Below are 57,671 nucleotides of genomic sequence, written 5' to 3'. Positions count from 1 at the left end.
AACGATTTCTGTACGTAAAGGTTCAAGTTCAATATCACACTGTAATTGTAAGGTTGCTTTAGGCCCAAAAGTTGAGAAATATAATTGTAAAAAGGGTAAGCGTAGCTGAATAAAGCGAGCTGCAAGAGCAATTGCTTCTGTAATATCTTTGGCTGTCATAATTGCATAGCCAATGAAGCCATGAATTGAAATACGCATTTGAGTACCAAGATGGTAACCCAACGTAGTTTCGCCAGTTAAATTAAGCGCGTGTTTTACTAGTTCATTTGCTACTGGTGTAGAAATGCGATAGTCAGGGTCAGCCAGTTGCTCGCTGGTAAGATGAAATGGAGCAAATAATGTTTCGTCGTTGTATCCCCAACGTGAAACAACATCTAATAGCAATAAGCCATAGACACCCGGAATACCCTGATCTTGACGAGCTGAGGTAATTTTCATATGCGTTCCATTGCTCTCATCAATTTTTCACATGCATTTCTTACACATCTTGTCATGAAATATAATCTGAGTTTATAAAAACTGTTAGACAATCATATCAACCATTTTTAAACATTTTTTTTAAAGACAACAATTTTTGTTGTTGAAATAAGTAAAACATCCCCATGTTGATTTAAGGCTTGAGTAACGTAACTAACAATACCACGATCTAATTTTGTTTTGGATGGTGTGATAGCTGAAATTTCAGCTTCAACATGAATTCTGTCACCAGGTCGGGTGGGACGTGGCCATCGTAGACTAGATTCGGAACCTATGAGGCCGCCATGAATAGGCATACACTCTGTCCATAAACGCATAGTGATGGCTGACGTATGCCAACCACTTGCAGCAATCCCCTGAAAAATAGGGTCATGCTTAGCTTGCTCTTCATCTGTGTGAAATGTTTGAGGGTCATAGGAGTTTGCAAATTTTTTGATTTCATCTAAGGTGATTTCATATTCACGGCTAATGAAACGATCACCAATTTTCAAATCTTCTAAATAAAGCATTAATCTTGACCCTGTAAAACTTTTTGTTCAAACAGGAAGCCACCTGTTTGGCGTTTCCATAATTGTGCATATATTCCATTTTGAGCAATTAGCTCTTCATGTGTTCCTTGCTCAGCAATTCGACCTTCATCAAGAACAATTAAACGGTCCATTTGTGCAATAGTAGATAATCGGTGTGCAATTGCAATAACCGTTTTATCAACCATAAGGTCATTTAAACTGGATTGAATTGCTGCTTCAACTTCTGAATCTAGTGCACTGGTCGCTTCATCTAAAATGAGAATAGGTGCATCTTTTAAGAATACACGTGCGATAGCAATACGTTGTCTTTGACCGCCAGAAAGTTTTACACCACGTTCACCGACTTGGGCGTGATATCCATTACGACCTTTTAAATCAACCAATTGAGGTATAAATTCGGCTGCTTTTGCTTTATTTACAGCATTCTCCATCTCGGCATCAGATGCATCTGGACGGCCATATTTAATATTTTCAGCCACTGAGCGATGTAATAAAGACGTATCTTGGGTTACTAAGGCAATATTTGCTCTAAGACTATCTTGAGTCACATTTTCAATATTTTGCCCATCAATTAAAATTTCACCGTCTTTAAGATGATAAAAATGTAAAAGTAGTTGGATTAGAGTTGATTTACCTGCACCTGAACGCCCAACAATACCAATCTTTTCGCCTGCTTTAATATGTAAATTGAAGTGATCAATTACATTTTTATTGTTATAAGCAAAACTCACATCTTTGAATACAATCTCACCTTTGGCAACTTCAAGAGTTTTTGCATCTGGTTTGTCTTGAATATTGATTTTTTTACCTAATGTTTGCATACCATCTTGAATGGTTCCGACATTTTCAAATAACGCTGACATATGCCACATCATAAATTCAGCCATACTATTAAGCTTTAAAATCATGGCAGTAGTCGCCGCAATTACACCTAATGCTGCTAAACCTTGAGTCCATAGCCAAACTGAAGTGCCAATAACGCCAATAAATAAAACAGCTGATAGCATGTTGATACTTATTTCAAAAAGAGTGCCTAAACGCATCTGAGCATAGACAGTTGTCATAAACTCTTTCATTGATGCTTTGGCATACTGGCTCTCACGTCCTGCATGAGCAAACAACTTAACAGTTTGAATATTGGTGTAAGCATCGGTAATACGGCCAGTCATCACTGCTCTGGCATCAGCTTGTTGTTGCGAAACTTTACTTAAACGAGGAATAAAGAACCATGCACTTAAGAGAAATAAAGTTAACCAAACTAAAAGTGGTATTAACAAAATAGGTGAAATAGCCCCAAGGACAATGCTAACCGTAATAAAGTAAATAGCGACATAAGCCAACATGTCGCCCAAAATAATCCAGAATTCACGGATTGCCAGAGCAGTTTGCATCACTTTTGCAGAAAGTCTTCCAGCAAAGTCGTTATGGAAAAAATCTAAGCTTTGTTTCAATAAAAGATTATGGAACCGCCAACGCAAACGCATTGGAAAAGTACTATATAAAATCTGATGTTTAATAATAGATTGAATATTTACAAAAAAGATATTGGCAAATAAAACACCAATTAAAAGCAATAGATCAGTTGCATGTTGACTTAAAAAACTTTCAGGATGACTTTTACTTAACCAATCTACGAGTTGTCCAATCTTTGAAAAAAGTAAGGCTTCAAAGCTTGCAGCACCTGCTGTAAAAAGAATAAGTAATAATAAGTAAGGGCGTAAGCCTTCCGTCGCTTGCCAAATAAATGGAAAAAAACGAGTTGGTAAAGGTTCATCCAGACCTTTTGTTGGGTAGGGATCTACAAGTTTTTCAAACCACTTCAGCATGAATTACTACCTTTAAGACAAAAGCCACTTAATTAAGTCTTTGCAATTAAATTTACAAGAAAGTCAGTCAGATCAATATCACTTAGTTTTCGATCTTTTGAGTATGTGTAAATACACAGAACTGATTACGTTGTACGTCATTCATTAGTACATGACGTAAAATTTGGATACCTGAAGAAATCTTCAAGAATGTCGCGAGGACTTAAAAAATTATGATTTATTATATCGGGATTAATAGATAAAGTGGTGAAGGAATTTATTCTTTAAGTATTTTTTCTTAATATTTTGAACATTTGTTAAATTAATATTTTTAACCCAAATCAAAAAAGGCCCTTAGATTTGCATCATAAAGGCCCTTGTATGTATTACCACATTAAATCATCAGGAATAACATACGCTGCATAAGGATCTTCTTCATCAGTGGCTTGTTCATTTTTCTCAGCATTATTCATTAAAATGAAACCTTGCATTTTTTGGTCGATTTTTTCAGCTAAAGCTTTTGGCAAATAAGCGTATTGATCTTGATCTTTAGCAATGACTAAGCTACCGCTAACAAGTGCATTATATACTTGCTGAGAAATGTATACCTTCTTGATCTTACCCTCATCAATAAATTGATAAACACTATCACCCTCAGTATTTGAAATTTTATGATGTTTAATCATTTGAATGATTGATGCTTTGAGGACTTTTTCCTCAAGTTGTTGTTGTTTTTCTAAGTTTAAAGCCTGATCTTTAGCTAACTTTTCTTGTTGAGCTTTTTCAATATTCGCTTTGATTGCTGGTTCATCACTTTGACCGATACGTTGCTCATGATGAGCTTGTTTTGTTAGTTTTTTTGCTTTTTTATTATCCACTAACCCAGCTTTTAGTAGCTGTGCTTGTAAGGCATTTTTAACCATGACTTAATCCTTATGAGATGTTGAAGGGCTATAGAGATAAACTACCCAGTAAGAAATACTTAAGACTAAGCTTAAAGTTGCTGGCAATAAAAATGCTTGTAACTTTAAATACGGATGTACGAGCGCTGCGAGAATCCCACCAAGCAGAAAACCTGTAAAAATAAGTAAGTGTAAAACAATACGTCGGTTTTCTACTGGTAAGCCTCTGGCTTTATATCCAAGTGCTAAACCAATATCTGTTAAAACACCCGATAGATGGGTAGTTCGAATAATGGTTCCTTTATAATGGCTTACCATTGCATTTTGTAAGCCCATCGCTGTACAAGCCCATAATAATCCATAGCGTGGAAAATAAGGAAGTAATAGCCAACAAAGAAAAATGAATAAGGCAACAAGACTCAAAGGTAGGCCATACCGACGACCTAATCGAAAATGGCTGCTGCCTAAAATAAAACCACTATAAAATGAACCGCAAACATAACAAATAATTACCAGAATCAAGAAAATGATATGTTCTGGCTGCCATTCTACCAAACTCATAGCTAGCATACTAACGTTGCCAGTCATATGTGAAATAGATTGATGCAAAAGGGTAATTAACCCTAATACATTAATCATTCCGGCATTGAATGCCAGTAAAAAGGCTCCGAGTTGGAACCAGTTTGGTAGACGTTGAAATGGCATGTGCTTAAGAAGCTTGTTTAGAACGAATATCTACAGCTGCGGTAAATAAAACATCCGTAGAAGAGTTAAGTGCTGTTTCTGTAGAGTCTTGCAATACACTAATAATCATACCAATAGCCACGACTTGCATAGCAATTTCAGTTGAAATACCAAATAGACTACACGCTACTGGAATCAGAAGTAAAGAACCACCAGCTACACCAGAAGCACCACATGCTGAAACTGTAGCAACAACTGATAAAATAAGCATTGTTGCAAAATCAACATGAATTCCAAGCGTATGTACAGTTGCTAGCGTAAGTACAGTAATTGTTACTGCTGCACCCGCCATATTAATTGTCGCACCTAATGGGATGGACACACTTGCTGTAGATGGATTAACACCTAAGCGTTCTGCTAAATCTAAGTTAACTGGAATGTTGGCTGCTGAACTTCGTGTGAAAAAAGCAGTAATCCCACTTTCTTTAAGACACTTAAATACAAGAGGGTACGGATTCCCGCGTATGGTAAGTGCAACAAGAATTGGATTAATAACTAAGGCAACAAAGAACATCGTACCCAATAGTACTATTAATAATTGCGCATAACTTTCAAGAGTTGCGAGGCCGGCGTCAGCAAAAGTTACTGCAACCAAACCAAAAATACCAACAGGTGCAAAAGCAATTACTTTATGAATAATAGCACTGACAGCATGAGCAACATCTTGCATTACTTCTTTGGTGGTTTCTGAGCTATGGCGCATAGCCAAACCTAAGCCAATTGCCCAAGCTAAAATACCGATAAAGTTTGCTTCACTAATTGCTTGAACAGGGTTCGCAATAAAGCTCAAAAGCAGATTTTTTAAAATATCGGCTAGACTTCCTGGGGCTTGCAAATCATTGTGCGAAACAGTGTTAAGGAACAAAGTACTAGGAAAAGAAAGACTAACAATCACAGCTGTGAAAGCAGCAAGCAACATACCTACTACATATAAAATCAAGATTGGACGTAAATTTGCACTATGACCGACTTGGAAGTTGGCGATAGAGGAAAGTACTAATACAAAAACTAAAATAGGCGCAACAGATTTTAATGCTTTAATAAAAAGCTCACCAAACAAACTTAAATATGGCGTAACGTCTGGAAATAATAATGCAACGCCAATACCTAAAATAATGGCGAAAATAATCTTGGCTACCAAGCTTAATCGAGAAAAGAATTCAAGCATATAAAGACCTTATTAACCTATTCATGGCTAAAGGTTGAACAAGCGGAGTATTTTATACTTAAGTTAAGTGAATCTTAAGCTTTTTTATGCTAACTAGATTTTTTTATAGTGATTGGTAATATTAAACTATTGTTTTAATTTTATTTATTATTGAAATTTAACTTTTCTCTTTAATTGTTTTGCTTGTTAATTGTTCGTCAGAAAAAGAGTTATATCAAATAACTATCAAATCGCAGAGAAATGAATAGATGAAATAATAAAGGGGACCAGTGAGACTTTGGAAAAGCTACGCGAATTTTCAAAACTCTGTGCTTGGACTAAACTCTAAGCTTTCAAGCTGAAAAATCGCATATTTCAGGAAATTACTAATATTATTATAAATTTATAGTTTAAAGATATTATTTACTTGCGCAGTACAGTTGGTGAAGCGTATTTAAAATTGAATGCATATTGTCGTCCTTAATAGAATAAAAAATTTGCTTACCATCACGACGAGTTGATACAACGTCACTTTTACGTAGCATCATAAGTTGTTGTGAAAGAGTGGGCTGTGTAATTTGAGTCTTCTCTTCAATTTGTGAGACATTTAGCTCTTCATAAGCTAAATGACATAAAATTAATAAACGATCTGTATTCGCCAAAGATTTGAGAATTCCAACGACTGAATCAGCCGCATTTTTCATTTCTTCAATTTGGAGTCCATCTTTCATACTTTATACCTATATCAATATAGCGGGCATAGTATAGATTGATCTTGCACAAATGAATGTAGCAAAACTAATCAATCCAATTGTTTTTGTTGAAAAGCAATATAAGGGGAACTGATAAATAAGTAGTATTTTTAATTAAAAACAGTTGTTTGTAGTTCTTTTGTGTCTAAAGTGTTGCATTGTGTTATAAGTTTAATTGTTAAGTATAAGTGAATTGAAGCTAATATGAAATAACTGCTATTCCACTCTGATAAATAGTTAAATCTAATTTATCTTTAAATGAATCATAAAAAATGATTGAGTTTTTATTTTTTAAATATATAATCTTTTTTGTACAGACAGGTCTGTATATTTTGGTTCGGTAGGGTCGAAAAAAACGTCTAATTTTGAACCAAAATGACTTTCAGACGCAGCGTGATAGATAAGAAGAACATTAATATAAGAAGAAGAACATCACGCTTTATTTTTAAGCGGCTCTTTCAAAGTCGATTAACTTTTCAACTCGATTCCAATAATCATAAATTTTTATTGAACCATGTTCGACCTGAGCTTGAATGGTCATACCTTCCAATATATTAACGAGTAGTAAAGATAAAGGACCAGGTTCTTTTACATCATATTGATTAAGAAGATTTTGCATAAGTTGAGTCAACCAAGCTTTATACAACGTAGCAGGTTGGTGTGTTGACGGATACTGTTTTAAAACTTCTTCCAAAGCTTTTTGAAACATACAGCCATTAAAATCTTCACTATTAAACCAGTCGGAATACCATAAGAATACTGCTTTAATTCTCGCGAGAGGGTCTAACTCATCATGTTGTGATAAGGCCGAAGTCAGAGAGTTTTGTAAAAGCGTATTCCGTAGAAGTAGGCATTCTTCAATTAATTTTTCTTTTGATGGAAAATGCTTATAGAAAGTCATTTTTGCAACGCCAGATTCATTAATGATGCGATCTACCCCTATAGAATTATAGCTATACGAGTTAAAAAGTCTTAATGCGGTGTTAATAATGTCATCTTTTTTCGACATATTTTTTAGCCTCTCACAAATGAATTGCTATTCGCTTGAACTGTGATCTGTATTAATGAGAATCTGGATGTTTAATTTTACAAGGTATTGTTTGTTATTGATAGAAAAAAGATATTATTTTTTTAAACGGTATCGTTTAAATTTTAAGGGAAAAGTAAGTAAGAGGTATGTTATTTCTTTAATAATAAGGTTTTCTATTTTTAATTTTGATTTCAAAATTTCTTACGCTTAATAACTTTGATTACGCGCTATTTAAGGATTTACAGGTAAATTTAATGAGCAATAATCGAGTTTATTTTGAGTTAGATTGTTAATTTAAAAAGTAGACTTTTCCACGTTCATGAAAAAGTCCACCTTTATGAAGACGTTTACTCGGCAGGAGGTAAAAGCATCAGAATAGATTCATTTAACAAGTGAGCAACATTTTCTAGCGTTTCATCATTATTAAATTGGCTATCGAAAGCTAGACTTTCTCCATTAGCAATTGCTTTTAACTTTTGCTCAAAGGACTCAGCTATAAATAGCGCTTCACCATTGCCCCAAAAGTTTAGGGTTCCGTTTTTTTCTGTATAGAGTAGGCGAGAGGCAGGCTCTAAAAGAACTTCGTAACCTTCGTATAAAATTTCCTTCAAGTCATCGGCTTCGATTTCATCAGCCTCTGGAATATTATCCGGATATTTAGGTTCACTCATATAAGACATGATAGCAGCATCAAGTGCTGCCGAATCTTGTAATTGAGCTAATACTAAGTCTTTTAGGTGGCTAAGTTCAAAGGTATTAATTTCACCAATTTGACTTATCTGTTGGCGCGCGATGTCGGCAACAGGATTTTGCAATAAACTATTAGCTGAAAATTGATCACTAATACGTTCCATCATCCCTGCAACGTTTGGCATGCGAAAGCCAAATGAGAACGTTAGGCAATCATCTTCAGCAACGCCATAATGTGCCATTCCAGGTGGAACATATAGCAAATCACCAGGTGCCAAAATTTCATCAAATTGCACATCTATTTCTGGCAATAGTTTTAATGGTTGATTTGGTACAAAGGCAGTATTTGCATCGCACATTTGTCCTAACTGCCAGCGACGATGTCCATGACCTTGAACTAGAAACACATCATAAAAATCAAAATGCTTTCCTACCGAACCACCTTTAGGAGCGTAAGAGACCATAATGTCATCACGGCGCCATTGAGGAATAAATGGAAATTTTTTCCAAAGTTCAGACAGATCAAATGAATAGTGATCTACCGCCTGTACTAAAATTGACCATAGTTTTGGTAGCTTTTGAAAATCACCCTTGGTTAAAGGTGAAGACTTGACGTGCCATTCATTTGGATTTTTATCTTTTTGGCGAATGAGTCGGGCACTCGCATGTTCTTCCAAAGCAAGTTCTTGCACATCTTGAGGTTCTAAAAGACCGACAATTTCTGGCAACCCGTTACGTACCAGTAAAGGTTTTTTTTGCCAATATTCTGCTAAAAATTGTTCGGCAGTAATACCGCCTAAAACTGCTAAAGGTTCTGTCATGGAAATAACCTATTTATAAAAACATCTAAAATTAAGGAATTTGTAGACCAAGCTGCCTTAAGATATGGCAAAGTTGAATCATGGGTAAACCCATAAGTGTCGTCTGATCTAGGCCTGTCATTTTTTCGAACAAACTAATTCCTAAACTTTCACACTTAAAGCTACCAGCACAATGGAGTGGTTGATCTAATGCAATATATCGTTCAATTTCAGCTTGAGTTAGGGTTCGGAATTTAACTTGATAATGTTCAACAAGCGTTTGCTCAAAACTCCCATCAAGCCATTGCACACTGAGTGCCGTACTAAAGAAGACAGTTCGACCTGAGTTTTCTGCTAACTGTATTTTGGCATTTTTAGTGGTCATTGGTTTACCAATAAAGTCGTTAGGAGCGTGTTCTCGCCATGCGACTTGATCGGAACCAATAATAATTGCATGTGGGTTTTGTGCAGCAATCACTTGAGCTTTTGTGAAAGCCAGCCTTTTCGCAAGTTCATCGGCATGGGTTTCATTGCGAGGACTCTCATCAATATCAGGACTCACACAGATATAGTTAATCCCTAGGCGATCCATTAAAGCTTTACGCGTTTGACTGCTTGATGCCAAAATAATTTGTGGCTGAACCATTACACTGCAAATTCCATTAAAACATCTAAAGGCACATAGCTTAAAACAGCTTGGTGACATGCATGTATTTTGATAGGAGGTGCTTGACCTGCTTGATATGCTTCAACCCAACGGGTTACACAGATACACCAGAAATCACCGGGTTTTAGGCCAGGGAAATCTACTTCGGGTAACGGGGTAATAAGGTCATTACCTATTTTTTGTGAAAAATTTAAGAAATCAGAGGTCATTTGCGCACATACCGTATGCTGACCAAGGTCTGTTACTGCTGTGTGGCAGAAGCCATTTCTAAAATAGCCAGTAATAGGGTCGAAACAACAACTTGCTAAAGGTTCCCCTAAAACATTTAAACGATTGATTTGTGGATCTGGATGAATAGACATAATGGATGAGATATCAAATGACTATGTCTATCATAATCAAAACTCAGGCTTTCTACAGCTTTTATGCAAAAAAACTAACCTTTTTTGATGTAATCATTTAAAATTGGCGCGTTTTTAAAATCATAAAGAGAGCTTTACATGAATTTTCAGCGTATGACTGACCTTAACTTAACAGGTAAACGCGTCCTTATTCGTGAAGATTTAAACGTTCCTGTCAAAAATGGTGTGATTACTAGTGATGCTCGCTTACGTGCAGCATTACCAACTATCAAGGGTGCTTTAGAAAAAGGCGCAGCAGTGATGGTATTTTCACATCTAGGTCGTCCTGTTGAAGGTGAACCAAAGCCGGAACAATCACTTGCACCAGTCGCTGCTTATTTAACAGAAGTATTGGGTCAAGAAGTTAAATTGTTAACTGATTACCTAGATGGCGTAGAAGTTGAAGCTGGTCAAGTTGTATTGCTTGAGAATGTACGCTTTAACCACGGCGAAAAGAAAAATAATCCAGAGCTTGCACAAAAATATGCTGCATTATGCGATGTATTTGTAATGGATGCATTTGGTACTGCTCACCGTGCAGAAGCGTCTACTGAAGGTGTAGCTCGTTTTGCTCCAGTTGCAGCAGCTGGCCCTTTATTGGCAGCTGAGTTAGATGCACTAGGCCGTGCAATGCAAACACCTGAAAAACCAATGGTTGCAATTGTTGCAGGTTCTAAAGTTTCAACTAAACTTGATGTTCTAAACTCACTTTCTAGTATTTGTGATCAACTTATCGTTGGTGGTGGTATTGCAAATACATTCTTGGCAGCTGCTGGTTTCAATGTTGGTAAGTCACTATACGAAGCTGATTTGGTTGAAACTGCAAAACAAATTGCAGCTAAAGTAAGTGTTCCCCTTCCTACAGATGTGGTAGTTGCGGATGCTTCGCAAATTAATTTTGAAGATTTCTTGGGTTCTTTAGCAGCAGCGCAAGCAGTTGTGAAGAAAGTAGAAGATGTAACATCAAACGACATGATTTTAGATGTTGGCCCGGAAACAGCTAAAGCATTTGCAAATATTTTAACAACGTCAAAAACGATTCTTTGGAATGGTCCTGTAGGCGTATTTGAAGTTGATCAGTTTGGTGAAGGTACGAAAGCACTTTCGCTTGCTGTTGCTGAATCTGCTGGTTTCTCTATTGCTGGTGGTGGAGATACTTTAGCTGCGATTGATAAATATAACGTTGCTGATCAAATCGGTTATATTTCTACAGGTGGTGGTGCCTTCCTTGAGTTTGTTGAAGGAAAGACTTTACCAGCAGTTTCGGTTTTACTTGAGCGCGCTTAATACTGTTATCTAAAAAGAAGAAGGGATTGGGTTGCCAGTCCCTTTTTTCATGGATAGGTCATTAAACTGTCATATATCTGCAATAAAATAGCGAGCATTAAATCACCAACTGTGGACAATAGTGATGAATTTAAAGCTTACATTTGCTGCTGTGTTAATTGTACCGATGATGTTGACTGCTTGTGCTAAGAAAGATGAAGCATCTCAGGCTGGACAAGAATCAGCAGCTTCTACTGCTGTTTCTGAAAAAGTAACGCCTGAGCAACAAGCAGCAATTGATGCGATTGATAAGCCAGTTTTAGATGAAAAGAATACTGATGTGGTTGAAGGTAGTGCATCAAGTGAGGCTGCTGCTTCAGAAACACATTAATTTGTTGTTTTTTGTTAAAAAATCCCTGCATATGCGGGGATTTTTTTTGAAATACTGTGATTTGTTGCTGAATTGAAATAAATGAAAGGGTAGAATAACCCGCACTACCTGGGAGGATATTATGGCACTCATTTCAATGCGCCAGCTCTTGGATCACGCTGCTGAACATAACTACGGCGTACCAGCATTTAACGTAAATAACTTAGAACAAATGCGCGCAATCATGCTTGCCGCGGATGCAACCAATTCACCTGTAATTGTTCAAGCATCAGCTGGAGCTCGCAAATATGCAGGCGCTCCATTCTTACGCCATCTTATTTTGGCTGCAATTGAAGAATGGCCACATATTCCAGTGGTAATGCACCAAGATCATGGTACAAGCCCTGATATCTGTCAGCGTTCAATTCAGCTTGGCTTTAGCTCGGTAATGATGGACGGTTCATTAGGTGTAGACGGTAAAACACCTACATCTTACGAATACAACGTTGATGTAACTCGTAATGTTGTTGCTTTAGCACACGCATGTGGTGTTTCTGTCGAAGGTGAGATTGGCTGTTTAGGTAGCCTTGAAACTGGTATGGCTGGTGAAGAAGATGGTGTTGGCGCAGAAGGTGTGCTAGACCACTCACAACTTTTAACCTCTGTTGAAGAAGCGACTCAGTTCGTTGCTGATACAAATGTTGATGCACTAGCAATTGCAGTTGGTACTTCACACGGTGCGTATAAATTTACACGTCCACCTACAGGCGATATCTTGGCAATTGACCGTATTAAAGAAATTCATGCGGCATTACCAAATACTCACCTTGTAATGCATGGTTCGAGTTCTGTTCCGCAAGAATGGTTAAAGGTAATCAATGAGTTTGGCGGTAATATTGGCGAAACTTATGGCGTACCTGTTGAGCAGCTTGTAGAAGCAATCAAACACGGTGTACGTAAAATCAACATTGATACTGATTTACGTTTAGCTTCAACAGGTGCGATTCGTCAATTTTTGGCAGAGAATCCATCTGAGTTTGATCCACGCAAATACTTTGCTAAAACCGTTGATACAATGAAGCAAATTTGTATCGATCGTTATGAGGCATTTGGTACAGCTGGAAATGCTGACAAGATTCGTCCAATTTCTTTAGAGAAAATGGTTGATCGTTATAAATAATTCCCGTTAGGGTTTAATTTAAAAAAACCGGTTATTTATATAGCCGGTTTTTTATTAAGTAAATTTTATTCATAAAAAAACCTGCGATGAACGCAGGTTTTAATGAAGACAAAAGACTTACTTTTGTAAGTTCTTTTTGTCTAGACTTGGATCTTTAATTTCTACATAAGCATTCGCACGCACTTCACGCAACCAGCTGTCGATTTCGGTATTAAATTGACGTTCACCTAAAATTTGACGTGCCATACGCTCTTGATATTCATGAGTCATATCTTTTTCACGTTTTTCAGTTACTTGTAAAATGTGCCAGCCAAATTGAGTTTGGAATGGTTCGCTGATTTCACCTACAAGAATTTCCTGCATTTTTTTGTCAAATTCAGGCACCATCATACCTGGAGTTACCCAACCTAAGCTACCACCATCACGCGCTGAACCTGTATCATTTGAATAGGTCGCTGCAAGAGTTGCAAAATCATCGCCAGCTTTTAAGCGCTTATAGATGTTGTCAATAATTTGCTTGGCATTATCAAGGCTAACCACTTCAGACGGTTGAATAAGAATATGGCGAGTTTGATATTGAGGTACTAAAGCTTTTTGCTCATTTTGTTTACGTTCAATAAGCTTTAAAACATGTACACCATCACGTACTGAAATTAAGTCGGTTGTTTGACCTTCTTGTAATGGGGTAATACGGGCTGCAAGTTCGGCAGGAATGTCTGAAAGTGGGCGGAATCCCATGTCAGCCCCATCAACTTTTGCATTTGCAGTAGAAAGCTTTTTCAATGCGTTTATATCATTACTTTGTGCAAGCTTCGAGCGTACTTCTTGAGCTACAGATTGAACTTCCTGCGGATTATCACCAGTAATACGCATATGAATTACATGCGCTTGGTTGCCTAAAGCAGCTTGTCCCTGAGGTGATTTCAAGAAGTTTTCTACGTCTTGGTCACTAATTTTAATACGGGACATGACTTGTTGTTGGCGCAAACGGCTAATCGCTAAATCTTCTGCAATTCGGCCACGTAAACTTTCATAAGTTCCTGGTGCCATAGCATCCAACTTTTGCTGGAAAGCTTCTAAACTTTTACTTCCAGATTGACTTGCTACTTTTAAGACTGCTTCATTTAAGCTTTTTTCATCAGGTTTGATGCCATATTTTTTAACTTGTTCAAGTTGTGCCTCACGCAAGATGAGTTGATCTAACACCTGAAATTGTAAATATTGCTGAGGTGGAACCTCTTTTTTTTGTGCTTGTAGTTCGTGAGCGGCTTCAGCCATCCCTTGTTGAAGATCACTTTTTAAAATTACGCTATTGTCCACAATTGCCACAACTTCATCAGCGGGTTGGGCAAAACTATGCATTGATGAAGAGATTAGGGCAGCAAGGGTAGTTGCTTTAAAAAACTGTTTAAGATGCTTTGTCTTCATTAACGTTGTGTCCAAGATTGATTAATTTTGTTAAAACCTAAAACGCGATTTTCAAGTAAAGACGCGAGTTTATTGTTTAAACCACCTAAACCTTTTAGTGTAATTTCGGCCATAATGGCACGTTTTTCACTAACATCTGAAGTTTTTGGATCGTCTAGATCGTTGTAGTATGAGCGACCATAGACAGAAATACCCCAGCAACATGACTCATAGTTAACCCCTAGTAATATCTCGCGGGCAACATCACTGTCCATGTCATATTGTACGTGACCCATAATACGCCAATTGTCTTTAACTGGTTGTATAAACGATGCAACAACCTGATCGTAAGTGTCCTGACGTCCTGCAATATCTTTACGGTAGAAATAGCCTAAGTTATAAAGATTTCCTTTATCTCCAGTATAATAAACTTGGAAATCACGCTGAGCATTATCACCATTAGACATCCATGCTGAGTTAGCAGCAATGGTGAAGTTTTCGTTTAACTGGCTTGATAAGCTAACGACAGGACCAGTGTTACTTTCAGTATCAATTTCATCTTGTTTTTGCGTCAAAGTGACACGACGGTCTTCAAAATAATAACTTTGTCCCACACTTGCACGTAAACGTTCTAAGCCTACTGTATCAAAAAGACTATAACTTACGCCAAGTGATAGAAAGTTGTTGTCTTCAAGACGGTCATGTCCGTAGAAGCGATAAGGGTTAAATAATTGATCGTAATTTACCGACGCTGAAGTCGAGTCGAAGTTTGGATAGTCTTCCTGATTTTTATAAGGAGCATAAGCGTAAAATGCCCGAGGGGTAAGAGTCTGTAGATATTTACCTTCGCGTTCAAAAGTTAATCCACTATCTAAAGTAAATTGAGGTACAACTGCTGATTTGTTTTCAGAACCACCAGGATTATTTAACTGAGTGTCTTTATCATAGAAAGTTTGAACAGAACGCACAGAGACTTCAGGAATAACAAAAGCAGCAGGTGTGCGATAGTTATAACGCGTTGCGAACTGGTTATAAATACGAGTACCACTACTTTCCTGGGCAGAACCATCAGTAATTGACTTTTTGAAGTATGCTGTGTCGTTATTAAATTCGTATTGTAAACCTAATGGATTGCCTGTGACATAATTTAATAAGAACTGTGGTAAGCGGGCATAAGGTTTGTTTGCATCCTTAACTAGAGGGTCAAGTGTTTGGAAATCTTCAACTTTAAGCTGAGCTTTTAAACCTGGAATGCCATGTTGGTAGTTAAGTTCCCATGCTCTACGTAAGTTTAGATCTGTTTTAGAGTTAGGGCTGCTATCCAAATCTGAGAAATAGTCTTTATCTGAAGCGTAGTTGTACTCTAGATTGGTCGACCATTGATCGTTGATATCCCAGTTATGTAAGAAATGGAAATCTTTACGATCTTTATCATCATATTCTTTGTCAGATGGCAACATGCCACCCCATATCTCGCCCGCACCAAAGCCATCCGTTAAATATCTAAAGTCACCTTTTAACATTGCACCGCGGTCTGCTAAATAGCGCGGAGTAAGTGTTAGATCATAGTTCGGTGCAAGGTTTAAATAAACCGGAACAGAAAGCTCAACACCACCATCATTTGAGAAACCAAACTGTGGATTGAGAATACCTGTAGTTCGGCGATCATCAATTGGGAAGTTAAAGTAGGGAATTGTTAGAACTGGAACATCTTTAACATATAGTTTTGTTCCGTGGGTTGTACCACGTCCAGTTTCCTGATTTAACTCAATTTTATTTGCCTGAATTTTCCAACCCGGTTTTTGACCCGGTGGGCAAGTCGTATAGGTGGCATCGTTAAGAACCATCACATTTGGTGATGTTCTTTCAATTTTTCCTGCATGACCATGTGCATGTTGTTGTTCTGAAATATAAAAACTATTTTCTAAATTACCAGTCTGGTTTTTTAGGTTGTAATTAATTTCGTCACTCTGTGAAAGTAACCCACCTTGAGCGAGTTGTACTCGGCCTTGTGCGTGTGCAAAGGTTTGGGTCTTATCAATTGTAACCTTGTCAGCACGAACCGTGCGTCCTTCCTGATCAATAACGACATTGCCTTCTAAAACCGAGTCGCCAGCAGGATTATAATGTCCATAATTAGCCGTAACGACAGAAGTCGTCTTGTCGGCATCTAGAGGTTTGGTCTCTGGGTTAATCGGAGTAACCCATGTACCCTGGCAAAATGCCGAGCTTAAATATTTATTGTCACGAAGCTGTGCCTCAGGTGCAGATTTATCAACATAGTACTGTTGAAAGAATTCTTGACCCGGGTAGGCTTCTTTGATGCTCGCTTTAAGTTGATTATTGTCTATATTGGAGACAACATCAGCTGACTCAGCATAACTTGATTGTATGGAGCCACATAAGAGCGTAAAAATAGCTGTCGCTAAAGGATTAAATTTAAACTGATGCTTCATTGTCTCATTAACCAAGTATGCTAATTCACAATTAATTATTGTCGCATCATAGAGAAAAAGTTTATAAGTGGCTACACTTAACCCTTCAAAAATCTCAGCTTGTTTTAGATTTTATTGCAAATGAATACACAACGTGAACAATTGATATATACATGGCTTACATCTGTTCTTAAAAATGATCAATTTAAGATCGCTTTTTTAGCAGGTGATGCAAGCTTCCGACGTTATGCGCGTATCCAGTTACAAAATAAAACGTATATGCTCATGGATGCCCCTCCAGAAAAAGAAGACTGTGTTCCGTTTGTGACCATTGACGAATTTTTTGCAGGCCATGGTGTACGCGTACCTCAGATCGTCGCCAAAGATTTGACTAAAGGTTTTCTGTTATTGGAAGATTTTGGTGATGTGCTGTTGTCTACATTATTAAATGATGAAACAGTCGATAAATATTATGAACAAAGTTTTAAACAACTTATTCAAATGCAATCTATTGATGGGACTAACCAGTTTCCAGCTTATTCCTACGAAAAATTAATGTCGGAAATGCAGTTGCTTACAGACTGGATGTTGCCATCGCTTGCTATCCAGCCGACCGCTGAGCAGAAAAAAACGATTGATGATGCATTTGATTTCTTGGTTCGTGCCGCAGTAGCCCAACCACAAGTTATTGTACATCGAGATTTTCACAGTCGTAATCTGATGAAAATTGAAAATGAACTAGAGCTTGGGGTAATTGATTTTCAGGATGCTGTTATTGGCGCTGATACATATGACTTAATTTCCATTACTCGTGATGCATATGTTCAATGGAATGCTGAGCATGTTTATCAATGGTTTAGAACCTTTTATGACTTATTGCCTGAGTCTGCCAAGCAGAACCGCAGTTTTGAGCAGTTCAAGCGTGATGCAGATTTAATGGCTATTCAGCGCCATATTAAGATTCTTGGCATTTTTGTTCGTTTGTTTGAGCGTGATGGTAAGTCTGGATACTTAAAAGACTTGCCGCGAGTCATGTGGTATTTACTCGAAGAAAGTCGTGGTTACGCTGAACTTGAAGAATTTATGGTATTTATCAATAACGTAGTGATGCCTAAATTTATCGAGAAATATGGTAGCTATGAGGTGGCAGCATAATGAAAGCAATGATTCTTGCTGCTGGCTTGGGTAATCGTATGCGTCCACTTACGCTATATACACCAAAGCCTCTGCTTGAGGTTGGTGGTAAGCCGCTAATTGTGTGGCATATTGAAAAGCTTAAGAAAATTGGTGTGACCGAAATTGTCATCAATTCTGCATGGTTGGCAGATAAACTCATCAGTAGCTTAGGCGATGGCTCTCAATTTGGTGTAGATATCCGTTGGACACGAGAGGATGAGGGGCTAGAAACAGCTGGTGGAATTATTAATGCTTTGCCACTGCTTGGAGCAGATCCGTTTATTCTGGTGAATGGAGATGTATGGACCACAATGGATTTTGAAGCTCTAGCCCATATTAAATTAAATGATGATTTAGCTCATCTTGTATTGGTTGATAACCCTAAGCAGCATCCTGAAGGCGATTTTACATTATTCGATGGACGCGCTTTTACATTCGATCAAGATGTGACAGGTGAGAACCTCACTTTTAGTGGTGTGTCTGTTATCCATCCTAAGCTTTTTGATGGATTAGAACCTGGTAAACGTCCTTTAGCTCCATTGTTGAAGCAAGCAATGCACAATCAAAAAATATCTGGTGAAAAGCTTAAAGGTGCATGGGTAGATGTGGGAACGCCTGAGCGTTTATTGGAGCTAGATTTGCAAATTCGTGAAGGCTTCTACGATTAAGTGTGTAATCCCTAATCGTTAACTAGTGTTCCACGATGCATAAATGGGTATACTTTGTTTTAAATTTTACTTAGATGTTATCTGTTTATGCATCCGTTTTTTCAAGAGTTACAACAGGGTAGTCAAAAATTAGGTTTATCGCTTAGCGATGAAGCTTTGGCATTATTGTTAAAGTATCAAGATGCTTTGGTACTTTGGAATAAAGCATATAATCTGACAGCAATTCGTGATCCGAAAGAAATGTTAGTGAAGCATTTGTTGGATAGTCTAAGTATTTTAAATGACTTACCTGAAGGTAGACTGCTTGATGTGGGTACAGGTGGTGGCATGCCTGGCATGATTATTGCTCTTTGTCAGCCACAACGCCAATGTGTTCTTTTAGATTCTAATGGTAAAAAAATTCGTTTTTTGAAGCAATTTATTGCTGATCTTAAATTGAGTAATGTTGTGGCAGTACAAACACGTGTTGAGAATCAAGATACAATTGATGAGCTTGGCCAGTTTGACGTCATAACAAGTCGAGCTTTTGCTTCTTTAACGGACTTTGTAGATGCAGCTCAGCCATATCTTCATCAGAGCAGTATAATCGCAGCGATGAAAGGTGTAGTGCCAGTTGAGGAAATTGAGCAGCTCAAGCAGGACTTTTCATGTAAAGTGATTGAACTGCGCGTACCAAGACTTGATGAACAACGTCATTTACTTTTACTTCAACGTATCTAAATAAAAAGTATTAAGGTTACCATGGCTCAAATTATTGCGATTGCAAACCAAAAGGGTGGTGTTGGTAAAACAACGACTGCAGTAAATCTTGCAGCGTCTCTAGCTGTATTAAAAAAACGTGTATTACTTGTAGATATGGACTCACAAGGTAATGCTACGATGGGGTCTGGTATTCAAAAGAACGATCTTTTGTATTCAATTACAGATGTTCTTCTTGGCGAAGTTCCAATTGAAACAGCCATTCAAAAAGCAGAAGTTGGATATAAAGTTCTAGGCTCTAATCGAGAGCTTTCAGGTGTAGAGCTCGCTATCGCAGAGCAGGAAGGTCGTGAATTCATTCTAAAAAATGCTTTGAATGAAATCAGAAACTCATTTGACTATATCATTGTGGATTGTGCTCCAAGCTTGAGTTTGATTACTGTCAATGCTTTGGCGGCTGTAGATAGTGTAATTATTCCAATGCAATGTGAATATTATGCGCTAGAGGGTTTGGCTGATTTAACTCAGACTATTGATCGTATTCAAAAAGCACTCAATCCTGATTTAGAAATTATTGGTGTATTACGTACGATGTACGATGCACGAAATGCTTTAACACGTGATGTGTCTGCAGAGCTAGAGCAATATTTCGGCAAAAAACTTTATGATACTGTTGTTCCACGAAATGTTCGCTTAGCAGAAGCACCAGCACACGGTTTACCTGTTATCTATTTCGAAAAAAGTTCTAAAGGTGCAGTTGCATACTTAAATCTTGCAGCTGAGATGTTAAAGAGAAGTAAAGTGAAGAAAGGAAGTAAAGTATGAGCATCAAAAAACGCGGATTGGCTAAAGGACGTGGTTTAGATGCATTACTTGGTTCAATTCAAAAAGAAAAACTACAACTGGAAGCACAGGCGTTAGACCACGGACAGTTAAAGCAAATTGATGTGAATTTACTGAAACGTGGTGAATATCAACCACGTCGTTTTATTCATGAGCATGATTTACAAGAGTTAGCATCTTCTATTGAAAAACATGGCGTGATGCAGCCTATTGTAATCCGTCCAGTTGATGATGAAACACATCCATATGAAATCATTGCAGGTGAGCGTCGTTGGCGTGCAGCTCAACTTGCCGGCTTAACTGAAATTCCTGCAATTGTTCGTGATTTAAATGATCAGGTTGCAATTGCATTAGCGTTAATTGAAAACATTCAGCGTCAAGATTTAAATCCAATTGATCAAGCAATAGCTCTACAACGCTTTCATGATGAATTTGGTTTAAGTCATCAAGAAATTGCTGACACAGTTGGTAAAGCACGTACTACTGTCAGTAATCTACTGCGCTTATTGAGTTTAGCTGATGATATTAAAGATTTCATGCAGCAAGGGCAGCTTGATATGGGGCATGCTCGAGCAATTTTGACATTGAAAGGTAAAGATCAATTAGAAGTTGCTAGAATTGTAATCGAGAAAGGATTGTCCGTTCGTCAAACAGAGCAATTGGTGCGTGATAGAAGTGAGCCTAAGCAGGAAAAGGAAAAAGCACCTGTAGCACCAGATATTGAGCAATTGACACAAAAATTATCAGAGCGTTTTGGCGCTAATGTAAAAATTGATCATAACCAAAAAGGTAAAGGTAAACTTGTTATTCATTACCATACCTTGGATGAGTTAGATGGCATTTTAAATATTTGCTTGCCAGAATAATTTGCAGTTGGGTCATGTATTTCTAATTTTATATTCTTGGGGAAGAACATATGTGGGAACTTGTGAGAGCGGGTGGCTGGTTGATGCTGCCTTTAATTCTATGCTCAATTTTAACTGTTGCGATCAGTATTGAACGTTTTGTTCGGTTAAGACGTTCACAAGTTCTACCCGAAGCATTAAGCGGTAAGAGCTCTTTAAGAGCTGAAGATATAGTGGAAAGTTTAGAACAAAATGTAGAAGTGCAAAATAGTGCATTGGGACACATTTTAAAAGCAGGCTTTGAGCATCGCGAACATGGTGAGCAATTTGCTCGCGCGCAAATGGAAGTTGCAGCTTCTCAAGAAATTTCCTATTTAGAAAAAAATATTAATTTCTTGGGCACTTTAAGTGCTGTAGCGCCGTTACTCGGATTGCTTGGCACTGTGGTGGGAATTATTGAGTCATTTCTTGTGATTGATTTTGGATCGGCTGGTAGCCCAAGTTTAATGATCCCTGGTATCTCTAAAGCATTAATTACCACGGCTGTTGGAATGTTAATTGCAATTCCTGCTCTAATTGCTTATCGCTATTTCCAAAGAGTAGTACAAGATTATATTGCTGAATTAGAACAGCAATCGACCTTGTTTCATGCTTCATTGTTCTATAAGCGTTCTTCGTCTGTAGCTGAACACCGCCGTGTTGGTTAAGAGGTAGATGCCAAATGAAGTTTAAACGTTCTCAAGTTGAAGATATTCATATCAATTTAACGCCTATGATTGACTGTTTGTTGTTCATTTTGGTTTTTTTATTGCTGTCGACCACTTTTAATCAGCCAAGTCGCATCAATTTAACATTACCAGATGCACAAGGTGTTCCACCAAAACAGTACGATCATAAAATTGAAGTCGTGGTAGACTCTGCTGGTCATTATGCTGTGAATGGTCAAGCACTTTCATCTAAAGAGGTTGCTGATCTGAGTACTGCAATTAAGCAGGTTGCTCAAGAGCACCGTGATTTTATGTTCATCATTGCTGCGGACGCCAAAGCGTCTCATCAGGATGTAATTCGCGTTATGGATGTGGCAGGACAACTCGGTTTTGTTAACATCAATATTAGTACCAAAGTTCCTTCTAGAGGTTTTTCTGAGTGAATCAAGATTTTAAGGTTTACATGCGTCTCATAGCCTATTTGAAGCCTTATTGGGGCGTGGCCTTATTAGTACTTATCGGGTTCGGTGTTAACTCAGCAACAGAAGTTTCCGTTGCTAAATTGATTAAATTTATTATTGATGCAATCCAAAACGGCAGTAGAGCAGATTTGGATTGGTTCCCGTTATTAATTATTTTATTAGTATTCTTCCGTGGCTTGGGCCTATTTATGGGCGGCTACTATACTGCGGTGATTTCACGTAGTTTAGTTTTTAGTATTCGTCAAGAAGTTTATGCGAAACTTTTAAGACTTCCAGCACAATATTACTTAGATAATTCATCTGGTCATATTACCGCCAAAATTATGTATAACGTTGAACAGCTAACAGCTGCTTCTTCGGAATCATTAAGAACCATTGTTAGGGATGGGATGATTACTCTTGGGTTATTAGGCTATCTGTTTTATACCAATTGGCGTCTTACCTTATGCATTTTTGTGTTTTTACCAGTAATAGGTGTATTAGTACGTAAAGCTTCAAAACGTATGCGAAAGCTTTCATTACAAGTTCAAGACACGATGGGCGATGTGAACCATGTTGTCCAAGAAAGTATTAATGGTAATGCAGTAGTAAAAACTTTTGCTGGTGAGGTATCTGAACAAGAACGATTCTATAAGTCTTCGGAAGAGAACTTAAAACGTGGCTTAAAAATGGTGATTGTACAAAATCTGAATAGTCCGGTTGTTCAGGTCGTAATGGCTTGTGCTATGGCACTTATTGTTTGGTTAGCTTTAAGACCTCAGATTTTGGGTGGCACAAGTGCAGGTGAGTTTGTTGCTTATATTACAGCGGCTGGTTTATTAGCAAAACCAGTTAAAAATTTGACAGATGTAAATGAAAAGTTACAACGTGGTTTAGCAGCAGCTCATTCTGTTTTTGAATTACTCGATTTACCTGAAGAGCAAAACAATGGCCAATTGAAACCTAAATTAAATGGTGCAATCCGTTTTGATCATGTGACATTAAATTATGCGGATGGTGTATCAGCTATTAAAGATTTTTCTTTGGATATTCGTCCAGGTCAAACTGTGGCATTGGTTGGTCGTTCAGGGGCGGGTAAAAGTTCATTGGTGAATATGTTGGTACGCTTTCAAGATGTATCGAGTGGACAAATTTATTTAGATGATTTACCAATTAATGATATTGAGCTTTCTAGTCTGCGTACGCAAATTGCAATGGTAAATCAACAAGTTATATTATTTAATCGTTCTGTTCGTGAAAATATTGCATATGGGCAGTTGGAAGGTTCATCAGATGAAAAAATCTATGCAGCAGCAAAAGCAGCTTATGCACATGACTTCATTATGAATTTGCCAAACGGTTATGACACTATTTTGGGTGCACAAGGTCTAAACCTATCAGGTGGTCAGCGTCAGCGAATTGCAATTGCTCGAGCAATTTTAAAGGATGCTCCAATTCTAATTTTAGATGAAGCTACAAGTGCTCTTGATAATGAATCTGAACATTTTATCCAGCAAGCATTTGATAAGGCGATGCAAGACCGTACAACGATCGTTATTGCACACCGGTTATCAACAATTGAAAATGCTGATCGTATTGTAGTGATGGATCAAGGGCAAATCGTTGAGCAAGGTACTCATAAAGAGCTTCTTGAGAAACATGGTGCTTATTATCAATTACATCAGCGTAATTTTGAGGATAACTAAGCATGTCATTGGCCCAGCTGATCCAGAATGCATGGAATAAGCAATCAAGTTGGTTGATTGCTTTACGTCCATTATCTTGTTTGTATCGTGCTGGGTTTCTATTAAATCGTAATTTTTATACTGCGGGTTTAAAGAAAGTTTATAAGGCACCTGTACCTGTCATGGTGATTGGTAATATTACTGTGGGTGGAAGTGGCAAAACCCCATTATTAATACAACTGGTGAATTATCTACAACAGCATAATGTCAAAGTTGGGGTCATTAGCCGCGGATATGGTGGTATAGGTCCTTTTCCAATGTTGGTTACTTCAGGTGCTCAAGCAACTCAGGTTGGAGATGAGCCTGCATTAATTGTTCAATCGACAAGTGTACCAATGGCAGTGGGGCCTAATAGGCAGGCTGCAATAGAACTTTTATTAGCATCAACATCAGTAGATTTAATTATTAGTGATGATGGTTTGCAGCATTGGGCACTGGGACGACAAATCGAGTGGATTGTACTCGATCAAAATCGAGGCTTAGGAAATCAAAAACTATTACCTGAAGGATATTTGAGAGAGCCAGTTGAGCGTTTAGAAACTGGAACAGTAATTGAACATGCGTATAAACCAACTACAGAATTAAATATGCATCTTGAGACTGGACAGCCATATTTACTCAATCCTTCGCCAAGGGTCGAATACAGTTTTAATCCTCAAAGTAATTATCACGCTGTAGTTGGGATTGGCTTTCCACAGCGTTTTTATCAAACACTTAACGATTTAGGCTTGAAACAATTTCAAGAACATGCGTTTCGTGACCATCATGATTACTCAATCGATGATTTAATTTTTAATGATGAACTGCCACTTATTACAACTGAAAAAGATGCAGTTAAATTATTGCCATTGCTTAAAAAATATCCAGAATTTAAACAGCCTATTTGGGTTGTTCCTGTTAAAGCTATCCTGTCTGTAGAGTGTTATCAGGTTTTAAAGCAGCAACTGCAACAACTTGATATCCAATTATCTTAGGAAGAAAAAATGAAACACATCGTCATTCCAGCACGCTTCTCAAGTTCGCGTTTGCCAGGTAAGCCCTTGTTGCTTATTCATGACCGTCCTATGATTTTACGTGTAGTGGATCAAGCCAAAAAAGTTGAAGGTTTTGATGATCTATGTGTGGCAACAGATGATGAACGTATTGCTGAGATTTGCCGTGCAGATGGTGTAGATGTTGTTCTTACAAGTCCTGATCACCCATCAGGAACAGACCGATTAAGTGAAGTTGCGCGTATTAAAGGTTGGGATGCTAATGACATTATTGTAAATGTTCAGGGAGATGAACCTTTATTACCAGCCCAACTTGTTAAGCAAGTTGCAAAACTTTTGGTTGATAAACCAAATTGTTCAATGTCGACGTTGTGTGAGCCTATTTATACCTTAGATGAATTTCAGCGTGATAGCATTGTAAAAGTAGTCATGTCTAAACAAAATGAAGCTTTATATTTTAGCCGAGCAACTATTCCTTATGATCGGGATGGGGCTAAAGATAATGAACCGACTTTACATACACAAGCATTTCGTCATTTAGGTTTATATGCGTATCGAGTGAGCTTATTGCAAGAATATGTGACCTGGGATATGGGTAAGCTTGAAAAATTAGAAAGTCTTGAACAATTACGTGTTTTAGAAAATGGACATCGTATTGCGATTGCTGTTGCTCAAGCAAATTTACCACCCGGTGTGGACACTCAAGCTGATCTTGATCGCTTAAATAATATGCCAGTCGAATCTTTTGAATAAGCGTTAATTTTTAATGAATCCGAATGTAACTTCAAAGGTTTATCCTTGGCAGAAAACAACTTGGGACACCTTAACAACAAGGTTTCCCAATATTGGACATGGTCTGTTATTTTATGGCAAGGAAGGCTGTGGGAAACATGCTTTTGCTAAGCATTTCTTGGCGTGGGTGCTTTGTCTAAATAAGCAGCCTCATGGTGCTTGTGGTGAGTGTAGCAGCTGCCAATGGTTAAAATCGGATACTCATCCAAATTATGTCCATATCACAACAGATGAAGAAAATAAAAAGCAAAATGCAAAAATAAAAATCGAAAAGATTCGAGATTTGTTGCCTTTTGTGCAACAAACAGGAGAGGGTTGGCGCGTTATTCTTATTGAACCTGCTGAAGCTCTTAACTTGGCATCTTCAAATGCGCTATTAAAAACCTTAGAAGAACCAGGTGAGCGTGTTGTTTTAATTTTATTGGCCGATCACTACCTTAAATTACCGGCCACTATTCGTAGCCGATTGCAGCACTTTGCTTTAGATCGCATTTCATATGAGCAGGCTACTTCATATTTGAATGAGCATTTATCTGAAATTGCAGAAGTACAACCTGATTTATTGCTTGGTCTATCTAATGATATGCCTTTACAAGCAATAGAAATTGCAAAAAGTGATTGGTTTACTAAACGACAGATTTTCTTAAATGACTGGCTAAAAATTGTAGCTCAAAAAAATATGCCTTTATTTTTCTCAGGAAAATGGCAAAAAGAATTAAGTTTTAGTGATTTTATCGTACTTTTTGAGTACTTGTTGGGAGATTTAATTTGTGTCAAGCTAAATCAACCGCAGAAAAATACAGATTTAGATTTTGATCAATTAAGTTCATATTACGATTTAGAAAGCTTATTCAATATTTATAGTGAACTACAACAAGCAAAAAAGCTGGTTGAGCAAAATGTACAAAGTCAACTTATTATAGATCAATTGTTTATAACGTTAATGAATGTTTAAGGGGAAGATTATGCAGCCGCAAATGGGAGGGATTATTCAGGTAAATATTCCTGATAGAGCTACTTTACAAGCAAGCTATATGGGATATGTGCAAGGTGGAGGCCTATTTGTACCATCAAAACAAAAAGTAAAAATGGGACAAGAAATTTTCATTTTAGCTACTTTGCCTGAGCAGTCTCAAAAAATTCCTCTTACGGGTAAGGTGATTTGGATATCGCACAAGCAGAGTGGATTTAAACCTCAAGGTTTTGCTATTCAATTAAGTGGAGATAAGGGAATTTACTATAAAGCTGAGGCAGAAAGAGTTTTGGCTGGTAGTATGTCTCTAGATCGTCCAAGTTATACCATGTAATCAAATAGGATAGAAAAGTGTTTGTTGATACGCATTGCCATTTAACGATGTTAGATTTAACGCCTTATAACGGCGATCTGGACCTTGCGCTTGCAGCAGCGCGAGCAGAAGGTGTGTCTAAATTTATGGCAATATCCGTTGATCTTGATGACCACATTGCACTAGCAGAGATTGCAAAGAGACATGAAGACGTTGGTTATACAGTAGGTGTTCATCCTTGTGAAGATGCCGATACAATGGCTCGTGCCACGACCGAATACTTGATTGAATTGGCTCAGTCGAAAAAAGTATGGGCTCTGGGTGAAACGGGACTGGACTACTATCACAGTACAGATTTTGTTGAAGAGCAAAAGGCATGTTTTGCAAGACATATCCAAGCTTCGAAAACTGTAAAAAAACCGGTTGTCGTTCATACGCGTTCAGCAAAGCATGATACGGTAGATATTATTCGTGCTGAAAACTCCACTCATGGAATTTTGCATTGTTTTACCGAAGATTGGGAAACAGCAAAGGCTGTTCTGGATTGTGGTTATTACATTTCTTTTTCAGGTATTGTGTCATTTAAAAATGCACAAGACTTGCGTGATGTAGCTAAACAAGTGCCATTAGATCGGCTTTTAATTGAAACAGATAGCCCTTATTTAGCACCTGTTCCATACCGTGGAAAAACAAATGAACCAAAATATGTACCTTATGTAGCCAAAGCGCTCAGCGATGTATATGATAAATCGGTTGAGGAAATTGCAATGATCACCTCACAAAATTTTGAGAACTTGCTAAAAGCGATTTAAGTTATAGAAACTATATAAGAGAGTAATTGCGTGAAGATGGATCGTCAGGCTCAGTTCCGAGCAAGAGAAGTATTAATATTTCAGGTTGCGGAGCAATTATTGCTAGAAAATGGCGAAGCCGGAATGACACTTGATGTCTTGGCTGCTGAGCTTGATTTAGCAAAAGGAACTTTGTACAAACACTTTCAAAGTAAAGATGAATTGTACATGCTGTTGATTATTCGTAATGAACGTATGTTACTCGAAATGGTTCAAGATACTGAAAAGGCTTTTCCAGAACATTTGGCCTTTTTTATGCTGCATCATTTACACCACCCTGAACGGACAGTTTTATTTCATCAAATTGAGGAAAAACTTTCGATTACAGCTCAAGGTGTGCATCACCTTTTTAATGAGCTTTATCAAGTGCGTAAACAACGATTACGAATTATCATTCGCATGACAGATCACTATTTAGAATCGATTCAAAGCAATATGACAACTCGAGATTATCTGGCTTCTATTTGGTCGTTAACTCATGGTGCAGCAGCTATTCTCAACTCAAGTTTTTACCAACGCTATTTAGGTTCACGGGACACTTTAAGAGTGGCTTATATTGATCAGGCATTAGCCTTACCTAAACAAACTGCTGAACAATATGCTTAATAGGTCGATATGAAATCTCAATCACCGCCTAAATCACAAAAAGGTTTTACCCTCATTGAAGTGATGGTGGTGATTGTTATTATGACGATTATGACCTCTCTTGTTGTACTTAATATAGGTGGGGTTGACCAAAAGAAAGCGATGCAAGCAAGAGAGTTATTTTTGCTTGATGCACATAAAATTGGTAAAGAGTCACTTGATCAGTCTCGTGTTTTAGCTCTATCTACTATGAGTGAAACGGACGTTTCTCCATTTTCTTATGAGCTGTATGAATACCACGATCAGAGTAAACTACAGGTTCAAGATTTAAAAAACCGTTGGCAGAAATACCCAGAATTTACTACGCGCCAATTGCCTAAACATGTATCGTTTACAGTACAACCTTTAGATGGTCAAACCTATTCAAAAGCTACGAATACAGATTTAATTGGCGGGCAGGCTCCGCAGTTAATCTGGTTTGGAAATGGTGAAGCTAAAACAGTTAAAATACAGTTTTACTTTGAACAAAAACCAATTGGTTCAGAAATACAGATTGATCATTTGGGTAAAATAAATGAAATCTAAAGGCTTTACCCTATTAGAGGTAATGGTAGCTTTAGCAATTTTTGCGGTAGCTGCCGTCGCATTAACTAAAGTGGCCATGCAATATACCCAATCTACCTCAAATGAGATTCTTAGAACAAAAGCTCAGTTTGTAGCAATGAATGAAGTTGCCTTAATGGAGATAAATCAAGAATGGCTTCAAGGTACTCAAAGTAAGCAAGTTACTTCTCAAGGTGAAACCTGGCAGATTGATAAATCTGCTGAATCTACAGTCAGCCCGAATGTTCAGAAAGTAGATTTGCAAATTAGCTTATATGATTCTGATAAAGGAAAAGTTCAAAATGGTATTACCCACTTGGTATTTTTTAATTATCCAATGAAAGCAAAATAATGATAAAAAATAATTATCTTCGCTCGAGAAGTCCAGTTTCTCATCTTGCTGCACGATCGGAGCAGATGATGAGGGGTTACTCTGAGCAAAGCTCTTCGTCTTGCGCTCAGACAAAGCTTGGCTTTAAAGACTCTCACACTCGAAACACAGTTTCTCATCTTACGGCACGATCGAGCAGTGCTCGATTAACTCGTGCCTCAGGATTTACTTTAGTTGAGCTTTTAGTCGCAATTGCAATTTTTGCTGTTCTATCTTTGTTGGGTTGGAAGATTTTTGATTATTTATTAAAAGTCCGTGATCGTAATGCACAACACGAAGTACAGTTATTCGAATTACAAGATGCTTATCAGCAAATTTTACGTGATACGTTGCAAATTATACCTTTATCGGCTAATCAAGGCGGGCAACTACGTCCAGCCTTAGAACTTGATAATCAAGTTCTTCACTTTAGTAAGGCTGGTGTTACGGATCCCTTAAAACAAGGGTTGTCACCTTTTGAGCGTATCGAATATCGATATGATCCTGATCAAAAAAAGCTTTATCGTCTTAAATATAGTAATTTAAATACTTCAAACAGAGAGCAACCATTATCAAGTACGCTGTTGAGCCAAGTTGAACAATTTCAAATTATGGTGCTAACGCCTCAAGAAGTGACAAAGTGGCCAGAAATTAATATTGATCCCACAAAACCTGAAGAATTTAGAAAGTTGCCGAAAGGAATAAAAATACAACTCACAGTTGCTGGTATAAGTTATGAGTGGATTTATAGCTTAAATCAAGGTGATTCATCGCTCTCCAATAAAGGAGTGGGATAGTGTTGCATTATAAAAAAAGTCAGCAGGGCGTTGCTTTGCTCACCATTCTAATTATGGTTGCTTTAGCTACAATTTTGGCTGCCTCTATTGCAAAGCATCAAACCAATACCATGGAAAATACTGGCTATTTGATGCGTCAAAATCAGTCATTACTCTATGCAAAAAGTGCAGAGACCTTTTTTTCTGAATTATTAATTCAAGATGCAAACAATGCTGGTGGCGTTGATCATTTAAAAGAAACATGGGCACAGCCGATGCCACCTTTTCCAATAGAAGATGGAACAGTATCAGGGCGTTTACTAGATGAGTCAGGCAAATTTAACCTAAACAATTTGACGACGAATGAAGGCAAGGTAAACGAAGCTGCTAAAAGCTGGTTTGAGCGGTTACTTGTACGTGTAGGCTTGCCAGCAGAATTAAGTCAAGCAGTCATCGATTGGCAAGATCCAGATGACGAACCATCTGGGCCTATGGGTGCTGAAAGCAGTTATTATGAAGGTCTTGATCCTAGCTATTTAGCTTCAAATGCTAAATTTCATCGTATTGAAGAGTTAAAATTAGTAAGAGGTTTTGACGGTAAGAAATATGATCTAATTGCTCCTTATATTTCTGCATTACCTGAAAATACAAAAGTGAATATTAATACAGCCTCGCCATTAGTTTTAGCGAGTATTGATCCAAAATTAGATTTAGGGGCGGTAGAAAAAGAGCTTCAGATGCGCCAACAGAATTTAAAATTCTTTCAAAATGTTGATGAATTATGGCAATTGAATGCTTTTTCAACAGTCGACACTCAAAAGAGAGCTGAAGTGAATAGCTTATTAGATGTAAAGTCGAGTTTTTTTCAAGCACAAATTGAGGTCGTGCTAAATAATCGGAAAAGACAATTTACAAGTGCACTAATGCGTAATGATAAGCAGGTTTATGTTTATTCTAGAAATATGTCACCATTTAACTGATTGAAAAATTTTAGTTTATTTGTTTTTATCATGTTGTTAAAAAGTCATATTTAGAAACTTCTCTGATGACTAAATAAAATGAAGATAAATTTTCTATATATTTATCTTCAATATTTCTTCACAAGTCTTATCATACTTTTCGCTAATTGTTTCTAATTGAAAAGTGGTGCGAAGTTTTCGTCTTTTGCTTTATAATAATGTTCCTAGAAGGAATGATCGATTTGGCACATGTTAATTCGTAAGTTATTTAAGTTTGAAAATGCACATGTTGTACGTAACTGTACATCGGATCGTTGTAAGCGATCAATTCATGGACATAGCTATAAGGTCGAATTATTGCTTAAAGCTTCGAAATTAGATCATGGACAAATGGTTTATGATTTTGGGCTTCTAAAAGGAGTAATAAAAGACCTTATTGACAGCTTTGATCATGCAATCTGTTTTTGGGAAAAAGATGATTCTCAATACATTGATGCTTGTCAGACTTTTAGTGCTCGTTGGATTTCTTTACCTGTTTCACCTTCGGCTGAACAGTTTTCACGTATTTTCTTTTATCTAGCTCAGCAAGTTTTACAATCAACCATCACTCAAAATGGGGAAGGTGATGTTGAGGTTTATTCAGTTATTGTTCATGAGACTGATACTGGATATGCACAAAGCTTTATTGAAGATATTCAAAATGAACAAATGGGGATTTTAAGTCTCGATGGAATTGTTTTTTCAGAACAAATTCAGATAGAGTGGGCAAATCCTCAAATGTATGAAGACTTGAAAAATGGGATTAAATTTAATAATCCTCAAGTTGATTTACAAGTCGAAGTATAAATTGAATTACTTACAGTATTTGTAGAATTGAAAATTGATCTAGGATGACATTAATGCAATTAACTGAGCAACAGCAAGATAAACTCAGTAAAGTTCAATTAGAAGAAAGCTGGAAAATATCTTTAGCGCCTTTTTTGTTAAGCCCTCAAATGGATAATTTGCGCGATTTCTTATTTCAAGAGAAACAAGCACAAAAAATAATATATCCACCGAGTAAACAAATCTTTAGTGCTCTAAATACGACACCATTGGCTGATGTGAAGGTCGTTATTCTTGGACAAGATCCATATCATGGACCAAACCAAGCAAATGGATTAAGTTTCTCCGTTCAAAAAGGTATTGCATTACCACCATCTTTACGTAATATTTTTCATGAATTACATACAGATTTGGGTATTCCAGCTCCTCGTCATGGCGACTTAACGAAATGGGCTACGCAAGGCGTACTTTTACTGAACAGTGTGCTTACTGTTGAAGCTGGACAGCCAACCTCACATCAAAAGCAAGGTTGGGAAGCATTTACTGATGAAGTCATTGATGTCCTGAATGAGCAAAGAGAACATATAGTATTTATTTTGTGGGGTGCTTATGCACAGCGCAAAGGACAACGTATAAATAGAGATAAACACTTGGTTTTAACCGCCGCACATCCATCGCCCCTTGCTGCAAACAGAGGTGGTTTTTTTGGATGCAAAGTGTTCTCAAAAACAAATCAATATTTGAAACAACATGGCATTGAGCCCATAGACTGGCAATTGGACGCATGATGAACTCTCCCAATCTAAATAACTATCACCCGGACTTGGTGGTCGAAGAAGCAAAAAACGGCTGGCGTATAGTACGTTTGAATCGTCCTAAATCATTGCATGCTTTAGATGAATCAATCGTAACGGCATTATTACGAGTATTTGAAGATTTCCGTGATGATGAAAGCGTTAAAGCAATTTGGTTAGATTCAACAACACCAAAAGCTTTTTGTGCAGGTGGTGATGTTAGAAAATTACGTCAACTTGTTATCAATCAAGAAGTAGACACCGCGAATAAGTTTTTCCAGCAAGAATATGCTTTAGATTTACTATTACATAATTATGCTAAGCCTGTAGTTGTTTGGGGCGAAGGTTATGTTATGGGTGGTGGTTTGGGCTTGTTTATGGCAGCACCATTCCGTCTAGTAACTCCATATTCTCGTTTAGCAATGCCTGAAATTAATATTGGTTTATATCCGGATGTAGGGGCGAGCCGCTTCTTAGCAGATCGCGGTCCAATAGGCTTGTTTACTGGTTTAACTGGTTCAATCATGACAGCCGCTGGCGCATATAGCATCGGTTGGGCAACACATATTTGTGAAGCACAGCGTGATAATGTTTTGCAAAAAGTTTTAAATATTAATTGGGCTCATTATCCTGCTGGAGATTTCCGTGCAATTGATGACACTTTAAATAGTTTGCATCGTCCGGTTGCGGCCGGCCCATTACAAAACTCACTTGATGTGATTCATAGCGTTTGCCGCGGTTTTAATTTTGAACAAGATTATCAAGCTATTGTGAGCTTGCGTGATGCGAGCAGTGATTGGTTACGCCAAGCGAGTGAGAACTTACAGAAAGGATCTCCTAGTACTGCGGCAATCACTTGGTTGCTATGGCAATGGGGTAAACAGATACATTCTTGGGATGAGGTTTTTGATCTTGAAGCTCAGATTTCTGAGTGGAAAATTCGTCATCCTGACTTTGTTGAAGGGGTTCGTGCACGGTTAGTTGATAAAGATTTATCACCAGAATGGAAACCATGTGAAGACTTAAGCTTAAGAGGCATCTTAGCTGACTGTCCGCCAGTGACTTCAATAGATAGCTGGAATGCGTTACTTAGACAACACGGTGTGATCACCTAAAATACATGACTGAATATAGTGATGAATATTGGATGCAGCTTGCTTACGAGCAAGCTGAATTAGCTGCACAGCAGGGTGAAATTCCTGTTGGTGCGATTGTAGTAAGCCAAAATCGAGTGATTGGATCTGGCTATAATGCTCCAATTAGTGTGTTAGACCCAACTGCACATGCAGAAATTCAAGCTATCCGTGCAGCATGCTTATCATTAAATAATTATCGATTACCTGACGATGCGACTTTATATGTCACTCTTGAGCCATGCACAATGTGTGTAGGTGCATTAGTACATGCAAGAATCAAACATGTGGTTTTTGGTACAACAGAACCTAAAGCAGGTTCATTGGTAAGTGCTCGTCAGTTACTACAAGATGGTTATTACAATCATAGATTTACTTTTCAACAAGGTTGTTTACAAGAAAAATGTGCCCAACAACTCAGTCATTTTTTTAAACAAAGACGCGAGCAAAAGAAACAAAAGAAACAAGAGAAACAACAGAAAACGTCCTTAAATGATTAAAAAGTAACACGAGCTTATGGCAAACTAACGCGATTTTACTGCCATGTTTTTTTAATAAGGAATATTCAATGCGTAATGTAATTACCGTAAAAAAAGAATTTAATGCTCCTCTTCGTGACGTATTTAATTTGCTTTCTAAACATGCAACTTACAATACTGCTTTTGCGCCATTACAAGTCGTACGTGTGAAAGACTCAGCAGATTCTAAAAGACCTGATGGTTTAGGTTCAGTTCGTCGTATGGGGTTTGGCCCAATCAAGCCAATTAAAGAAGAAATTACCTTGCTTGAAGAAAATAAAAGCATTGAATATAAATTAATAGACAATCCTTTGATTAAACACCATTTAGGTCGAATCGAGTTTTCAGAAATCACCCCATACATAACTTTAGTTACATATCGCATCGAGTTAACGGCAAAAGCTCCAGTGGTAAGTAAATTAATCCTTGCACAGCTAAAACTAGCCATTACACTAGGCTTTTCGAGATTAGCTAAAGCAGTTGCTTCTTAGTGAGAGTTCAATGACAGTTCAAATTATTACTATTGATGGTCCGAGTGGTTCAGGTAAAGGAACATTGGCAGCAAAACTTGCAGCGTATTATCAATATCACTTACTTGATTCTGGTGCCTTATATCGTTTATTGGGGTTGTCATTACATAAGCACGATTTATTAGAGAAATTAGACAGTCAACTCGACGAATGTATTCAATATGCACGTCACTTGGATATTAAATTTGAAACTTCCGCAGCAGGCATTCTAGTTTTTCTAGATGGCGAAGATGTATCTCAAACAATTCGTACAGAACGTGTGGGTGAATATGCATCGAAAGTTGCGGCAATTCCTGAACTTAGACAGGCATTATTTGAGAGACAAAGAGCTTTTGCACAAAAACCTGGCTTAGTTGCAGATGGCCGTGATATGGCTACAGCTATTTTTCCAGAAGCAAATGCAAAAATTTATCTGACTGCTTCGGCTGAGTCGCGTGCTGAGCGAAGAGTAAAACAGTTGCAGGGCATGGGCCTAGATGCTAAAATAAACGACATTTTAGCTAATATACAGGCGCGTGACAAAAGAGATATGGAGCGAGAAGTTGCTCCGCTCAAGCCAGCCAAAGACGCTTATATCATTGATAGTTCGGAATTAACGATCGATCAGGTATTTAAGTTGATGGTTGATTATGTCGATAGCCGTACCATTTAGCAAATAGAATTATCAGTTGACGCATAGCTTGATCAGTCTATAAAGACTATGTTGATACTTAACTAAACCGGCCTTGTCTGATCCAAGACCGCTGAATTTATCAGGTATATCATGACCGAATCTTTTGCAGCCCTCTTTGAAGAAAGTGAATTAAACCTCAACGTTGAAAAGGGTGCAGTCATCCAAGGTGTTGTTGTAAACATCGATAGCGACTGGGTAACTGTTGACACTGGCCTAAAGTCTGAAGGCATTGTTGACCGTGCTGAATTTTTAAATGAACAACGTGAACTTGAAGTTCAGGTTGGTGATACTGTTGACGTAGTTGTTGAAGCTCTTGACAACGGTATGGGTCAAACAGTTTTATCACGTGAAAAAGCTAAGCGTGCTGAAACTTGGACTAAACTTGAAAAAATCTTTGAAGATGGCGAAATCGTTACTGGTGTTATCTCTGGTAAAGTTAAAGGCGGTTTCACTGTTGACATCGGTCCTGTTCGTGCATTCTTACCAGGTTCATTAGTTGACACTCGTCCTATCCGTGACACTACTCACCTTGAAGGTAAAGAGTTAGAGTTTAAAGTGATCAAACTTGATGCTAAACGTAATAACGTTGTTGTATCTCGTCGTGCTGTTATGGAAGCTGAATCTTCTGCTGACCGTGAAGCATTACTTGCTCAACTTGAAGAAGGTCAAACAGTTACAGGTACAATCAAAAACCTTACTGATTACGGCGCATTCGTTGATCTTGGCGGTATTGATGGTCTTCTCCATATCACAGATATGGCTTGGAAACGTATCAAGCACCCTTCAGAAGTTGTTGAAGTTGGTCAAGAAGTTACTGTTAAAGTACTTAAATTTGACCGTGAGCGTAACCGCGTATCTTTAGGCCTTAAACAATTAGGCGAAGATCCATGGTTAGCGATCATGAGCCGTTACCCTAAAGGTTCTATCGTTAAAGCTCGTGTAACTAACTTAACTGACTACGGTTGTTTCGCTGAAATCGCTGAAGGCGTTGAAGGTTTAGTTCACGTTTCTGAAATGGACCACACTAACAAAAACATCCACCCATCTAAAGTTGTTCAGATTGGTGACGAAGTTGATGTTATGGTTCTTGAAGTTGACGAAGAACGTCGTCGTATCAGCCTTGGTATCAAACAAACTCGTGCTAACCCATGGGAAGAGTTTGCTAAAGCTCATGAGAAAGGCGAAAAAGTATCTGGTACTATCAAGTCTATCACTGACTTTGGTATCTTCATTGGCTTGAACGGCGGTATCGACGGTTTAGTACACTTGTCTGATATTTCTTGGAACGAGCAAGGTGAAGAAGCTATTCGTCGTTACAAGAAAGGTGACACTGTTGAAGCTGTTATCTTGTCTGTAGACGCTGAAGGTAACCGTATCAGCCTTGGTATCAAGCAATTGAACAGCGATCCGTTCAATGATTTCTTAGCTGCTAACGAACGCGGTGCTTTAGTTAAAGGTACTGTAACTGCAGTTGATGCTCGTGGCGCAACTGTTAAGTTGGCTGACGAAGTAGAAGCTACTCTTAAAGCTTCTGAAATCAACCGTGACCGCGTTGAAGATGCAACTAAATTCTTAGAAGTTGGTCAAGAAGTTGAAGCGAAAATCATCAACGTTGATCGTAAATCTCGCTCTATCAACTTGTCTGTTAAAGCAAAAGACGAAGCTGAAGAGAAAGAAGCAGTTGCTAGCTTGCGTACAGCAACAACAAATCAAGAAAATGGTCCTAAGACTATTGGTGATTTGATTAAAGCACAAATGAAGTAATAGGTTAACAAAGTACAGTTTCATGTAACGGAATTGTACTTTTTATACAAATTACTGTAAACGGTAGCCTAGTATTCAACATACTGCGCTACCGTTTTGTATTTAAACAGGTTATTATCAGACGACATAGAGTAGCAATAAATAACGAGGTCGTAGATGACTACTGAAGCTCTTAATAAGTCTGATTTGATTGAACGCATTGCGCTGAAAAACCCACACTTAGCTGAACCTTTGGTGGAAGAGGCGGTTAAAATTATGATTGATCAAATGATAGAGGCCCTATCAACTGATAATCGAATTGAAATCCGTGGTTTCGGTAGCTTTGCTTTACACCACCGTGATCCAAGAGTTGGTCGTAATCCTAAAACAGGAAGATCAGTAGAAGTGGCGGCTAAAGCTGTTCCACATTTCAAACCCGGTAAAGCACTGCGTGATGCAGTCAACGAATCCGGGAAATAAATAAAAATTTATAAGCGGGGTGCCTATGCGTTATATTTTAATTGCATTGCTTATTGTTGTATTTGGCTATTCTTTAGCACTTGTTTTGCAGAATCCAACAGAACTTTCTGTTGATTTGTTATTTACCCAAGTTCCAGCTATGCGTTTAGGCTTATTATTGCTACTCACATTGGTACTAGGAACTGTGGTTGGTCTTTTATTAGGTGTGCAGGTTTTCAGAGTATTCCAAAAAGGTTGGGAAATTAAACGCCTGCGTAAAGATATTGACCATTTAAGAAAAGAACAAATCCAAAGTGCTCAATTAGCAGCAGCTGAGGCAGCTGCAAATGTAAGACATGAAAAAACCGTTGTAGATATTTATCCGCAAGATAAAAACTCTACTCCGCTATAATCCCCGTACTACTCTTTATTAATGAGTAAAGAGTAGTATTTTCCTTAATTTATTAGCCTGTTCTTCTTTGTATTTTTCTAAAAATAAGTCTCTATAACATTATTGTCTCTAAATTTGAAAGCCTTCCTTATACATTCCTTTATTACTTGATGACTTGTCTATTATAATGATGCTGATTTTATATGATGGAAGAAAGTCTCTTGAGTATCATTGTTGCGTTAGATGCAAAAAGCCAATATGACGCTTTAAAAATTGTTGAACAACTTGATCCTACTTTATGTCGTGTAAAAGTGGGTAAAGAGCTTTTTACTCATGAAGGCCCATCTGTTGTAAAAAAACTTCAAGAACAAAACTTTGAAATTTTTCTTGATCTTAAATTTCATGATATTCCAAATACTACCGCTCAGGCTGTTTGTGCAGCAGCTGATTTAGGCGTGTGGATGGTCAACGTCCATGCTTCAGGTGGTCGTAAAATGATGGAAACTTGTGTAGAACGCTTAAAAGCAGGTAACTATCAAACTCAATTAATTGCGGTTACTGTGTTAACTTCAATGGGGCGTGAAGATTTAAAAGATATTGGTCTAGATGTTGAGCCAGTAGAGCATGTAAAACGTTTAGCTAAACTCACTAAAGAAAGTGGATTAGATGGGGTGGTTTGTTCTGCACAAGAAGCTAAAATTCTACGTGAATTGATTGGACAAGACTTCTCTTTAGTAACACCTGGTATTCGTCCGGAAGGTTCAAATGCGGACGACCAAAAACGTATTGTGACTCCGAAGCAGGCTATGCTTGATGGTTCTACACACTTGGTTATTGGTCGACCAATTACTAAAGCTGAAAATCCAACAGAAATGTTGAAGTCTATTCTTACTTCAATTGCTTAAAAATTTAGGAATAAGCTAATTAATAGCGGGGCGAGTAGGCTTAATAATAAGCCACTCATCATGGCATGTGGTACATAATGTGTACCACATGACTGCTTTACCATGGCTAAGGTAACATCCATTGACGTTGCGCCAGCACTTGAGATAGCAGGGCGTGGAAAACGCCATCCCATTGTATACATTAAAAATATAGCAACAATTTCTCTAAATAAGTCAGTTAATAATGCAATACCACCTAGTTCTGCCGAGTGTAATTGCGTAAATAAGATCCCTGACATTGAATACCAGCCATAACCTTGTGCTAATGCTAACGTTTCATTCAGTGCAAAATGCTTGCTAAGCAAAAAGTAGTTAAAGAAGCCCGCTATACATGAGCCGATAAATGCAGCCAAAGGTACAATTAAAATCTTCCAGCTTAACCACGTACGGTTGAAATGAGTGAAGGCAAGTTCAATACCAATTAAGAAAATAAATAGTAATAATAAATACCAACTATTAAAGGCCATATGTGAATTGAATTGAGTGGCAATAGCTCCTAATAGAACACCGACCCCTAAAGCAAGAAAGGCCTTTGCAATATTTTTTAAAGCATTTACAAAAAGTTGAAGTGAAATTTTGCCTTTGACACTTTGTTTATCAAAAATTGTATAAGCCAATAAACAGGTAAAGAAAGAACCAAAAGATGTTGTAAGTGCAATAATAATAGCGGGTGGAAGTATGGCAGAAGGATTCTCAATTTGATCAAGTGCTAGTGTTAATTCTAAAGCTACACTTGCTAAGAGAATATAAGAAAAATAGGGCAGTATTTTAAAAATAAACTTTTGGATATTTAAAGATAGTTTGGGTGCTAGAAAATAGCCGGAAGCAAGTGCTAAAAAAATTTGAATGATGAGATAAAAAGATTGCATATAATAATAGATGGATTGTTTTTAACCCACCTATTATGTATTGAACATTTTAAGCTGCATAGCTCTGTGCGCTTTTATTTAAGAGTAAATAATCTTTAGGATTAACTTTGCGCGTTTCTAACCAATACTTCCATGTATAGGTGGGCCATAGTGAAAAGTTTTTTCCATCGGCAGATTGATACCAGCTACTACAACCTCCAGTTTGCCACACAGTTCCTTGAAGCTGAGTTTGAACCCGTTCGTTAAAAGCATCTTGAACTTCTGGTTTAATCTCAACAGCTTTTTGGCCTGTTTTTTCTACAAGTTGGATGAGTTGTAAAATATAATTTACTTGAGATTCAATCATAAAAATAACTGAATTATGGCCTAATACTGTATTAGGTCCGACTAATTGGAACAGATTCGGAAAGTTTTTAGTCATAATGCCATAATAACTTTCTGCACCATTTTTCCACGCCTGTTTTAACTCGATTTGATTACGTCCAATACAAGTGAAATGTTTCAAGTAAATACGTGGGTCAGTAATAAAACCAGTACCATAAATTAAACAATCAATAGATCGTTCTTTACCATCTTTAGTGACAATACTGTTTTCTTTGATTTCTTGAATACTATCCGTTACTAGCTCAACATTTTTACGGTTAAATGTAGGGAAATATTTATTTGAAATAAGAATACGTTTACATCCCATCACAAAGTCAGGTGTAAGTTTCTTGGCTACTTCTTTGTCTTTCACTTGGAAGCGAATGAAAGCTTCTGCCAATTTTTGACCATATTTCATAATTTGGGGTTGAACAATAGGTACAACGCGCGACTCATTACTCCAGTAGAGACGACTACGATGAATTTGGCGATAAAGATTAGAAGATTTAAATAATGCTTTACTCAAACGAGAGTATTTGCGTTCATCTCGTGGTATTACCCAAGCTGCCGTTCTTTGGAATACATAGAGCTGTTTAACATCTCCAGCTATTTCTGGAATATATTGAATCGCGCTACCACCAGTACCAATAGATGCGACTGATTTACCATTTAGGTTATAGTCGTGTTCCCACTGTGAGGAATGAAAAACTTTTCCTGTGAATTTTTCGATGCCTTGAATATGGGGGATTTGTGGGATGTGTAGGGGGCCTGATGCAAAAACAACAAATTGAGCTTCAATCGAAGGCTGATTTTTAAAATCAAGAGTCCACACGTGACGCATTTCATCATATTGGACATGAGTTACATCGTGGTTGAACTTACAGTAATTTTTAATCTTATATTTTTCTGTAATATCTTGAATATATTCAAATATCTCTGGTCCCTCAGCATAACGTTTCGACCAGTCTGTTTTAGGGGCAAACGAGAGAGAATACATATGAGATTGAACATCACATGCCGCACCAGGGTAGCGATTTTCGCGCCAAGTTCCGCCGACATCGTCTGATTTTTCTAAAATAACAAAGTCTTGCTGTTGATTTTGCAGTAAGCGAATTGCCATTGCTAGGCCACCAAATCCAGCACCAATAATAGCGATTTTAGTTTTTTGAATAGCATCTTGCTTTGTGTTTAGCATTGGAAACCCTGCATAAGCTGAAAAGAGGATTGCAGGCAAGACTAACGGTTTTTGATCAGTTTAAACATGATTGTATCGACGTGAAAATTGATAGATTCGGCAATTAATTTTCTTTCTTCTTTATAGTAAAACATTTCAGTCTAGGGAAATTGATAGAAGAATGAAACGGTCGATACTTGGTTTAATGTATTTAATTCAAGGAATGCGCAATGCGGGCATTGATGTCGACTCACGTTTGGCTGGTATAGGAATTAAGGTTGATGCTTTAGATCCGAGCTCCACAATTCATGATCGCCTAGAATGGGATATTCAACAAATTATTAGCGAAAATGTTGAGCCTGAAAAGGGTCTATTCATTGGACAGCATTATGCTTTGGCCGGTTACGGACCACTACTTATGTTGCTTGTAACAAGTAATGATGTTCAAACTGCATTAAGTAAAGGAATAAAATATCAAAGACTTACTCATTTGTTTGGTGCTTTAGGGCTTTATGAAACGGATGAGCGAACCATCTTAAATTATTTGCCTGTTGATTTGAAAACCCAAGTGGGACAGTTGCGGGCACAATGTGAAGTTTCAGGAACTTATAAATTTATTCAAGATATTTATATGATGATGGGATTAGAAATGCCCGCTATGCGTATAGAACTTCCATTTGAAAAACCAACGGATTCAGAGACCTTATCTCGCTATTTTGCATACTATGGCGATGATGTGCACTTTAATGGTAAATATGCAGCATTTAGCCTAAGCAAGGATGTGCTTGAAATCAAAATCCCTTCTGCGGACATCATTACACATCGTATTTATGAATCAAAATGCATTACAGAAATAACAAGATTAAATCAACAAGATCACCAAACTCCACATATCATACAATGTGTGCAAGATTATCTTGAGTTGCAACAAGGAATTATCCCTAGCATGGCGGAAACAGCTTTTGCATTGAAAATGCCTGAAAGGACATTAAGGCATCAATTGCAACAGTTAAATACGAGTTATAAGCAAATTCGTGAACAAATTATCAAGAATAAGGCATTAAAGCTTATGGAATATAGAGAATACTCAATAGAAGTTATTGCCGACTTACTCGGTTATTCTGAACCAGCGGCATTTAATCATGCATTTAAACGATGGTTTGGGCAGAGTCCTCGACAATATGGCAAAGAGTCATCGTCGTAATTCTTGATGCTAAAAGCTAATGTGGTTGAACAAAATGTTCGCTATACTCCTATCAGTTAAAATTGAAATAAAACGATATGTTAAATTTAAAATCTTCTCATAGTACTGCATTCTCACCTTCTTCCCCAGCAGAACGCTATGCTGAGGCTTTAGCTTCAGGCCAGTTTATGGCAGATGAAGCGCAAGCACAGGCAGTGCAAGAATTAGACCGTGTATGGAAAGAACTTTTAAACCGTTATAAAGCTTCTAAAAAAGCTTTCCGTCGTTTTCGCCGCCAAACTTCACCTAAAGGTGTCTATATGTGGGGTGGAGTAGGCCGTGGAAAAACTTGGCTTATGGATCAATTTTATGAGTCAGTGCCATTTCGTCGTAAAACACGTATGCATTTTCATCATTTCATGCAACATGTTCATAAAGAATTAAACAAGCTTTCTGGTCAACGTAATCCACTTGAAATTGTGGCTGACCAAATTTATAAAGATGCAGTCGTTATTTGTTTTGATGAGTTCTTTGTATCAAACGTAACTGATGCAATGATCTTGAGTGATTTATTCCAAAAATTGTTTGTTCGTGGTGTGACATTGATTGCAACATCAAACATTGCACCAGACGGTTTATATAAAAACGGTATTCATCGTGACCGTTTCTTGCCAACAATTGAAATGGTTAAAAAGAACTGTACTGTTTTAAACGTAGATGCCGGTGTGGATTATCGTTTACGTGTCTTAAAGCAAGCTCAATTATTTAAATCACCATTAAGTAATGAAGTGCAAAGTTGGATGGCGGAACGTTTTAGCGCTTTAACTCACACACAAGCTCACTCTCAAGAGCCGATTGTGATTAATAATCGTGTGGTCGAGACTCTGGGGCATACAGAAGATGTGTTGTGGTGTGAGTTTTCTGAACTTTGCTTTAAACCACGCAGCCCAGCAGATTTTATTGAAATTGCAAATATCTATAATACGGTTCTGGTAAGTAATGTTCCGCATTTAACAGATTTCTTGTCTGAAGGTACACGTCGTTTTATCTACTTAGTCGATGAGTTTTATGATCGTGGAGTAAAACTACTTTTAACTTCGCAAGATAGTATTATTGATATTTATCAAGGTGAAAAATTAGCCTTTGAAATTGAGCGTACTCGTTCGCGTTTATTGGAAATGCAATCAGATGAATATTTACATTCTGAACATCGCCATATTGATGAAACTAAAAACGCATAAAAAATAGATATGAAAAGCGCTCTTTATAGGGCGCTTTTTTTACAACAAAAATAGATAAATTTAGTTAAATAATGCTTTTTCAGACTGCAAAGTTTGATATAACTAAATACGCTTTAGAAAAAGTAAGATAGTGGAATTTTTTGTCTGTTAACAAAAAGTCTAGTTTCAGTATCTTTAAATATTGAATAAATTGTTGGGAATCCTAGTTAGAATTTTAATATTTCCTATATGGAAAAATTTATCTTTGTCAATAGTTTTACAAGGGAAAATGCTTACTATTTAGGAATGTGATATTAGTATTCAGCTTAATTTAAATCGGTATACTAGGATTCTCTTGGTATAAAAAGTAGCAACTTCAGGAAAGACAATGACTGCACGTATTCAAAAAGGCAAGTTAGCGATTGCTAAAGAACTTTACGATTTTATCGAAAATGAAGCTTTACCAGGTTCTGGTTTAGATAGTGAAACTTACTGGAAGAACTTTGAGCAAGTTGTTGTCGATCTTAGCCCAAAAAATAAAGCATTATTGGCTAAGCGTGATGAATTACAAGCAAAAATTGATGAATGGCACCGCAACAATAAATTTGAATTAGGTGCTTATAAGGCGTTCTTAACAGAAATTGGTTATTTATTGCCAGAAGTTGAAGACTTTCAAATTACAACTGAAAACGTTGATGAAGAAATCGCATTATTGGCAGGGCCGCAGTTAGTTGTACCTGTACGTAATGCACGTTATAGCTTAAATGCAGCAAATGCGCGTTGGGGCTCTTTATATGATGCACTTTACGGCTTTGATGTAATTTCTGAAGAAGGCGGAGCTGAAAAAGGTAAAGGATATAACCCTGTACGTGGTGCAAAAGTGATTGAGTTCGCTAAAAATTTCTTAAATGAAGTTTTCCCACTTGCACAAGGCTCACATGCAGATGCGACAAAATATGCGATTGAGCAAAACAAACTTGTTGTGACTTTGAAAGATGGTTCAAAAACAGGTTTAGCTCATGAAGCTCAGTTCGTTGGTTTTAATGGTGAAGAAGCGAACCCTACAGAAGTTGTTCTTTTAAGTAATGGCCTTCATGTCATTATCGAAATTGATGCATCTAGCCCAATTGGTCAAACTGATTTAGCGGGTGTTAAAGACTTAACATTCGAAGCGGCTGTAACTACTATTCAGGATTTAGAAGATTCTGTAGCGGCAGTAGATGCTGAAGAAAAAGTTGAAGGTTACCGTAACTGGTTAGGTTTAATGAAAGGTACGCTTCAAGAATCTATCGAAAAAAATGGTAAAACGATTGTTCGTGATTTAAATAAAGATCGCGAAATTAAAAATTTAATTGGTGGTACAACGAAACTTCATGGTCGTTCACTTATGTTGCTTCGTAACGTAGGTCATTTAATGACTAACCCAGCAATTTTAGTAGATGGGGAAGAGATTTTCGAAGGTATTATGGATGCATTGGTAACGCCATTGTTGTCAGTTGCGGACATTCGTAGTGAAAACGAAAACAAGAACTCTCGTAAAGGTTCTATGTATATTGTTAAACCGAAAATGCATGGTCCAGAAGAAGTTGCGTTTGCTGTAGAGCTATTTGAACGTGCTGAACAGGCGATTGGCTTACCATCTAAATCGTTAAAAATCGGTATTATGGATGAAGAGCGCCGTACATCTGTAAACTTGAAAAACTGTATTGCTGCTGCAAAAGACCGCACGATCTTTATTAATACTGGTTTCATGGACCGTACTGGTGATGAAATTCATACTTCAATGGAAGCTGCACCAGTTGTTCGTAAAGAAGCCGTAAAAACACAAAAATGGATTGCTGCTTACGAAAACCGTAACGTTGCAATTGGTTTGAAGACTGGTTTACAAGGTAAAGCACAAATTGGTAAAGGCATGTGGCCAAAACCAGATAGCATGAAAGATATGTTGGCAACTAAAGCTGCACATCCAAATGCGGGTGCTTCATGTGCTTGGGTTCCATCTCCAGCAGGTGCAGTACTTCATGCGATGCATTACCATCAAGTGAATGTTAAAGCACGTCAAGATCAGTTGAAAGCTGAAGAAATGTTGTCATTGGATGACTTGTTAACTCCTCCGTTTGCACCAGAAACAAACTGGTCAGCAGAAGAAATCAACAATGAGCTTGAAAATAACTGCCAAGGTATTTTAGGTTACGTTGTTCGTTGGGTTGACTTAGGCGTGGGTTGTTCGAAAGTTCCTGACATTAATAATGTAGGCTTAATGGAAGACCGTGCAACATTACGTATTTCTTCTCAACACGTAGCAAACTGGTTACGTCACGGTATTGTGACTCGTGAACAAGTTGAAGAAGTACTTAAACGCATGGCAAAAATTGTTGATGAGCAAAATGCGAATGATCCATTGTATAAACCAATGGCTGCTAATTTTGAAACTAACATTGCTTTCCAAGCAGCTTCTGATCTCATCTTTAAAGGTTGTGAACAGCCTTCAGGTTATACTGAGCCGTTACTTCATGCTGCTCGTTTAAAGTTAAAAGGTTATACAGGTGACTAATTTTAACCTGTCATAAAAAAAGCCTCTTCGGAGGCTTTTTTTATTCTCGGTATATTTTTTGCTTAAACTAAGAAAATGTATCTCTAAAGGATTTTTGAATTTGATTAACTTGAAAAGTCTAGATCGTGAGAATTGGCTTCTATGCGCAAAATTATCATTGGATGAATCTCAAAAAGACTATGTTGCACCAAATGTTTATTCTATTGCTGAGTCTAAAGTGGAAGAACATTACTGTCCAAGAGTGATCTGTTTCAATAATGACGTCATTGGGTTCTTAATGTATTGCGTCGAAATTGATCCACCTGATGAGACATTATTCTGGTTATTTCGTTTTATGATTGATAAAAATAATCAAGCTAAAGGTTATGGTACCGAAGCATTGCAAATTGCAATTGATGAAATATTTACAAAAGGAGCTAAACGAATTCGAACTATGTATAAATCATCTAATCATTATGCTGGAAAACTTTATAAAAAATTGGGTTTTATAGAAACTGGAGAATATGATGAATGTGGAGATATTATTTTAGAGTTGAATATTTCCCTTCAAAAAAAACGCTAACCGAAAATTCCAGTTAGCGTATGAAGTAATAGAATAGATTTAAAAGCAATATTAGTTACTGCTCACAATTCCAATTTTGGTGACACCTAAACGCTGCGCTGTAGCCATGACCATCGCTACATTCTTATATTCAGCCATTTGATCTGGTTTAAGTTTGATCTGGTCTTGATCTTTTTTGGCAACCACACTTTGAAATAAAGTCTCTAGTGCGGTGCGGTCTGAAACCTGCTGGTTATTCCAAAACACTTTACCTGCTGCGTCAATTCTTACATCAATCACTTCAGGTGGCTTTTCATTTGTTGGAGGCGGTGTGCCGTTTGGCAAATTAATATTAATCGCATTGTTTGGTGCTGGGATGGTAATAATGAACATAATAATAAGTACCAACATGACATCAATAAGAGGCGTCATGTTAACTTCTAACATCACATCGTCATCATTATTTGAACCGACATTCATACCCATAAAATTCTCCTTAAATAATTACTGGGAGGCTGGTGGGGTAGTAACAAATGCAATTTTGCCAATACCAGCTTGTTTGGTCGTGCTAATGACCTGATCTATCGCCTCAAAATGAGTAAGCTGGTCTCCACGAATATGAACTTCTGGCTGAGGCCTTTTTTGTGCAACTGCTTGAAGCTTTGATAGCAATATTTCTTTATTAGGCACATAGCTTTCATTCCAGAAAATATCTCCTTTCTTGTTCACAGAAAGTTGAATATTTTCAGGTGTGGTGGCATATGGCGTATTTTTTTCTTCTGGTAGTTTCACTGGAACCGTATGTGTAACTACCGGAATCGTAATTAAGAAAATAATAAGTAAAACTAACATGACATCAACTAGAGGCGTCGTATTAATTGCGCCAATCATTTCATCGTCATCTTCAGAACCAACACTCATACCCATAACGTTTGCTCCTCGTTATTTAATGCTGCGGTTAACCGAATTATTGGTACTAATTTCTCCGCTTAATAAAACTGCGTGTAAATCTGAACCAAACGAGCGAACATTTTCCATAACGGCTTTATTACGGCGAGTCAGCCAGTTGTAACCAAGTACAGCCGGTACTGCGACTGCAAGACCAATAGCTGTCATAATTAAAGCTTCACCGACAGGACCAGCAACTTTATCAATAGATGCCTGACCTGAAATTCCGATGGCAGTTAATGCGTGATAAATTCCCCAAACCGTACCAAAAAGACCAACAAAGGGTGCCGTTGAGCCAACGGTTGCTAAGAAAGCTAAACCACCACCTAAATGATTTTGTATTTTTTCAATTGCACGTTGAATTGATATGCTCACCCATGTATTAAAATCGATTCGCTCAAGTAAAGAGCCGCCGTGCGATTTAGTTGAGTTAATACCTTTTTCTGCAATAAAGCGATATGCGCTACTTTGTTCTAAATTATCAGCTGCATTATCTAGTGAAGTTGCTTCCCAAAAACTTTTCTCAGCTTCTTTACCTTGGCGTTTTACTTTAGCTTGCTGTAAGAATTTTGAAATAATGATGTACCACGTGCCAATAGACATCAGTACTAATATAAATAAGGTAGATTTAGCGACTAAGTCTCCTTCACGCCAAAGTGCTTCTAGACCATAAGGGTTTTTAACAGTTTCGCTTGTTGCTGGTTTCGGTGGTGGAGTTGGAGTATTTGCATTTGAAGTAGCTTCAGCGGTTGCTGTTGCCACAGGAGCATTACTCGTTTCTTCTGCAAAAACCGAGTTTAATGGAAGTAATGAGCAAGCTGCGATTAAACTTGCAGAAGCGAAACGTACTAGCGGTTGAGTTGATTTTTTCATCATATTATCTCCAATATTTTTTAATTTCTTACTAATTCAATTGTTTATTCAATTACGAATGGATATTCAATTTCATACCAGTCTTGCTGAGGCACGCCATCTTTCATTGCTGGTTTGAATGTACATAAGCTGTAAGCTTTAGTTGCTGCTTTATCTAAGGTTTTGCTGCCACTTGATTTTTTTACTTTGGCATCAATGACTTTGCCTGAAGTATCAACCAAAACACGTATACGCACCGTACCTTGTTCTTCATTCATCAGTGCTTCACGAGGATATTCCGGTTTTTCACATCCAGCAGAACCTTCTGAAACACCGCGAGTTACGCCAGCTGGTTTAGGAGCTGGGGCAGCTGCCACTGGAGCTGGTGCGGCAACAGGGCTTGGTGATGGGGTGCTAGGTGCAGCAGGAGCTGGAGTAGCAACTTTAGTTGGTTGAGCTACTGGTGTCGTTTTTTGTACCGGTGTCGCTACTTTCTCTACTTGTTTAGGCGGCTCAGGAACTTTGGCAACTTTTTCTACCATTTTAGGAGGTTCAGGCGGTTTTTCCTTAGGTTTTGGCTCCTCTGGTTTAGGTGGAGGAGGCGGTTTAATATCTTGAATAATTTGTAATTCCACAGGTTTTTCTGCTGGTTTTTGAATATTGTTTGCTAAACCTGACATCAGAATATAGGCAACAATAAGATGCAGAAAAAGTACTGCGGCAATACCAATAAGGCGCTTTGCAGATTTATTTTCTATGTCTGTAAACGTCATGCCCATAGTTACTCCTGAAACTTGAGACAAACAATTCTTAAATTAATGTTTGACTAAGGGTGAGTATTCGGTCTGCAAACACGATGTTTAAAGTCATGTTTGCAGAACAACCATTTAGAACTTATATGTACCTCGTACAAAGTACGTACGCCCTAAAGGATCTGCGTAACGTGGGTCATATCCCATTTGAAAGTTATCGCCAACATTTGAAGCTGGCGGGTCTTCATCAAAAATATTTTTAATTCCTGCGGTGACTTCTAGATTTTTAAAGCCTTTGTAAGTACCTGAAATATTATAAATTGTATAGTCGCTCACTTTGTGGTCTCGATAACCTGCCTTGACAGTGGAGCTTGAGTTTTGGTCATCATAACCACGAGTGAATTGTTGTTGGAAATTTACGCCCCAGTTTTGATAATTCCAGTATAAATTAGCAGTATGTTTCCAACGAATAATTGGGGCATCTCCAACATATGTGCCTAAACTACTAATCCATTCTCCATCTTTTTCATTTTGATATTTATATTTAATGACATAAGTTCCATCGATTCCAAAGCCAAATCGACCTGTTGCAGTCATTGGGGTTATATAATTTAGACTTACATCGACACCTGAAGTTTTTAAATCACCCATATTATCTTGAGTAGTAATGATATGGTTAAGTGTTCCATCTGGGTTGCGTACGAACTTGTCGGCATATTTTGTTGGATTGTTAAAAATGTCACTCTCAGGTAATGCAGCAATTTGATTTTCAACTTCAATATTAAAATAATCTAAGGTTAGAACTAAATTCTTAATTGGTTCTAGAACTAGACCAGCAGTAAATGATTTTGACTCTTCAGGATCGAGATCTTTATTTCCTCCATTTTTGCGATCAAATTGGGTTTCGCAATCACGACTGGCAACACCACCCGGTGGAAGAGTATCTCCTGGTTTTTTAGGAGGGCCATTTGGACACAGTACAGGGTCATTATAGTAAGCTGAAGTATTTGTTATAGAGTTAGGAGCATTTACTTCCCATAAAGTTGGTGCTCGGAATCCTGTACTATAAGAGGTACGGAACATTAATTGTTTAATTGGTTCCCAACGAAGTGCGAATTTAGGATTAAACGTATCGCCGAAATCACTATAATCATCGTAACGAGCAGCAAGTTGAGCTTCTAAAGTTTTATGTAAGGGAATATGCAGTTCAGTAAAGACTGCTTTAATATCTCTTTTTCCTTTATTCGTAGGTTCATTCGGATCAACTCCTGTACTTGGTGCTTGACTAGCCACTTCAGATACTACGTTTGAAGTCCATTCATCATGGCGATAGCTAGTTCCAATTGCAAAACCAACGTCACCGGCAGGTAATTTAAATATAGGTCGACTGGCGGTGAAATCAACAGTAGTTGAGTCAACGTCTGCTTTTAAATAAGCACCAGTTACACCTAGTGTATCCCATAAACCTGCATCTTCTGGTGCTTGCGGACCGAATGGGTTTAAAATACCATTATTTAAAGCCTCTTGAGTTTTGTTGTAGTTAAGATACCCACTGTTTAACCTATCTTCTGCTTCGCTATGAGCATAAGTAACTCCAGTATTAATATCCCAACCGAATGCTTCACCCTCTAGACCACCGAATACTCGATGTGACTCGTTAATACTAGAACTAACACGATTACCAGCTTGAGAACGAATATAAAGTTCAAGTGGACCGCTCACATTATTCATTCCAGGAGTAATACCATTACCTGGATAATATTTGCTATCAGGATTTAATGTTAAATCAAAGAAAACATCTGGAGCCACAGAGGTAGTAATTTCATTACGTGCATAGACGTATTCCGCTACAGCATTTAAATTATCATTGAGTTTAAAAGTAGCACGCCCTAGTGCTGAGATGTCTTCAGTTTTTGGAACAATTCCAATCACTGCCTGACTGTTGTAACGGCAGGATCCATTCTGTACGTAAACAAGCGGGTTACCTCCACAGCCTGTGGCTGCATATGGGTTTCCTTCGGCACCAGTTTCCTTGTCATAAAAATTAGCGGGAAAGCTACCGCTACTCCCTTTTGTAATACCTAGTTCTGGTATTAATCCTCCACGTTTACTAACTTTGCGATCTTTAGCCATAACGTCGTTACCATGTCGGTAATCGATGACACCAAAAATATTAAATCCATTTTCATCAAGATCACCATAACCACCAAATACGCTTAGATCTTGTGTATCACCTCCATTGTGCTCTGGTTGTGTCAAACCTCCACTGATGTTTAAACCAGTAAATTGTTTTTTTGTAATGAAGTTGATTACACCGCCAATCGCATCTGTACCGTAAATTGCTGATGCCCCATCTCGTAAGACCTCAATGCGATCTAACATAGCTAGCGGAATAATATTTAAGTTTGTGACACCGCTATCATAGGCATTTGCAGCTAATCGGCGACCATTAAGTAGGATTAAAGTTTTATTGGCACCAATTCCTCGAAGGTCTGCTGCTGAGCCTACGGTTCCACTTGCCCCTACATTTTGTGCTGTGACAAAACTTGATTGGTTTGCACTAATCTTTGCTAAGGCCTCTTCAGTTGTAGTCACCCCTTGTTTTAAAATTTCATCCACTTTTACGATAGTAATGGGTGAAGCACTTTGAGCTGCAACTCCCTTGATTGAAGAGCCTGTCACAGCAACTTTTACAACTTTGATGGGTTTATCATCATTGCTTGATTGTTCTGTTTCCGCTGCTTGTGCCATGGTAAGACACATCATGCTTAAACTAAGGGTACTTAATTTAAGTATTGTTTTGCCAATCTTGGGGGTTACCTGAGATCGAACATTGTATTTTTTTTTCATCGTGGATTTGATCCCTTTTTGTTGTAGTTAGCGATATTGCTGGAAAGTTTTTAAGCAAAGCAAGTGCCAACTATATATTTTTCTTTTTTTAGTTTATGCAAAATATTGATATATATTGATTTTATTATGTTTGTGGTGAGGATCTAGTGTTTTATCTCCCCCTAAAAAATTTTCCATTTGGTAAGTTTTTATATAGTGGCCAAAAGTTCCAAAATTATTTGTGCAAAAAGTAATCATTATTGGATTGTTCATGTATCGATTCGTATCTTTTGTATCTTTTTAGAACTTTTTTAAATGTAATTGTATAATGTAACATTTCTTTTGTTTTTTAATTTTTTAATATAAATTAATATTTTAAGTTGATGTTTCTTGTTTGATCTATAAAAAAAATATGAACTAGAATGAAACATTTATGACTTTTAATTGTGCATTATGGGCTAATAATGGATAAGTTATATAAATATAATATTTGGCAAAAACTTACTTTTATTTATATAGTCCCAGAAGTTTTAAGTGCCTAATTAAAATGTAAATTTTAAATATTTCTATATGAATTATTCTTGATCATAAAATATGGCATGAAATTCGCTTTATATTAGATAGTTACAGCTTTCTAATTTCATTATGAAATTTTCCATTCGATCAAATAAAAGATTGAATAGAAAGGTTAATAATTTACAAAGAAGAAAGTAGTCCATTGAGAAAGAACTTTTCTTATTCGGATTTAGATGTTACTCAAAAGGATAATATCTTTAAAAAATTAATTAAGTAGGTAGGAACTTGAAATTAAAAATTTTTAAGCTCGCCATTCTAAGTCTGGCTATTACATCAGTTTCTTGTGCTTTCGCCCAAACGCCTGCGCAACCAAACAAAATATTACACGTTGCCTATGAAGCCCCAGATGATGGTTTTGACATGGTTAAAACCACCAATTTTTATAGTGCTAGTATTGCGGAAACCATATTTGAGCCCTTACTCAAATATGATTATTTAGCTCGTCCCGTACAGTTAGTTCCATATACGGCTGAAAGCCTGCCTAAGGTGGAACAAGACGGTAAAGTTTATACATTTAAAATTAGGCCTGGTATTTATTTTACCAATGACCCTGCTTTTAAAGGTAAACGCCGTGAGCTGGTAGCTGAAGACTACGTCTATGCAGTTAAACGCATTTTAGATCCTGAAAATAGGGCACCTTCAGTTTCTTTTATTGAGGGTAAATTGTTAGGTGCCGATGCAGTTGTAGCTCAAGCAAAGAAAACGGGAAAGTTTAATTATGCTACCCCAATTGCTGGGGTCAAAGCACTTGATCGATATACTTTACAATTTACTTTGACTCGCCAAGATTTTAATTTTCCTTATATTCTTGCCTATATTACCTTTGGTGGCGTTGCTAAAGAGGTTGTTGACTATTACGGTGATCGTATCGGCATGCATCCAGTTGGTACCGGACCTTACATGCTAAGTAAATATGTTCCAAGAAGTAAGGTCGAGTTAGTTGCCAATCCTGATTATCGAGGTTTTGTCTGGAGTTTTAAGTCAACAGGAACACCTTGGGATAACCAGCTTATTAAAGAAATGAGCGGTAAGAAAATGCCCCAAATTGGTAAGGTTGTAGTCAGTATTATTGAAGAACAACAGTCACGATGGTTAGCTTTTCAGTCTGGTCAATTAGATTTTGACAGACTTACAGCAGATGCAGTTCCTCAAGCTTTAGATGGAAATCAACTTAAGACTTCTTTTCAGAAAAGGGGAATTAAGCACTTCCCATATAAGGAACCCGAAATGACCTATACGATGATGAACATGCGGGATCCGGTCATTGGCGGTTTTAGCCCAGAAAAGATTGCGCTTCGTAGAGCAATTACGTTGGCATATAATCAAAAAGAAAGTATAAGACTGGTTTACAAAGGCCAAGCTGTTAGAGCAGAAATGTTCATACCTGAAGGTGTAAATGGATATAACCCCAAGTACAGAAGTAGCGTAGGGTACAATCCATTATTGGCAAATAAATTACTTGATTATTATGGTTATAAAAAAGGGACTGATGGCTATCGAAATTTGCCAAATGGAAAACCTTTAGTTTTAAAAATTAATAATGAAAATAGCTCATCTTCAGTTATTCTTTCTGAATTATGGAAAAAAAATCTAGACGCGATTGGGATTCGTGCTGAATTCAAAGTGAGTAATTTTGCAGATAACTTAAAAGCCGCAACTCAATGTAAATATATGATTTGGGGCGGCGCATGGATTGCTGACTATCCTGAGGGAGATAATTTTGCACAATTACTGTATGGACCAAATGCTGGTCAGGGAAACCATGCTTGTTACCAGTCTAAAACATACGATGCTCTTTATAGTCAAGCCACTCATTTACCACCCCAACAACGTCTACCATATTACGAAAAGCTTAATCGCCAGATTGAAGCTGATAATCCTTGGATTATTCATGTAACTCGAATTCGTAACTGGTTGATACGGCCACAAGTTCAAGGTTTTAAACCCCACCCAATGATGAATACGAACTGGCAATATCTTGATATTACCCCTGTTAAAAAATAATTTTAGATAAAGATAAATATGACTGAAAATTTAATAAAACAGCTCAAGCATTGTGGTGTCAGTTTTTTACTTGCTAGCATAGCATTAACTGGTTCTACAGCTCTATGTGCTAAAAGCCCAGCCGATCCCAATAAAGTTCTACGTTATGTATTCCCGACAGCAGAAACAGGTTTTGACCCAGCTTATATTCATGATCTATATTCGGCACATGTAACCACTTCAATATTTGAAACTTTATATACCTATGATTATTTAGCAAGGCCAGCAAAACTCGTTCCGAAGATAGCCACAGCGATGCCAGAAGTCAGTGCCGATGGTCTGACCTATACCATTCACATAAAAAAGGGTATTTATTTTACACAGGACCCTGTTTTTAAAGGTAAACCACGAGAATTAACAGCCAATGATTATGCTTATTCTTTTAAGCGTTTATTGGACCCGAATTTACGTTCTCCAAATAGCTGGTTGCTAGAGAACAAAATTGAAGGTATGGATGCATTAATAAACGCATCCAATAAAACTGGAAAATTTAACTATGACGAAAAGGTAATTGGTTTACAAACACCAGATAGATATACCTTGGTGATTCGTTTAGTTAAGCCAGATTATAACTTTCCTTTGTTACTAGCACATGACCCTACAGGTGCAGTGGCACGTGAAGTCATCGAAAAATATAAAGATAAAGCAGGTTATGTAATGGGCCATCCTGTAGGGACGGGACCTTATGTGCTCAGTAAATGGGTGCCAGCATCACGTATTGTTTTAAAAGCGAATCCTGATTTTCGTGGTTTTACTTGGAACTTTGCTGCCAGTAGCCCTGAGGACGAAGCAATTGTAAAACGCCTTAAAGGTAAAAAAATGCCTCAAATAGGCACAATTGATATTCAGGTTATGGAAGAAAATCAATCGCGATGGCTGGCATTTCAGCGTGGTGAAATTGATATATTTCAGCTTGAAGGTCAACTGGTCGCAAAAGCAATTAAAGACGGTAAATTAAGACCTGAACTTGCTAAAGAAGGTGTGCAGCTATCTCGTATTGTTGATCCTGAAATTAGCTATATCTATTGGAATCTTAAGAATCCGGTGGTAGGCGGAATGAGTAAAGAAAAGATTGCTTTACGCCGTGCAATAGCAATGTCTCGTTCAATAGACCAAGAAATTAAATTAGTAAGAAATGATGATGCTCAGCGTTTGGATTTTCCAGTTCCACCAGGGGTAGTGGGTAATGATCCACAGTATAGAAGTAGCACGCCATATTCCGTGAAAGCAGCAAATTTACTATTAGATCGATATCACTATAAAAAAGATGCCTCAGGTTGGCGTACACAACCAAATGGCAAGCCTCTGGTCATTGAATATATGGCGCGCAGTGACAGCATTGGGCAGCAAAGTGCTGAACTTTGGAAAAAGAACTTTGATAGTTTAAATATTCGCATGGTCTTTAAACCCATGCTTTTTGCAGACCTCATTCGAGCGCAAAAACAATGTGAAGGTATGTTTGGTTCTTCTGCATGGATAGCAGATTATCCAGATGGGGATAATTTTATGCAGAATTTTTATGGACCCAATACGCATATGACGAACTGGTCTTGTGGTTCGACACCAGAGTTTGATCAGTTATATCGTCAGACACAACAAATGCAAGCAGGTCCTGAGAGAGATGCGCTTTATCGAAAAATGACACGTTTATTAGAAGTGTATATGCCTGTTCAGGTCTCTTATGCACGCTACCGAAATATGCTGGCTCAACCACAAATCATTGGGTATAAAAAGCATCCAATTTTACATGCTGAGTGGATGTATTTTGATATCGATAAACATACTAAATCTAATCATTAAATGAAAAAAAATTGGAGATATGATGAAAAATAATGCACTGAAAATGACAACTTTATGTATGTTGACCATAGGTATAAGTCAGTTTGCAACGGCAGAGACAACACGTCCTACCTTGCCATTACTTAAAGCACAACAGCTCCCAGCATGGTGTGATGCTAATTTAAAAAAGATTCAACAACAGATTACTATTTTTGAAAAAACGCCTGTTAAAGATAATGCTGCAGCGGCACCTCTATTGGCAAAATGGGATAAAATTTTTGCGCATTTTGAAGATTTCTCAGGTCCGATAAGTCTATATAGTAACGTAGACCCAGATGCAAAATTACGTAAGGCAGCGGAAGACTGTGAAATCAAAATTAATCAGTTTCACACTGATATATTTCAGAACCCGAAGCTATATAACTTAATTAAAAATACACAAACAACAGACCCAATTGACCAAAAATACCGCCAAGATATTCTAGATCAGTTTGAAGACACAGGTGTTCAACTTGAACCAGTAAAGCGTGCACGAATGAAGGCCATTCTGGATGAGTTGACCAAACTCGAACAAGAATATGCCCGTAACGTCCGTGATAATCCGGAGAAACTTGAGTTTACTCCTGAAGAAATGAAAGGCTTACCTCAAAGTTATATTTCAGCATTAAAGAAAAATACTAAAGGCAGTTATTTATTAGGGTTTGAATATCCTGAATATCGTCCATTTATGGAGTTGGCAGATAATGATGATGCTCGGAAAAGATATCAAATTGCCTTTACTCGACGTGGTACTGAGCAAAATTTAAAACTACTTAAACAAGCAATTGATTTGCGTTATGAGCTTGCTCAGTTATTTGGAAAAGCAAGTTATGCAGATTGGGTTTTAAAAGACCGTATGGCTAAAACGCCTGAGGCTGTAAATCAATTTTTAGCAGAAGTCCAAAAAACAGTAGCACCACTTGAACGTAAAGAAGTAGAAGAACTCCGTGAGTTTAAAGCACAAACCTTAAAAACGCC

58 protein-coding genes (2 of these 58 cut by a window edge) are annotated in these 57,671 nt (G+C 37.5%); 38 read left to right on the top strand and 20 right to left on the bottom strand.

Translation table 11 applies throughout. The features are described 5' to 3' along the window. The 11 genes from MJX77_RS16170 to MJX77_RS16120 form a co-directional block, all read right to left on the bottom strand. Positions 1-438: the beginning of an AraC family transcriptional regulator gene (locus MJX77_RS16170; RefSeq protein ID WP_004792780.1), read on the bottom strand. 588 nt of this gene lie to the left of the window's left edge; 438 of the gene's 1,026 nt are visible here — the first part of the coding sequence; it begins with the start codon at positions 436-438; its stop codon lies beyond the left edge, outside the window. A gap of 107 nt (positions 439-545) precedes the next feature. Beyond that, entirely contained in the window at positions 546-986 is a 441-nt protein-coding gene (locus MJX77_RS16165; RefSeq protein ID WP_004792778.1) for a MaoC family dehydratase, read from the bottom strand. Then, the gene (locus tag MJX77_RS16160; RefSeq protein WP_192454220.1) at positions 986-2,833 is read right to left on the bottom strand and encodes an ABC transporter ATP-binding protein; all 1,848 of its coding nucleotides are present in this window, start codon (positions 2,831-2,833) and stop codon (positions 986-988) included. Before MJX77_RS16160 ends, MJX77_RS16165 begins: the two co-directional genes overlap by 1 nt. Before the next feature lie 365 nt (positions 2,834-3,198). After that, complete coding sequence (locus tag MJX77_RS16155; RefSeq protein WP_252059650.1) at positions 3,199-3,735, bottom strand: DUF2058 domain-containing protein; 537 nt, start codon at positions 3,733-3,735, stop codon at positions 3,199-3,201. Between the two features lie 3 nt (positions 3,736-3,738). Continuing rightward, positions 3,739-4,419: a YoaK family protein gene (locus MJX77_RS16150; protein ID WP_252059649.1), complete on the bottom strand. Its 681-nt coding sequence runs from the start codon at positions 4,417-4,419 to the stop codon at positions 3,739-3,741. A gap of 4 nt (positions 4,420-4,423) precedes the next feature. Further along, a complete protein-coding gene (gene sstT / locus MJX77_RS16145; protein ID WP_151768068.1) occupies positions 4,424-5,626 on the bottom strand; it encodes a serine/threonine transporter SstT in 1,203 nt (400 codons plus the stop codon). 398 nt (positions 5,627-6,024) lie between these two features. Further along, positions 6,025-6,336, bottom strand: a complete 312-nt coding sequence (locus MJX77_RS16140) for an ArsR/SmtB family transcription factor (RefSeq protein WP_002121379.1) — start codon at positions 6,334-6,336, stop codon at positions 6,025-6,027. Positions 6,337-6,802: 466 nt separating this feature from the next. Next, entirely contained in the window at positions 6,803-7,366 is a 564-nt protein-coding gene (locus MJX77_RS16135) for a TetR/AcrR family transcriptional regulator (RefSeq protein ID WP_004792769.1), read from the bottom strand. Between the two features lie 368 nt (positions 7,367-7,734). Next, complete coding sequence (locus MJX77_RS16130) at positions 7,735-8,898, bottom strand: ribosomal protein uL16 3-hydroxylase (RefSeq protein WP_252059647.1); 1,164 nt, start codon at positions 8,896-8,898, stop codon at positions 7,735-7,737. A 31-nt stretch (positions 8,899-8,929) separates the two neighbouring features. Beyond that, a complete protein-coding gene (locus tag MJX77_RS16125; protein WP_252059645.1) occupies positions 8,930-9,523 on the bottom strand; it encodes a Maf family protein in 594 nt (197 codons plus the stop codon). Next, positions 9,523-9,906 (bottom strand): DUF2237 family protein, encoded by a 384-nt coding sequence (locus MJX77_RS16120; protein WP_003651438.1) that lies wholly within the window; start codon positions 9,904-9,906, stop codon positions 9,523-9,525. Before MJX77_RS16120 ends, MJX77_RS16125 begins: the two co-directional genes overlap by 1 nt. Before the next feature lie 138 nt (positions 9,907-10,044). Here MJX77_RS16120 and MJX77_RS16115 point away from each other — a divergent pair, with 138 nt between their 5' ends. From MJX77_RS16115 to fba, 3 genes are all read left to right on the top strand, one after another. Next, the gene (locus tag MJX77_RS16115; RefSeq protein ID WP_252059644.1) at positions 10,045-11,232 is read left to right on the top strand and encodes a phosphoglycerate kinase; all 1,188 of its coding nucleotides are present in this window, start codon (positions 10,045-10,047) and stop codon (positions 11,230-11,232) included. Positions 11,233-11,356: 124 nt separating this feature from the next. After that, complete coding sequence (locus MJX77_RS16110; protein ID WP_013198094.1) at positions 11,357-11,602, top strand: hypothetical protein; 246 nt, start codon at positions 11,357-11,359, stop codon at positions 11,600-11,602. A 121-nt stretch (positions 11,603-11,723) separates the two neighbouring features. After that, complete coding sequence (fba, locus tag MJX77_RS16105; protein WP_005304678.1) at positions 11,724-12,761, top strand: class II fructose-bisphosphate aldolase; 1,038 nt, start codon at positions 11,724-11,726, stop codon at positions 12,759-12,761. Positions 12,762-12,878: 117 nt separating this feature from the next. Here fba and MJX77_RS16100 read toward each other — a convergent pair whose 3' ends face one another. Next, positions 12,879-14,189 carry a peptidylprolyl isomerase gene (locus MJX77_RS16100; protein ID WP_252059642.1) on the bottom strand — a complete coding sequence of 437 codons (1,311 nt, stop codon included), beginning with the start codon at positions 14,187-14,189 and terminating at the stop codon, positions 12,879-12,881. After that, positions 14,189-16,624 (bottom strand): LPS-assembly protein LptD, encoded by a 2,436-nt coding sequence (locus tag MJX77_RS16095; RefSeq protein WP_252059640.1) that lies wholly within the window; start codon positions 16,622-16,624, stop codon positions 14,189-14,191. Before MJX77_RS16095 ends, MJX77_RS16100 begins: the two co-directional genes overlap by 1 nt. Before the next feature lie 120 nt (positions 16,625-16,744). On the opposite strand from MJX77_RS16095, the gene MJX77_RS16090 reads away from it, so the two are divergent. The 28 genes from MJX77_RS16090 to pyrF all read left to right on the top strand — a co-directional run bounded on the left by MJX77_RS16090 (position 16,745) and on the right by pyrF (position 38,932). Continuing rightward, a complete protein-coding gene (locus MJX77_RS16090; protein ID WP_252059638.1) occupies positions 16,745-17,758 on the top strand; it encodes an aminoglycoside phosphotransferase family protein in 1,014 nt (337 codons plus the stop codon). Further along, on the top strand, positions 17,758-18,447 hold the full coding sequence (gene murU / locus MJX77_RS16085; RefSeq protein ID WP_252059636.1) for an N-acetylmuramate alpha-1-phosphate uridylyltransferase MurU: 690 nt from the start codon (positions 17,758-17,760) through the stop codon (positions 18,445-18,447). The genes MJX77_RS16090 and murU overlap by 1 nt, the downstream gene beginning before the upstream one ends. 87 nt (positions 18,448-18,534) lie before the next feature. Further along, positions 18,535-19,167 (top strand): 16S rRNA (guanine(527)-N(7))-methyltransferase RsmG, encoded by a 633-nt coding sequence (gene rsmG, locus MJX77_RS16080; protein WP_003651451.1) that lies wholly within the window; start codon positions 18,535-18,537, stop codon positions 19,165-19,167. Positions 19,168-19,188: 21 nt separating this feature from the next. Further along, entirely contained in the window at positions 19,189-19,971 is a 783-nt protein-coding gene (locus tag MJX77_RS16075; protein WP_003651453.1) for a ParA family protein, read from the top strand. After that, positions 19,968-20,855 (top strand): ParB/RepB/Spo0J family partition protein, encoded by an 888-nt coding sequence (locus MJX77_RS16070; RefSeq protein WP_198307913.1) that lies wholly within the window; start codon positions 19,968-19,970, stop codon positions 20,853-20,855. The genes MJX77_RS16075 and MJX77_RS16070 overlap by 4 nt, the downstream gene beginning before the upstream one ends. A gap of 50 nt (positions 20,856-20,905) precedes the next feature. Next, on the top strand, positions 20,906-21,541 hold the full coding sequence (locus MJX77_RS16065) for a MotA/TolQ/ExbB proton channel family protein (protein ID WP_013198088.1): 636 nt from the start codon (positions 20,906-20,908) through the stop codon (positions 21,539-21,541). Between the two features lie 14 nt (positions 21,542-21,555). Next, positions 21,556-21,984, top strand: a complete 429-nt coding sequence (locus tag MJX77_RS16060; RefSeq protein WP_004642621.1) for an ExbD/TolR family protein — start codon at positions 21,556-21,558, stop codon at positions 21,982-21,984. Then, the gene (msbA, locus tag MJX77_RS16055; RefSeq protein WP_252059634.1) at positions 21,981-23,708 is read left to right on the top strand and encodes a lipid A export permease/ATP-binding protein MsbA; all 1,728 of its coding nucleotides are present in this window, start codon (positions 21,981-21,983) and stop codon (positions 23,706-23,708) included. Before MJX77_RS16060 ends, msbA begins: the two co-directional genes overlap by 4 nt. 2 nt (positions 23,709-23,710) lie before the next feature. After that, positions 23,711-24,721, top strand: a complete 1,011-nt coding sequence (gene lpxK, locus MJX77_RS16050; RefSeq protein ID WP_252059633.1) for a tetraacyldisaccharide 4'-kinase — start codon at positions 23,711-23,713, stop codon at positions 24,719-24,721. Positions 24,722-24,730: 9 nt separating this feature from the next. Then, positions 24,731-25,492 (top strand): 3-deoxy-manno-octulosonate cytidylyltransferase, encoded by a 762-nt coding sequence (gene kdsB / locus MJX77_RS16045; RefSeq protein ID WP_049836518.1) that lies wholly within the window; start codon positions 24,731-24,733, stop codon positions 25,490-25,492. 13 nt (positions 25,493-25,505) lie between these two features. Beyond that, the gene (locus tag MJX77_RS16040; protein ID WP_252059632.1) at positions 25,506-26,486 is read left to right on the top strand and encodes a DNA polymerase III delta subunit-related protein; all 981 of its coding nucleotides are present in this window, start codon (positions 25,506-25,508) and stop codon (positions 26,484-26,486) included. 10 nt (positions 26,487-26,496) lie between these two features. Next, positions 26,497-26,838 carry a PilZ domain-containing protein gene (locus MJX77_RS16035; protein ID WP_003651467.1) on the top strand — a complete coding sequence of 114 codons (342 nt, stop codon included), beginning with the start codon at positions 26,497-26,499 and terminating at the stop codon, positions 26,836-26,838. A gap of 17 nt (positions 26,839-26,855) precedes the next feature. Continuing rightward, positions 26,856-27,629 carry a TatD family hydrolase gene (locus MJX77_RS16030; RefSeq protein ID WP_004792737.1) on the top strand — a complete coding sequence of 258 codons (774 nt, stop codon included), beginning with the start codon at positions 26,856-26,858 and terminating at the stop codon, positions 27,627-27,629. A gap of 36 nt (positions 27,630-27,665) precedes the next feature. Next, positions 27,666-28,274 carry a TetR/AcrR family transcriptional regulator gene (locus tag MJX77_RS16025; protein ID WP_013198082.1) on the top strand — a complete coding sequence of 203 codons (609 nt, stop codon included), beginning with the start codon at positions 27,666-27,668 and terminating at the stop codon, positions 28,272-28,274. A 9-nt stretch (positions 28,275-28,283) separates the two neighbouring features. Next, a complete protein-coding gene (locus tag MJX77_RS16020; RefSeq protein ID WP_005304714.1) occupies positions 28,284-28,838 on the top strand; it encodes a type II secretion system protein in 555 nt (184 codons plus the stop codon). After that, a complete protein-coding gene (gene gspI / locus MJX77_RS16015; protein WP_252059631.1) occupies positions 28,828-29,208 on the top strand; it encodes a type II secretion system minor pseudopilin GspI in 381 nt (126 codons plus the stop codon). Before MJX77_RS16020 ends, gspI begins: the two co-directional genes overlap by 11 nt. Beyond that, positions 29,208-30,023, top strand: coding sequence for a type II secretion system minor pseudopilin GspJ (gene gspJ, locus MJX77_RS16010; RefSeq protein WP_252059630.1), 816 nt, complete (start codon positions 29,208-29,210; stop codon positions 30,021-30,023). The genes gspI and gspJ overlap by 1 nt, the downstream gene beginning before the upstream one ends. Continuing rightward, positions 30,023-30,982, top strand: coding sequence for a type II secretion system minor pseudopilin GspK (gene gspK / locus MJX77_RS16005; RefSeq protein WP_252059629.1), 960 nt, complete (start codon positions 30,023-30,025; stop codon positions 30,980-30,982). The genes gspJ and gspK overlap by 1 nt, the downstream gene beginning before the upstream one ends. Before the next feature lie 228 nt (positions 30,983-31,210). Next, on the top strand, positions 31,211-31,807 hold the full coding sequence (locus MJX77_RS16000) for a 6-pyruvoyl trahydropterin synthase family protein (RefSeq protein ID WP_004792725.1): 597 nt from the start codon (positions 31,211-31,213) through the stop codon (positions 31,805-31,807). Between the two features lie 53 nt (positions 31,808-31,860). Beyond that, on the top strand, positions 31,861-32,574 hold the full coding sequence (ung, locus tag MJX77_RS15995; protein WP_005304723.1) for a uracil-DNA glycosylase: 714 nt from the start codon (positions 31,861-31,863) through the stop codon (positions 32,572-32,574). Continuing rightward, a complete protein-coding gene (locus tag MJX77_RS15990) occupies positions 32,571-33,695 on the top strand; it encodes an enoyl-CoA hydratase/isomerase family protein (RefSeq protein WP_111853773.1) in 1,125 nt (374 codons plus the stop codon). Before ung ends, MJX77_RS15990 begins: the two co-directional genes overlap by 4 nt. A gap of 5 nt (positions 33,696-33,700) precedes the next feature. After that, a complete protein-coding gene (gene tadA / locus MJX77_RS15985; protein WP_252059628.1) occupies positions 33,701-34,213 on the top strand; it encodes a tRNA adenosine(34) deaminase TadA in 513 nt (170 codons plus the stop codon). 68 nt (positions 34,214-34,281) lie between these two features. Further along, complete coding sequence (locus MJX77_RS15980; RefSeq protein WP_005304736.1) at positions 34,282-34,722, top strand: SRPBCC family protein; 441 nt, start codon at positions 34,282-34,284, stop codon at positions 34,720-34,722. 10 nt (positions 34,723-34,732) lie between these two features. Further along, complete coding sequence (cmk, locus tag MJX77_RS15975; protein ID WP_252059627.1) at positions 34,733-35,413, top strand: (d)CMP kinase; 681 nt, start codon at positions 34,733-34,735, stop codon at positions 35,411-35,413. Positions 35,414-35,524: 111 nt separating this feature from the next. Continuing rightward, on the top strand, positions 35,525-37,198 hold the full coding sequence (gene rpsA / locus MJX77_RS15970; RefSeq protein WP_004792715.1) for a 30S ribosomal protein S1: 1,674 nt from the start codon (positions 35,525-35,527) through the stop codon (positions 37,196-37,198). Positions 37,199-37,354: 156 nt separating this feature from the next. Continuing rightward, positions 37,355-37,657, top strand: a complete 303-nt coding sequence (locus tag MJX77_RS15965) for an integration host factor subunit beta (protein WP_003651488.1) — start codon at positions 37,355-37,357, stop codon at positions 37,655-37,657. Positions 37,658-37,682: 25 nt separating this feature from the next. Next, entirely contained in the window at positions 37,683-38,048 is a 366-nt protein-coding gene (locus MJX77_RS15960) for a lipopolysaccharide assembly protein LapA domain-containing protein (RefSeq protein WP_002121360.1), read from the top strand. A 185-nt stretch (positions 38,049-38,233) separates the two neighbouring features. Continuing rightward, a complete protein-coding gene (gene pyrF, locus MJX77_RS15955; RefSeq protein WP_252061350.1) occupies positions 38,234-38,932 on the top strand; it encodes an orotidine-5'-phosphate decarboxylase in 699 nt (232 codons plus the stop codon). Here pyrF and MJX77_RS15950 read toward each other — a convergent pair. Next, positions 38,929-39,840: a LysO family transporter gene (locus MJX77_RS15950; RefSeq protein WP_005304743.1), complete on the bottom strand. Its 912-nt coding sequence runs from the start codon at positions 39,838-39,840 to the stop codon at positions 38,929-38,931. The genes pyrF and MJX77_RS15950 overlap by 4 nt on opposite strands. Positions 39,841-39,889: 49 nt before the next feature. After that, on the bottom strand, positions 39,890-41,437 hold the full coding sequence (locus tag MJX77_RS15945) for a flavin-containing monooxygenase (RefSeq protein ID WP_252059626.1): 1,548 nt from the start codon (positions 41,435-41,437) through the stop codon (positions 39,890-39,892). A gap of 121 nt (positions 41,438-41,558) precedes the next feature. On the opposite strand from MJX77_RS15945, the gene MJX77_RS15940 reads away from it, so the two are divergent. The 4 genes from MJX77_RS15940 (at position 41,559) to MJX77_RS15925 (ending at position 46,896) form a co-directional block, all read left to right on the top strand. Then, positions 41,559-42,581 (top strand): AraC family transcriptional regulator, encoded by a 1,023-nt coding sequence (locus MJX77_RS15940; RefSeq protein WP_013198070.1) that lies wholly within the window; start codon positions 41,559-41,561, stop codon positions 42,579-42,581. A gap of 77 nt (positions 42,582-42,658) precedes the next feature. After that, on the top strand, positions 42,659-43,801 hold the full coding sequence (gene zapE / locus MJX77_RS15935) for a cell division protein ZapE (protein ID WP_005304748.1): 1,143 nt from the start codon (positions 42,659-42,661) through the stop codon (positions 43,799-43,801). A 367-nt stretch (positions 43,802-44,168) separates the two neighbouring features. Then, positions 44,169-46,334 carry a malate synthase G gene (locus MJX77_RS15930; RefSeq protein ID WP_252059625.1) on the top strand — a complete coding sequence of 722 codons (2,166 nt, stop codon included), beginning with the start codon at positions 44,169-44,171 and terminating at the stop codon, positions 46,332-46,334. A 100-nt stretch (positions 46,335-46,434) separates the two neighbouring features. Then, positions 46,435-46,896 carry a GNAT family N-acetyltransferase gene (locus MJX77_RS15925; RefSeq protein ID WP_049836532.1) on the top strand — a complete coding sequence of 154 codons (462 nt, stop codon included), beginning with the start codon at positions 46,435-46,437 and terminating at the stop codon, positions 46,894-46,896. 51 nt (positions 46,897-46,947) lie between these two features. Here MJX77_RS15925 and MJX77_RS15920 read toward each other — a convergent pair whose 3' ends face one another. The 5 genes from MJX77_RS15920 to MJX77_RS15900 form a co-directional block, all read right to left on the bottom strand. After that, a complete protein-coding gene (locus MJX77_RS15920) occupies positions 46,948-47,361 on the bottom strand; it encodes an ExbD/TolR family protein (protein WP_013198067.1) in 414 nt (137 codons plus the stop codon). Positions 47,362-47,379: 18 nt separating this feature from the next. Next, positions 47,380-47,802 (bottom strand): ExbD/TolR family protein, encoded by a 423-nt coding sequence (locus MJX77_RS15915; protein WP_004792697.1) that lies wholly within the window; start codon positions 47,800-47,802, stop codon positions 47,380-47,382. 15 nt (positions 47,803-47,817) lie between these two features. Further along, positions 47,818-48,699: a MotA/TolQ/ExbB proton channel family protein gene (locus tag MJX77_RS15910; RefSeq protein WP_004792695.1), complete on the bottom strand. Its 882-nt coding sequence runs from the start codon at positions 48,697-48,699 to the stop codon at positions 47,818-47,820. A gap of 41 nt (positions 48,700-48,740) precedes the next feature. Next, positions 48,741-49,454 carry an energy transducer TonB gene (locus MJX77_RS15905; RefSeq protein WP_005304763.1) on the bottom strand — a complete coding sequence of 238 codons (714 nt, stop codon included), beginning with the start codon at positions 49,452-49,454 and terminating at the stop codon, positions 48,741-48,743. 108 nt (positions 49,455-49,562) lie between these two features. Further along, positions 49,563-52,277, bottom strand: a complete 2,715-nt coding sequence (locus tag MJX77_RS15900; RefSeq protein ID WP_252059624.1) for a TonB-dependent receptor — start codon at positions 52,275-52,277, stop codon at positions 49,563-49,565. Positions 52,278-53,057: 780 nt separating this feature from the next. Here MJX77_RS15900 and MJX77_RS15895 point away from each other — a divergent pair. The 3 genes in view from MJX77_RS15895 to MJX77_RS15885 are tightly spaced (at most 22 nt apart) and all read left to right on the top strand, a layout consistent with a single transcriptional unit that may run on beyond the window. Next, complete coding sequence (locus tag MJX77_RS15895; RefSeq protein ID WP_252059623.1) at positions 53,058-54,836, top strand: ABC transporter substrate-binding protein; 1,779 nt, start codon at positions 53,058-53,060, stop codon at positions 54,834-54,836. Positions 54,837-54,854: 18 nt separating this feature from the next. Beyond that, positions 54,855-56,675, top strand: a complete 1,821-nt coding sequence (locus MJX77_RS15890; RefSeq protein ID WP_252059622.1) for an ABC transporter substrate-binding protein — start codon at positions 54,855-54,857, stop codon at positions 56,673-56,675. 22 nt (positions 56,676-56,697) lie between these two features. Continuing rightward, positions 56,698-57,671, top strand: the 5' portion of a protein-coding gene (locus MJX77_RS15885; RefSeq protein WP_252061349.1) for a M3 family metallopeptidase. 1,039 nt of this gene lie beyond the right edge of the window; only the first 974 of its 2,013 coding nucleotides appear in the window; its start codon is at positions 56,698-56,700; its stop codon lies off the right edge, out of view.

Source organism: Acinetobacter sp. AHP123 (assembly GCF_023757925.1).
GTDB lineage: Bacteria > Pseudomonadota > Gammaproteobacteria > Pseudomonadales > Moraxellaceae > Acinetobacter > Acinetobacter oleivorans.
This window is presented reverse-complemented; position numbering and strand designations above follow the sequence as displayed.

Bases quoted from the DNA above. Each gene is read 5' to 3' on its own strand.
- MJX77_RS16025 (WP_013198082.1), top strand. From the start codon at position 27,666: ATGGATCGTCAGGCTCAGTTCCGAGCAAGAGAAGTATTAATATTTCAG.
- MJX77_RS15940 (WP_013198070.1), top strand. From the start codon at position 41,559: ATGAAACGGTCGATACTTGGTTTAATGTATTTAATTCAAGGAATGCGC.
- MJX77_RS16140 (WP_002121379.1), bottom strand. From the start codon at position 6,336: ATGAAAGATGGACTCCAAATTGAAGAAATGAAAAATGCGGCTGATTCA.
- ung (WP_005304723.1), top strand. From the start codon at position 31,861: ATGCAATTAACTGAGCAACAGCAAGATAAACTCAGTAAAGTTCAATTA.
- MJX77_RS16160 (WP_192454220.1), bottom strand. From the start codon at position 2,833: ATGCTGAAGTGGTTTGAAAAACTTGTAGATCCCTACCCAACAAAAGGT.
- MJX77_RS16090 (WP_252059638.1), top strand. From the start codon at position 16,745: ATGAATACACAACGTGAACAATTGATATATACATGGCTTACATCTGTT.
- MJX77_RS15990 (WP_111853773.1), top strand. From the start codon at position 32,571: ATGATGAACTCTCCCAATCTAAATAACTATCACCCGGACTTGGTGGTC.
- MJX77_RS16155 (WP_252059650.1), bottom strand. From the start codon at position 3,735: ATGGTTAAAAATGCCTTACAAGCACAGCTACTAAAAGCTGGGTTAGTG.
- gspI (WP_252059631.1), top strand. From the start codon at position 28,828: ATGAAATCTAAAGGCTTTACCCTATTAGAGGTAATGGTAGCTTTAGCA.
- MJX77_RS16075 (WP_003651453.1), top strand. From the start codon at position 19,189: ATGGCTCAAATTATTGCGATTGCAAACCAAAAGGGTGGTGTTGGTAAA.
- MJX77_RS16095 (WP_252059640.1), bottom strand. From the start codon at position 16,624: ATGAAGCATCAGTTTAAATTTAATCCTTTAGCGACAGCTATTTTTACG.
- rsmG (WP_003651451.1), top strand. From the start codon at position 18,535: ATGCATCCGTTTTTTCAAGAGTTACAACAGGGTAGTCAAAAATTAGGT.
- MJX77_RS16150 (WP_252059649.1), bottom strand. From the start codon at position 4,419: ATGCCATTTCAACGTCTACCAAACTGGTTCCAACTCGGAGCCTTTTTA.
- MJX77_RS16100 (WP_252059642.1), bottom strand. From the start codon at position 14,189: ATGAAGACAAAGCATCTTAAACAGTTTTTTAAAGCAACTACCCTTGCT.
- MJX77_RS16135 (WP_004792769.1), bottom strand. From the start codon at position 7,366: ATGTCGAAAAAAGATGACATTATTAACACCGCATTAAGACTTTTTAAC.
- MJX77_RS16130 (WP_252059647.1), bottom strand. From the start codon at position 8,898: ATGACAGAACCTTTAGCAGTTTTAGGCGGTATTACTGCCGAACAATTT.
- MJX77_RS16065 (WP_013198088.1), top strand. From the start codon at position 20,906: ATGTGGGAACTTGTGAGAGCGGGTGGCTGGTTGATGCTGCCTTTAATT.
- MJX77_RS15960 (WP_002121360.1), top strand. From the start codon at position 37,683: ATGCGTTATATTTTAATTGCATTGCTTATTGTTGTATTTGGCTATTCT.
- MJX77_RS16125 (WP_252059645.1), bottom strand. From the start codon at position 9,523: ATGGTTCAGCCACAAATTATTTTGGCATCAAGCAGTCAAACGCGTAAA.
- MJX77_RS16165 (WP_004792778.1), bottom strand. From the start codon at position 986: ATGCTTTATTTAGAAGATTTGAAAATTGGTGATCGTTTCATTAGCCGT.
- MJX77_RS16040 (WP_252059632.1), top strand. From the start codon at position 25,506: ATGAATCCGAATGTAACTTCAAAGGTTTATCCTTGGCAGAAAACAACT.
- MJX77_RS15900 (WP_252059624.1), bottom strand. From the start codon at position 52,277: ATGAAAAAAAAATACAATGTTCGATCTCAGGTAACCCCCAAGATTGGC.
- MJX77_RS15965 (WP_003651488.1), top strand. From the start codon at position 37,355: ATGACTACTGAAGCTCTTAATAAGTCTGATTTGATTGAACGCATTGCG.
- MJX77_RS16120 (WP_003651438.1), bottom strand. From the start codon at position 9,906: ATGTCTATTCATCCAGATCCACAAATCAATCGTTTAAATGTTTTAGGG.
- murU (WP_252059636.1), top strand. From the start codon at position 17,758: ATGAAAGCAATGATTCTTGCTGCTGGCTTGGGTAATCGTATGCGTCCA.
- MJX77_RS16110 (WP_013198094.1), top strand. From the start codon at position 11,357: ATGAATTTAAAGCTTACATTTGCTGCTGTGTTAATTGTACCGATGATG.
- MJX77_RS16070 (WP_198307913.1), top strand. From the start codon at position 19,968: ATGAGCATCAAAAAACGCGGATTGGCTAAAGGACGTGGTTTAGATGCA.
- gspJ (WP_252059630.1), top strand. From the start codon at position 29,208: ATGATAAAAAATAATTATCTTCGCTCGAGAAGTCCAGTTTCTCATCTT.
- cmk (WP_252059627.1), top strand. From the start codon at position 34,733: ATGACAGTTCAAATTATTACTATTGATGGTCCGAGTGGTTCAGGTAAA.
- MJX77_RS15980 (WP_005304736.1), top strand. From the start codon at position 34,282: ATGCGTAATGTAATTACCGTAAAAAAAGAATTTAATGCTCCTCTTCGT.
- MJX77_RS15930 (WP_252059625.1), top strand. From the start codon at position 44,169: ATGACTGCACGTATTCAAAAAGGCAAGTTAGCGATTGCTAAAGAACTT.
- MJX77_RS16060 (WP_004642621.1), top strand. From the start codon at position 21,556: ATGAAGTTTAAACGTTCTCAAGTTGAAGATATTCATATCAATTTAACG.
- pyrF (WP_252061350.1), top strand. From the start codon at position 38,234: ATGGAAGAAAGTCTCTTGAGTATCATTGTTGCGTTAGATGCAAAAAGC.
- zapE (WP_005304748.1), top strand. From the start codon at position 42,659: ATGTTAAATTTAAAATCTTCTCATAGTACTGCATTCTCACCTTCTTCC.
- MJX77_RS16000 (WP_004792725.1), top strand. From the start codon at position 31,211: ATGTTAATTCGTAAGTTATTTAAGTTTGAAAATGCACATGTTGTACGT.
- MJX77_RS16035 (WP_003651467.1), top strand. From the start codon at position 26,497: ATGCAGCCGCAAATGGGAGGGATTATTCAGGTAAATATTCCTGATAGA.
- MJX77_RS15950 (WP_005304743.1), bottom strand. From the start codon at position 39,840: ATGCAATCTTTTTATCTCATCATTCAAATTTTTTTAGCACTTGCTTCC.
- MJX77_RS16020 (WP_005304714.1), top strand. From the start codon at position 28,284: ATGAAATCTCAATCACCGCCTAAATCACAAAAAGGTTTTACCCTCATT.
- kdsB (WP_049836518.1), top strand. From the start codon at position 24,731: ATGAAACACATCGTCATTCCAGCACGCTTCTCAAGTTCGCGTTTGCCA.
- MJX77_RS15920 (WP_013198067.1), bottom strand. From the start codon at position 47,361: ATGGGTATGAATGTCGGTTCAAATAATGATGACGATGTGATGTTAGAA.
- MJX77_RS15890 (WP_252059622.1), top strand. From the start codon at position 54,855: ATGACTGAAAATTTAATAAAACAGCTCAAGCATTGTGGTGTCAGTTTT.
- MJX77_RS15910 (WP_004792695.1), bottom strand. From the start codon at position 48,699: ATGATGAAAAAATCAACTCAACCGCTAGTACGTTTCGCTTCTGCAAGT.
- MJX77_RS16115 (WP_252059644.1), top strand. From the start codon at position 10,045: ATGAATTTTCAGCGTATGACTGACCTTAACTTAACAGGTAAACGCGTC.
- MJX77_RS15905 (WP_005304763.1), bottom strand. From the start codon at position 49,454: ATGGGCATGACGTTTACAGACATAGAAAATAAATCTGCAAAGCGCCTT.
- MJX77_RS15915 (WP_004792697.1), bottom strand. From the start codon at position 47,802: ATGGGTATGAGTGTTGGTTCTGAAGATGACGATGAAATGATTGGCGCA.
- lpxK (WP_252059633.1), top strand. From the start codon at position 23,711: ATGTCATTGGCCCAGCTGATCCAGAATGCATGGAATAAGCAATCAAGT.
- rpsA (WP_004792715.1), top strand. From the start codon at position 35,525: ATGACCGAATCTTTTGCAGCCCTCTTTGAAGAAAGTGAATTAAACCTC.
- sstT (WP_151768068.1), bottom strand. From the start codon at position 5,626: ATGCTTGAATTCTTTTCTCGATTAAGCTTGGTAGCCAAGATTATTTTC.
- fba (WP_005304678.1), top strand. From the start codon at position 11,724: ATGGCACTCATTTCAATGCGCCAGCTCTTGGATCACGCTGCTGAACAT.
- tadA (WP_252059628.1), top strand. From the start codon at position 33,701: ATGACTGAATATAGTGATGAATATTGGATGCAGCTTGCTTACGAGCAA.